The 57,019-nt window shown below is 75.2% G+C and carries 50 protein-coding genes and 2 riboswitches (1 of these 52 cut by a window edge); of the genes, 31 read left to right on the forward strand and 19 right to left on the reverse strand.

Translation table 11 applies throughout. The features are described from left to right. Nucleotides 1-181 precede the first annotated feature (181 nt). Complete coding sequence (locus tag ACYVGT_RS19750) at nt 182-1,207, reverse strand: 6-phosphofructokinase (protein ID WP_460860573.1); 1,026 nt, start codon at nt 1,205-1,207, stop codon at nt 182-184. Nucleotides 1,208-1,501: 294 nt separating this feature from the next. Here ACYVGT_RS19750 and glpK point away from each other — a divergent pair, with 294 nt between their 5' ends. Next, nucleotides 1,502-2,980, forward strand: a complete 1,479-nt coding sequence (gene glpK, locus ACYVGT_RS19755; protein WP_460860575.1) for a glycerol kinase GlpK — start codon at nt 1,502-1,504, stop codon at nt 2,978-2,980. A gap of 66 nt (nt 2,981-3,046) precedes the next feature. On the opposite strand, the gene ACYVGT_RS19760 is transcribed toward glpK, so the two are convergent. The 6 genes from ACYVGT_RS19760 to thiO form a co-directional block, all read right to left on the reverse strand. Next, entirely contained in the window at nt 3,047-3,658 is a 612-nt protein-coding gene (locus tag ACYVGT_RS19760; RefSeq protein WP_460860577.1) for a Uma2 family endonuclease, read from the reverse strand. Between the two features lie 88 nt (nt 3,659-3,746). Beyond that, on the reverse strand, nt 3,747-4,379 hold the full coding sequence (locus ACYVGT_RS19765) for a response regulator (protein WP_460860707.1): 633 nt from the start codon (nt 4,377-4,379) through the stop codon (nt 3,747-3,749). Nucleotides 4,380-4,654: 275 nt separating this feature from the next. Next, the gene (gene pknB / locus ACYVGT_RS19770; protein WP_460860579.1) at nt 4,655-6,625 is read right to left on the reverse strand and encodes a Stk1 family PASTA domain-containing Ser/Thr kinase; all 1,971 of its coding nucleotides are present in this window, start codon (nt 6,623-6,625) and stop codon (nt 4,655-4,657) included. An 11-nt stretch (nt 6,626-6,636) separates the two neighbouring features. Then, a complete protein-coding gene (locus tag ACYVGT_RS19775) occupies nt 6,637-7,461 on the reverse strand; it encodes a thiazole synthase (protein ID WP_460860581.1) in 825 nt (274 codons plus the stop codon). An 8-nt stretch (nt 7,462-7,469) separates the two neighbouring features. After that, nucleotides 7,470-7,670: a sulfur carrier protein ThiS gene (gene thiS, locus ACYVGT_RS19780; RefSeq protein WP_460860583.1), complete on the reverse strand. Its 201-nt coding sequence runs from the start codon at nt 7,668-7,670 to the stop codon at nt 7,470-7,472. A 38-nt stretch (nt 7,671-7,708) separates the two neighbouring features. Then, nucleotides 7,709-9,001, reverse strand: a complete 1,293-nt coding sequence (thiO, locus tag ACYVGT_RS19785) for a glycine oxidase ThiO (protein WP_460860586.1) — start codon at nt 8,999-9,001, stop codon at nt 7,709-7,711. Beyond that, nucleotides 8,999-9,109: riboswitch (TPP riboswitch) on the reverse strand. Its footprint overlaps the gene before it by 3 nt. 104 nt (nt 9,110-9,213) lie before the next feature. Between thiO and ACYVGT_RS19790 the strand changes: the two genes are divergently transcribed. The 3 genes from ACYVGT_RS19790 to ACYVGT_RS19800 all read left to right on the forward strand — a co-directional run bounded on the left by ACYVGT_RS19790 (nt 9,214) and on the right by ACYVGT_RS19800 (nt 12,452). After that, nucleotides 9,214-9,573, forward strand: coding sequence for an Rv2175c family DNA-binding protein (locus ACYVGT_RS19790; RefSeq protein WP_460860588.1), 360 nt, complete (start codon nt 9,214-9,216; stop codon nt 9,571-9,573). A gap of 302 nt (nt 9,574-9,875) precedes the next feature. After that, a complete protein-coding gene (thiE, locus tag ACYVGT_RS19795; protein ID WP_460860590.1) occupies nt 9,876-10,535 on the forward strand; it encodes a thiamine phosphate synthase in 660 nt (219 codons plus the stop codon). Between the two features lie 261 nt (nt 10,536-10,796). Beyond that, complete coding sequence (locus ACYVGT_RS19800; protein ID WP_460860592.1) at nt 10,797-12,452, forward strand: long-chain fatty acid--CoA ligase; 1,656 nt, start codon at nt 10,797-10,799, stop codon at nt 12,450-12,452. Nucleotides 12,453-12,490: 38 nt separating this feature from the next. On the opposite strand, the gene ACYVGT_RS19805 is transcribed toward ACYVGT_RS19800, so the two are convergent. From ACYVGT_RS19805 to ACYVGT_RS19815, 3 genes are all read right to left on the reverse strand, one after another. Further along, complete coding sequence (locus ACYVGT_RS19805) at nt 12,491-13,375, reverse strand: NmrA family NAD(P)-binding protein (protein ID WP_460860594.1); 885 nt, start codon at nt 13,373-13,375, stop codon at nt 12,491-12,493. Between the two features lie 47 nt (nt 13,376-13,422). Further along, nucleotides 13,423-14,715, reverse strand: coding sequence for a DUF418 domain-containing protein (locus tag ACYVGT_RS19810; RefSeq protein WP_460860596.1), 1,293 nt, complete (start codon nt 14,713-14,715; stop codon nt 13,423-13,425). Nucleotides 14,716-14,941: 226 nt separating this feature from the next. Continuing rightward, entirely contained in the window at nt 14,942-16,012 is a 1,071-nt protein-coding gene (locus ACYVGT_RS19815; protein ID WP_460860598.1) for a polyprenyl synthetase family protein, read from the reverse strand. A gap of 231 nt (nt 16,013-16,243) precedes the next feature. Between ACYVGT_RS19815 and metF the strand changes: the two genes are divergently transcribed. Continuing rightward, nucleotides 16,244-17,215 carry a methylenetetrahydrofolate reductase [NAD(P)H] gene (gene metF / locus ACYVGT_RS19820; protein ID WP_460860600.1) on the forward strand — a complete coding sequence of 324 codons (972 nt, stop codon included), beginning with the start codon at nt 16,244-16,246 and terminating at the stop codon, nt 17,213-17,215. Here metF and ACYVGT_RS19825 read toward each other — a convergent pair. Together ACYVGT_RS19825 and bldD are read right to left on the reverse strand one after the other, a co-directional pair. Next, on the reverse strand, nt 17,115-17,741 hold the full coding sequence (locus ACYVGT_RS19825) for a GNAT family N-acetyltransferase (protein ID WP_460860604.1): 627 nt from the start codon (nt 17,739-17,741) through the stop codon (nt 17,115-17,117). The two genes, metF and ACYVGT_RS19825, sit on opposite strands and share 101 nt — an antisense overlap. A gap of 348 nt (nt 17,742-18,089) precedes the next feature. Further along, nucleotides 18,090-18,584, reverse strand: coding sequence for a transcriptional regulator BldD (gene bldD, locus ACYVGT_RS19830; protein ID WP_460860607.1), 495 nt, complete (start codon nt 18,582-18,584; stop codon nt 18,090-18,092). Between the two features lie 590 nt (nt 18,585-19,174). Between bldD and pyrR the strand changes: the two genes are divergently transcribed. The 13 genes from pyrR (at nt 19,175) to metK (ending at nt 34,490) form a co-directional block, all read left to right on the forward strand. After that, nucleotides 19,175-19,738: a bifunctional pyr operon transcriptional regulator/uracil phosphoribosyltransferase PyrR gene (pyrR, locus tag ACYVGT_RS19835; protein ID WP_460860708.1), complete on the forward strand. Its 564-nt coding sequence runs from the start codon at nt 19,175-19,177 to the stop codon at nt 19,736-19,738. Continuing rightward, nucleotides 19,738-20,706 (forward strand): aspartate carbamoyltransferase catalytic subunit, encoded by a 969-nt coding sequence (locus ACYVGT_RS19840; protein ID WP_460860609.1) that lies wholly within the window; start codon nt 19,738-19,740, stop codon nt 20,704-20,706. Before pyrR ends, ACYVGT_RS19840 begins: the two co-directional genes overlap by 1 nt. Before the next feature lie 50 nt (nt 20,707-20,756). Continuing rightward, nucleotides 20,757-22,070: a dihydroorotase gene (locus tag ACYVGT_RS19845; protein WP_460860611.1), complete on the forward strand. Its 1,314-nt coding sequence runs from the start codon at nt 20,757-20,759 to the stop codon at nt 22,068-22,070. Then, complete coding sequence (gene carA, locus ACYVGT_RS19850; RefSeq protein ID WP_460860614.1) at nt 22,067-23,293, forward strand: glutamine-hydrolyzing carbamoyl-phosphate synthase small subunit; 1,227 nt, start codon at nt 22,067-22,069, stop codon at nt 23,291-23,293. The genes ACYVGT_RS19845 and carA overlap by 4 nt, the downstream gene beginning before the upstream one ends. 8 nt (nt 23,294-23,301) lie before the next feature. Continuing rightward, nucleotides 23,302-26,604: a carbamoyl-phosphate synthase large subunit gene (gene carB, locus ACYVGT_RS19855; protein WP_460860619.1), complete on the forward strand. Its 3,303-nt coding sequence runs from the start codon at nt 23,302-23,304 to the stop codon at nt 26,602-26,604. A 32-nt stretch (nt 26,605-26,636) separates the two neighbouring features. Continuing rightward, complete coding sequence (locus tag ACYVGT_RS19860) at nt 26,637-27,536, forward strand: dihydroorotate dehydrogenase electron transfer subunit (protein ID WP_460860623.1); 900 nt, start codon at nt 26,637-26,639, stop codon at nt 27,534-27,536. Then, nucleotides 27,533-28,465, forward strand: coding sequence for a dihydroorotate dehydrogenase (locus tag ACYVGT_RS19865; protein WP_460860627.1), 933 nt, complete (start codon nt 27,533-27,535; stop codon nt 28,463-28,465). Before ACYVGT_RS19860 ends, ACYVGT_RS19865 begins: the two co-directional genes overlap by 4 nt. Before the next feature lie 282 nt (nt 28,466-28,747). Then, nucleotides 28,748-29,485: an orotidine-5'-phosphate decarboxylase gene (gene pyrF / locus ACYVGT_RS19870; RefSeq protein WP_460860629.1), complete on the forward strand. Its 738-nt coding sequence runs from the start codon at nt 28,748-28,750 to the stop codon at nt 29,483-29,485. A 399-nt stretch (nt 29,486-29,884) separates the two neighbouring features. Continuing rightward, on the forward strand, nt 29,885-30,205 hold the full coding sequence (gene mihF, locus ACYVGT_RS19875) for an integration host factor, actinobacterial type (protein ID WP_460860632.1): 321 nt from the start codon (nt 29,885-29,887) through the stop codon (nt 30,203-30,205). A gap of 217 nt (nt 30,206-30,422) precedes the next feature. Further along, entirely contained in the window at nt 30,423-31,040 is a 618-nt protein-coding gene (gene gmk / locus ACYVGT_RS19880; protein ID WP_460860634.1) for a guanylate kinase, read from the forward strand. A 229-nt stretch (nt 31,041-31,269) separates the two neighbouring features. Further along, nucleotides 31,270-31,539, forward strand: a complete 270-nt coding sequence (rpoZ, locus tag ACYVGT_RS19885; protein WP_460860637.1) for a DNA-directed RNA polymerase subunit omega — start codon at nt 31,270-31,272, stop codon at nt 31,537-31,539. Between the two features lie 95 nt (nt 31,540-31,634). After that, complete coding sequence (gene coaBC / locus ACYVGT_RS19890; protein ID WP_460860710.1) at nt 31,635-32,855, forward strand: bifunctional phosphopantothenoylcysteine decarboxylase/phosphopantothenate--cysteine ligase CoaBC; 1,221 nt, start codon at nt 31,635-31,637, stop codon at nt 32,853-32,855. A gap of 441 nt (nt 32,856-33,296) precedes the next feature. Then, nucleotides 33,297-34,490, forward strand: coding sequence for a methionine adenosyltransferase (metK, locus tag ACYVGT_RS19895; RefSeq protein WP_460860639.1), 1,194 nt, complete (start codon nt 33,297-33,299; stop codon nt 34,488-34,490). Between the two features lie 187 nt (nt 34,491-34,677). Here the strand turns inward: metK and ACYVGT_RS19900 are convergent, their stop codons facing one another. From ACYVGT_RS19900 to ACYVGT_RS19920, 5 genes are all read right to left on the reverse strand, one after another. Continuing rightward, entirely contained in the window at nt 34,678-36,027 is a 1,350-nt protein-coding gene (locus ACYVGT_RS19900; protein ID WP_460860642.1) for a DUF418 domain-containing protein, read from the reverse strand. A gap of 275 nt (nt 36,028-36,302) precedes the next feature. Continuing rightward, on the reverse strand, nt 36,303-36,767 hold the full coding sequence (locus ACYVGT_RS19905; protein ID WP_460860644.1) for a nitroreductase/quinone reductase family protein: 465 nt from the start codon (nt 36,765-36,767) through the stop codon (nt 36,303-36,305). A 67-nt stretch (nt 36,768-36,834) separates the two neighbouring features. Next, nucleotides 36,835-38,025 carry an acyl-CoA dehydrogenase family protein gene (locus ACYVGT_RS19910; protein ID WP_460860646.1) on the reverse strand — a complete coding sequence of 397 codons (1,191 nt, stop codon included), beginning with the start codon at nt 38,023-38,025 and terminating at the stop codon, nt 36,835-36,837. Between the two features lie 135 nt (nt 38,026-38,160). Further along, entirely contained in the window at nt 38,161-39,423 is a 1,263-nt protein-coding gene (locus ACYVGT_RS19915) for a CaiB/BaiF CoA transferase family protein (RefSeq protein ID WP_460860648.1), read from the reverse strand. Nucleotides 39,424-39,558: 135 nt separating this feature from the next. Beyond that, a complete protein-coding gene (locus ACYVGT_RS19920; protein WP_460860650.1) occupies nt 39,559-39,936 on the reverse strand; it encodes a DUF3870 domain-containing protein in 378 nt (125 codons plus the stop codon). Nucleotides 39,937-40,508: 572 nt separating this feature from the next. Between ACYVGT_RS19920 and ACYVGT_RS19925 the strand changes: the two genes are divergently transcribed. After that, complete coding sequence (locus ACYVGT_RS19925; protein ID WP_460860653.1) at nt 40,509-41,261, forward strand: SAM-dependent methyltransferase; 753 nt, start codon at nt 40,509-40,511, stop codon at nt 41,259-41,261. A 666-nt stretch (nt 41,262-41,927) separates the two neighbouring features. On the opposite strand, the gene ACYVGT_RS19930 is transcribed toward ACYVGT_RS19925, so the two are convergent. Continuing rightward, complete coding sequence (locus ACYVGT_RS19930) at nt 41,928-44,273, reverse strand: primosomal protein N' (protein WP_460860655.1); 2,346 nt, start codon at nt 44,271-44,273, stop codon at nt 41,928-41,930. A gap of 160 nt (nt 44,274-44,433) precedes the next feature. On the opposite strand from ACYVGT_RS19930, the gene fmt reads away from it, so the two are divergent. The 12 genes from fmt to ACYVGT_RS19990 all read left to right on the forward strand — a co-directional run bounded on the left by fmt (nt 44,434) and on the right by ACYVGT_RS19990 (nt 56,072). Next, nucleotides 44,434-45,378, forward strand: a complete 945-nt coding sequence (gene fmt, locus ACYVGT_RS19935; protein WP_460860657.1) for a methionyl-tRNA formyltransferase — start codon at nt 44,434-44,436, stop codon at nt 45,376-45,378. Between the two features lie 223 nt (nt 45,379-45,601). Then, nucleotides 45,602-47,059, forward strand: coding sequence for an RsmB/NOP family class I SAM-dependent RNA methyltransferase (locus ACYVGT_RS19940; RefSeq protein ID WP_460860659.1), 1,458 nt, complete (start codon nt 45,602-45,604; stop codon nt 47,057-47,059). A 128-nt stretch (nt 47,060-47,187) separates the two neighbouring features. Continuing rightward, complete coding sequence (rpe, locus tag ACYVGT_RS19945; protein WP_460860661.1) at nt 47,188-47,871, forward strand: ribulose-phosphate 3-epimerase; 684 nt, start codon at nt 47,188-47,190, stop codon at nt 47,869-47,871. Nucleotides 47,872-48,137: 266 nt separating this feature from the next. Next, nucleotides 48,138-49,142, forward strand: coding sequence for a phosphatase PAP2 family protein (locus ACYVGT_RS19950; protein ID WP_460860663.1), 1,005 nt, complete (start codon nt 48,138-48,140; stop codon nt 49,140-49,142). Between the two features lie 65 nt (nt 49,143-49,207). Continuing rightward, nucleotides 49,208-49,338, forward strand: a riboswitch (FMN riboswitch). A 115-nt stretch (nt 49,339-49,453) separates the two neighbouring features. Then, nucleotides 49,454-50,125, forward strand: a complete 672-nt coding sequence (locus tag ACYVGT_RS19955; protein WP_460860665.1) for a riboflavin synthase — start codon at nt 49,454-49,456, stop codon at nt 50,123-50,125. Then, nucleotides 50,122-50,817, forward strand: coding sequence for a nicotinamide riboside transporter PnuC (gene pnuC / locus ACYVGT_RS19960; protein WP_460860667.1), 696 nt, complete (start codon nt 50,122-50,124; stop codon nt 50,815-50,817). Before ACYVGT_RS19955 ends, pnuC begins: the two co-directional genes overlap by 4 nt. Nucleotides 50,818-50,894: 77 nt before the next feature. Beyond that, on the forward strand, nt 50,895-52,166 hold the full coding sequence (locus ACYVGT_RS19965; RefSeq protein WP_460860670.1) for a bifunctional 3,4-dihydroxy-2-butanone-4-phosphate synthase/GTP cyclohydrolase II: 1,272 nt from the start codon (nt 50,895-50,897) through the stop codon (nt 52,164-52,166). A 78-nt stretch (nt 52,167-52,244) separates the two neighbouring features. Further along, nucleotides 52,245-52,718 carry a 6,7-dimethyl-8-ribityllumazine synthase gene (ribH, locus tag ACYVGT_RS19970; protein WP_460860673.1) on the forward strand — a complete coding sequence of 158 codons (474 nt, stop codon included), beginning with the start codon at nt 52,245-52,247 and terminating at the stop codon, nt 52,716-52,718. A 183-nt stretch (nt 52,719-52,901) separates the two neighbouring features. Continuing rightward, a complete protein-coding gene (locus ACYVGT_RS19975) occupies nt 52,902-53,285 on the forward strand; it encodes a PH domain-containing protein (RefSeq protein ID WP_460860712.1) in 384 nt (127 codons plus the stop codon). Between the two features lie 342 nt (nt 53,286-53,627). Continuing rightward, nucleotides 53,628-53,798, forward strand: a complete 171-nt coding sequence (locus tag ACYVGT_RS19980) for a hypothetical protein (RefSeq protein ID WP_460860675.1) — start codon at nt 53,628-53,630, stop codon at nt 53,796-53,798. Between the two features lie 265 nt (nt 53,799-54,063). Further along, on the forward strand, nt 54,064-55,212 hold the full coding sequence (locus tag ACYVGT_RS19985; RefSeq protein ID WP_460860677.1) for an XdhC family protein: 1,149 nt from the start codon (nt 54,064-54,066) through the stop codon (nt 55,210-55,212). A gap of 248 nt (nt 55,213-55,460) precedes the next feature. Continuing rightward, nucleotides 55,461-56,072 carry a nucleotidyltransferase family protein gene (locus ACYVGT_RS19990; protein WP_460860679.1) on the forward strand — a complete coding sequence of 204 codons (612 nt, stop codon included), beginning with the start codon at nt 55,461-55,463 and terminating at the stop codon, nt 56,070-56,072. 735 nt (nt 56,073-56,807) lie between these two features. On the opposite strand, the gene ACYVGT_RS19995 is transcribed toward ACYVGT_RS19990, so the two are convergent. Then, a protein-coding gene (locus ACYVGT_RS19995; RefSeq protein WP_460860682.1) for a protein kinase domain-containing protein crosses the window boundary here: on the reverse strand, nt 56,808-57,019 show its 3' portion. 2,431 nt of this gene lie beyond the right edge of the window; only the last 212 of its 2,643 coding nucleotides appear in the window; its start codon lies beyond the right edge, outside the window — the gene reads right to left on this strand; it ends in the stop codon at nt 56,808-56,810.

Consider the following 57,019-nt stretch of genomic DNA (forward strand, 5'->3'; position numbering starts at 1 on the left):
AGCGGCGGCTCAGCGGCGCCGCCGCCCGCTGCTGCGCTCCGCCGGCGCCGGTCCGGATGCTGGACCGGCGCCGCCGGAGCGGGAGGGGCCGCGTGGGCGGGGGCCGGCCGGGGCACGGCGCGCTCGGCCGGGCGATCCGCTGCCGGCCGGCCCCAGTGCCAGGCGGGGAGGGGAACCCGCCCTAGCCGAAGAAGACCTCGGCCTCGGCGTAGCGCTCGGCGGGGACGGTCTTGAGCTCGTCGGTGGCCGCGGAGAGCGGCACCCGGACGATGTCGGTGCCCTGCAGGGCGACCATCTTGCCCCAGTCGCGGCTGTGCACCGCGTCGATCGCGTGCACGCCGAGCCGGGTGGCGAGCACCCGGTCGAACGCCGACGGCGTGCCGCCGCGCTGCACGTGGCCGAGCACCACCGAGCGCGCCTCCTTGCCGGTGCGCTGCTCCAGCTCCTCGGAGAGGCGCTGGCCGATGCCGCCGAGGCGGACGTGGCCGAACGCGTCGCGCTCGCCGGTGGACAGCTCCATCTGGCCTTCCTTGGGGTGCGCCCCCTCGGCCACCACGATGATCGGCGCGTACTGGGTGCGGAAGCGGCTCTCCACCAGCCCCACGACCTCGTCGATGTCGAACGGGCGCTCCGGGATCAGGATCACGTTGGCACCCGCGGCCATGCCGGAGTGCAGCGCGATCCAGCCGGCGTGCCGGCCCATGACCTCGACGACCAGCGCGCGGTGGTGCGACTCGGCGGTGGTGTGCAGCCGGTCGATCGCCTCCATCGCGATGTTCACCGCGGTGTCGAAGCCGAAGGTGTAGTCGGTGGCGTTGAGGTCGTTGTCGATCGTCTTGGGGACGCCGACCACGTTCACGCCCTGCTCGGTCAGGCGCGCGGCGACACCGAGCGTGTCCTCGCCGCCGATGGCGACGAGCGCGTCGATGCCGAGCCCGGCCATGTTGTCCTTGACCCGCTCCACGCCGCCCTCGATCTTCATGAGGTTGGTGCGCGAGGACCCCAGGATCGTGCCGCCGCGCGGCAGGATGCCGCGGACCGCGGCCCGGTCCAGCGCCATCGTGTCGCCCTCGAGCGGACCGCGCCAGCCGTCCCGGAACCCGACGAACTCGTGGCCGTAGTCATTGATGCCCTTGCGGACGACCGCCCGGATGACGGCGTTCAGCCCCGGGCAGTCGCCGCCGCCGGTCAGCACCCCGACTCGCATGCGGGCTCCTCCTCGATGTTGTGTGATCGTGTCCGCGCCTGCCGCCCGGATCCGGTAAGCAGGGCGCCGCGGGCGCCGCGCGCCGGCGTAGAGAACCCTTGACCCACAAGCCCGCCGGCGTCAGCCTATCGGCAGCGGTGTGACCGGCATCACGGACGCACGCGCCCATGCGTTGCGGTCGGGCCGCTCCGGGTAAGTCACTGCCTGCGGCGGCACGTCGGGAAGGCTCTGCGCCACGCCGGCGCCGCCCGCATGGTCTAGACCATAGTCGCCCGACGCACTGGAGGCCAACACATGTCCGTCCTGACGATCGACGCCGGAACCACTGGCGTCACGGCCCTCGTGGTCGGCGAGGACGCCCGCGTCCTCGCCAAGGGATACCAGGAGTTCCCGCAGCACTACCCGGAGTCGGGCTGGGTCGAGCACGTTCCCGAGGAGATCTGGCAGGCGACGCTCGCCGCCTGCCGGTCCGCCATCGACGCCTCCGGTACGACACCGACCTGCATCGGCATCACCAACCAGCGCGAGACGGCGGTGCTGTGGAACCGCAAACGCGGCTCGTCGCCGCGGCGCGCCGTGGTCTGGCAGGACCGGCGCACCGCCGACATCTGCCGCGAGCTCGCCGACGCCGGGCATGAACCGCGCGTCACCGAGCTCACCGGTCTCCGGCTCGACCCGTACTTCACCGGCACGAAGCTCACCTGGATCAAGCGGAACGATCCGCGTGCGTGGGCGGGCGTGGAATCCGGCGAGACCGTCGTCGGCACCGTCGACTCCTACATCGTGGCGCGGCTGACCGCGGGCGCCCGGCACGTCACCGACGCCAGCAACGCCTCGCGCACGCTGCTCTACGACATCCGGACCGGCCAGTGGTCCGAGGAGCTGTGCGCGCTGTTCGGTGTCCCGATGGCGGCGCTGCCCGAGGTGGTGCCCTCCTACGGCGACATCGGCGTCAGCGACCCGGACGAGTTCCTCGGCCTGCGGCTGCCCATCGCGGGCATCGCCGGCGACCAGCAGGCCGCCATGTTCGGCCAGACCTGCTACGCGCCGGGTGACTCCAAGTGCACCTACGGCACGGGCTCGTTCATCCTGGTCAACACCGGGGAGCAGCCGGTGCCGGCCGAGCAGGGCCTGCTCAGCACGGTGCTGTGGCAGCACCCGGACGGCCGGGTGGAGTACGCGCTGGAGGGCTCGATCTTCGTGACCGGCGCCGCGGTGCAGTGGCTCCGCGACGGGCTGGGCCTCATCGACAGCGCCCCGCAGTCGGAGGCGCTGGCCCGCAGCGTCTCCAGTTCCGACGGGGTGGTGTTCGTGCCGGCCCTGACCGGGCTCGGCGCACCGGACTGGGACCCGCACGCCCGCGGCTCGATCTTCGGCATCACCCGCGGAACCGGCCGCGCGCACCTAGTGCGGGCCACGCTGGAGGCGATCGCGTTCGAGGTGCGCGACGTCGCCGAGGCCATGGAGCGCGCCTCCGCCACGAGCCTTCCCGAACTGCGGGTGGACGGCGGGGCCTCTTCCAACAACCTGCTCTGCCAGCTTCAGGCCGACCAGCTCGGCGTCCCGGTGGCCCGGCCCCAGGTGCAGGAGACGACGGCGCTGGGCGCCGCGTTCCTCGCCGGCCTCGGCACCGGCGTGTGGTCCTCAACGGACGAGCTGCGCGAGACCTGGAAGCTCGACCACCGCTTCGCGCCGGCCGAGCAGGACAACGCCGCCTACGACCGCTGGCGCGCCGCGGTCGAGCGCTCCAAGGGCTGGGCGGAGCTCGGCTGATTCGGGTGGACCCAGCCGGACCCGGGGGCGGCGCCAGGCCGGCCGCCCCCGGTACGTTCTCGGCAGTCAGTAGGCGGTGAATATCCCGGTATCCAGCTGGGTCCCGAAAGGCTCCGGCAGCGTCAGCGGCTTTCCGAAAGCGACCCGTTCGTCTTCGATGTAACCGTCGTCGCGGGGGGTCGAATACAGAGTTACCGTGCCCGTCAGGGGGTCGATCAGCAGATAGAGCGGGATTTGGGCCTGGGCGTAGACGGCGAGCTTCCGCTCGCGGTCCTGCACCTTGCTCCCTGGTGAGACAACCTCCGAGGCGAGGAGGACGTGCTCTGGCCCAATCGAGTGATCATCGGTTGCGAGCACCTCGGTGGGAGCTACAAACAGATCCGGGATCACTGCACGGGTTGTTCGATCCATTCGGATTTCGAAATGGTCTTCGGTCCGCGTCTCCGAAGGAAGATACGGGTCCAGAGCGGTGCGCAGCCGCCAGACGTTGTGCTGGTGCTTGCCGCTCGGGGTCGGGGACATCACGATGCCTTCGTCTCCCAGGATCTCTGCCCGGTATCCATCCGGCACCTCAAGCTGGTCCAGGGTCGCGAAGAGCTGATCGCCGTGCCGTCCGACCTGCTGCTCCGCCCGTTCCGCGGCCGGCGTTCCAGTCGGCCGTTCAGCGGTAATCGGCATTTCGCTCCTTCGTACCAAGAGGTGCCTCCCGAGAGTGTGGAGCCCCGCGCCGCCGCTGCGCAGCGGAATCTCTGATCCCGTACCCAGATTACGTGTCCAGCTCGCGCTCGATCGCGTAGCGGACCAGCTGGGCGCGGTTGTGCAGGTGGAGTTTGGCGAGCGTGTTCTGGACGTGGTTCTGGACCGTCCGGTGGGAGATGCCGAGGCGCTCGGCGATCCGCTTGTAGGCGAGGCCCTTGGCGACCTGGCGCAGGACCTCGGTCTCGCGCTGGGTGAGCTCGGGGGCGCCGGCGGCGTCCGGCTCCGGGGCGGCGGCCATCCGGCGGTACTCGCCGAGGACCAGGCCGGCCAGGCCCGGCGTGTAGACGGCCGCGCCGCGGTGCACCCGGCGCACCGCGTCCAGCAGCTCCTCGCGGGAGGCCGACTTCACCAGGTAGCCGGTGGCGCCGGCCTTCACCGCGTCCAGGACGTCCTGCTGCTCGCCGCTGGCCGACAGCACCAGCACCCGGGGCGGCGCGTCGCCGCCGAGCAGCGCGCGCGTCACCTCCACCCCGCTCGCGTCGGGCAGGTGGAGGTCGAGCAGGACGACGCTGGGACGGGCCGCCGGCGCGACCCTGACCGCCTTCGCCGCGTCACCGGCAGCGGCGACCACGTCGAAGCCGGCCTCGGCCAGGTCGCGGGCGATCGCGTCGCGCCACATCGGATGGTCGTCGACGACCATGATGCGGATCTCCGCGTCTCCGCCGTCCGCCGCACCGGCGTCTGCGCCAGCCGCGCCGCCGTCGCGGCCCTGTGCTCCGGGGGATTCCATGAGCGAACCCTACCGGCGCGCCAGGGCCCCGTCAGGAGCCCGCAGGCGGCGCTGCAGCGGCGCGGTCCCACTCCGCCGGCTCCCGCTCGCTGCACGGGTACGCCAGGGCGTGCCGGGCGGATCACCGCCCTGCGGCGCACCGGCGCCGGCGCCGCCCGCGACGAGCGCCATCCACCAAACACAACCTAGTCGTCGCCGCGCGGTCCGCCTCTGGGCGGCCGGTCCTCCGGCGGTCCGTTCGGCTCCGAGGGGGCGAACGGGTTGACGATGAGCTCGACCTCGTCGCCCTTGCGGGCCGGGCCCTTCGGGGTGTAGTCGGCCACCCGGTCGCCGCCGATCACGACGGTGACCTTGACCGTGAACCCGAGGTCCTCCAGTTCCTTCTGCGCATCCTCGACCGGGCGGCCGACCAGGTCGGGGATCTCGATCTCCTCCGGTCCGGTGGACACGGTGAGGGTGACCTCGTCCCCGGCGCCGACCTTGGTCCCGCCCTCGGGGTCCTGCGAGATGACCTTGCCCTCGTCGACGTCGTCGCTGGAGTCCTGCTCCACCGAGACCGCGACGCCGGCGGCCTCCAGTTCCTCGCGGGCGGGCTGCTCGTCCTTGCCGGTCACGTCCGGCACTTCGAAACCGGTGCTGACCGTCAGCTCGACCGCCGCCTCGCGGTCCGCGTCGGCCCCGGGGCCGGGGTCGGTCGACAGGACGGTGCCCGGATCGGCGTCGCGGGAATCGGCCTCGGTCTCGCTCAGGTTGGTGAAACCGGCGTCCTCGAGCGCCTTGCGCGCGTTCTCGACCGGCGTGCCCTCCACGTCCGGCAGCTCCGCCGTGCGCGGGCCCTTGGACAGGTTCACGGTGACCGTCTCGCCGGGCAGGATCCGCTCGCCAGCGGCCGGGGACGCTTCGGCGACCTCGCCCTTGGCGGCGTCGTCGCTGTACACCTGCTCTTCGGAGACGGTCAGCTTCAGGTCGGCCTCGGCCAGTACCCGCGCCGCCTCCTCGCGCTCCGCGCCGACCAGGTCCGGCACCGCTTCGTAGCGGCCGGAGAAGCTCCACCAGCCGATCCCCAGCAGCACCAGGGCCAGGACTGCGGCGGCGATGCCGAGCGGGACGCGGTTGCGCATCCAGAAGCCGTAGCCGCCGGGGCGGCCGCCGCCGGCGTCTGTACCGGCGGCGGAGTCGGCGCCGTCCCCGGCCGCCGGGGGCGGCGGCAGGTCGGAGACGAGCGTGTCGTGCCGCGGCGCGGTGCCGCCGGCCGGGACATGCTGCGGCAGGGCGGCGGCCAGGGAAGCGTTCGGACCGGACTCCGGCGTGCCGCCGGTGACCTGCAGCAGCGCGGAAAGGTACTGGCCGGCGTCGCCGGGACGGTACCGCGGGTCGCGCTCGGTGGCGCGGGTGACCAGCAGGTCCACCTCGGGCGGCACGCCCGACACCACCCGGGACGGCCGCGGTACGTCCTCGTTCACGTGCTGATAGGCGACCGCGATCGTGCTGTCTCCGGTGTGCGGCTGGGAGCCGGTGAGCAGCTCGTAGAACATCACGCCGGCCGCGTAGACGTCGCTGCGCGCGTCGGCGGCGCCGCGCTCGATCTGCTCCGGTGCGAGGTAGGCGGCCGTGCCCATCAGGGTGCCGGTCTTCGTCTGCCCCTGGCCGGAGGATTCCACGGCGCGGGCGAGGCCGAAGTCGGCCACCTTCACGCCGCCGTCATCGGTCAGCAGGACGTTCTCCGGCTTGACGTCGCGGTGCACCATGCCGGCCTGGTGGGCCGCGCTCAGCGCGGACAGCACCGCGGACATGACCTGCAGCGCCTCCCGCACGCCGAACCGCCCCATCGCGCCGAGCATGTCGCGCAGCGTGCGCCCGGGCACGTACTCCATCGCGAGGAACACGTGGCCCTGGTCCTCGCCCTGGTCGAAGACCTGGACGACGTTGGGGTGGGAGAGCCGGGCCACCGAGTGCGCCTCGTTGATGAAGCGGCGGACGAACTCGGGGTCCTGCGCCAGCGAGGGGTGCATGACCTTCAGCGCCAGCCGGCGGTCGAGGCGCAGATCGTGGGCGAGGTAGACAGTGGCCATACCGCCGCCCGCGATGCGCGACTCGACGACATAGCGACGGTCGAGCGTCGCCCCTATCAGCGGGTCGGCAGTCGTCTTGTCCACAGAAGCGCAGTCTAGGGGTGTTCGACCGGCGGGGACGACGCCTGGGCGTGTCGCCGCACCGGAATCCTGCCCGCGCGGCGCGCGCTCCGCCCCGCACGCACGGCGTCGCGCATCGCCTGCGCCATCAGCACCGGATCCTGTGCGCGGGTGACCGCGGTGGCGAGCAGCACGGCGTCGCAGCCCAGCTCCATGGCCTGCGCGGCCTCGCTCGCGGTGCCGATGCCCGCGTCCACGATGACCGGCACCGACGCCTGCTCCACGATGAGTTCGAGGTTGTGCGGGTTGCGGATACCCAGCCCCGAGCCGATCGGTGCGGCCAGCGGCATGACCGCGGCGCAGCCGAGGTTCTCCAGCCGGCGCGCCAGCACTGGGTCGTCGTTGGTGTAGGGGAGCACGGTGAAGCCGTCGTCGACCAGCAGCTCGGCCGCGTCCAGCAGCTCGACCGGGTCGGGCAGCAGGGTGTGCTCGTCGGCGACCACCTCCAGCTTGACCCAGTCGGTCTCCAGGGCCTCGCGGCCCAGCTGCGCGGTGCGGACCGCCTCCGCCGCGGTGAAGCAGCCGGCGGTGTTGGGCAGCGGCGCGATGCCGTTGCGGGACAGCAGGTCCCACACCGAGCCCTCGGTGCCCGGCGTGACGCGGCGCAGCGCCACCGTGGTCAGCTCCGTGGCCGAGGCGAGGAGCGCCTGCTCCAGCACCGCCATCGACGGGGCGCCGCCGGTGCCGGTGATCAGCCGCGAGCCGAAGGACCGGCCCGCGATGACCAGCGGGTCGGAGCCCGCTGCGGAGCCCGGTGCCGGGCCGGTCGCGGCGGCCGCGGGTGCGGTGGTCTCGGTCATCGGTGTCCTCACCCTCCCTGGACTGCGGTCACGACGTCGACGCGGTCCCCGTCGGCGAGCGGCGCGCTGTCCCAGGACCCCCGGCGCACGACCGCGTCGTTGACGGCGGCGGCCACCCCGCCGGGCGCCTGTGTCAGGGCGCGGACCACATCGCCGACGGTACTGCCGTCGGGGTAGGCCCGGTGTTCTCCGTTGACGGTGATCTCCACGGCTGCGGCTCCTTCTCGGTACTCGTGCTGCTGGGCGGTCAGCGGGCTGCCCCGGCGCGTCCGGCCGGGGCCCGGTCCTGCGGCGGCTGCTCCGCGCCCTCCGGGCCGGGAGGGGCGCCGAACCGCGCCGCGGCGAAGCGCCGCGCGTGGTCCGGCAGCGGGTCGCCGGCGAGCACCGCGGCCAGCGCGTCGGCGGTCGCCGGGGTGAGCAGCACGCCGTGCCGGAAGTGCCCGGCGGCGAGGTGCAGCCCCTCCGGGCCGCCGCCGGCCGGGCCCAGCAGCGGCTCGTTGTCCGGCGAACCCGGCCGCAGGCCGACGCAGGCCTCGGCGATCTCCAGCTCGCCCACACCGGGCACCAGGGTGTGCGCGTCGCGGAGCACCTGGTAGACGCCGCCCGCGGTGAGCCGGGTGTCGGCGCCCACCTCCTCCTGGGTGGCGCCGACGACGATCTCGCCGTCGGCGCGCGGCACCAGGTACACCGGTACGCCCCGGACCAGGCCGCGCACCGTGCGGCCGACGATCGGCGGTTCACCCGGCGGGGTGCGCAGCCGCAGCAGCTGGCCCTTGACCGGGCGGAGCGGCGGAACCAGCCCCGGCGGCAGGCCGCCGATGGACGGGGTCCAGGCTCCGGCGGCGAGCACGACCTGCTCAGCGCGGACCAGCGCGCCGGAGTCGGTGTAGAGGCCGCGCACCCGCCCTCCGGCAGCGGCGAGAGCGGTGGCCCTGCCCGTGATCCGCCGCACGCCGCGGGCCGCTCCGGCCCGGCGCAGCGCCGCGAGGAGCCGCCGCGGATCGACCGAGTGGTCGCCGGGCACGTGCAGGCCGCCGCGTACGTCGGGGGAGAGCAGCGGCTCCAGCCTGCGGCACTGCCGCGAGGTCAGCCGCTCGGCGTCCATCCCGAGCCGGGCGTGCAGCGTGCCGAGCTCGGTGAGGCGGGAGATGTCGTCGGCGCCGAACGCGATCTGCAGCGTGCCGGCGGTGCTGAAGCCGGCGCAGCCTGCCTCGCCGGCGTCGGCCTCGGCATCGGCGATGAAACCGGGATAGCGGTCGCGGGAGACCGCGGCGAAGCGCATCAGCTCCTCTTCGCCGAAGACCGCCTCGGTGGCCGGGGTGAGCATGCCCGCGGCGACGGTCGAGGCCGCATTCGGCTCGGCGGCCGGTGCCACGACCGCCGTGCGCAGGCCGCGCCGCGCGGCCCGCCAGGCGGTGGCGAGGCCGATCAGCCCGCCGCCGGCCACCACCACGTCGAAGACGGCTCCGGAACCGCCGGGCGGCGCGGCGGCCGCTGCCGCAGCGCCGGGCGCCTCGGGGCCGGACGGTGTCGGGGGCATAGGTGCTCCTCCACTCCCTTCGCCGGAATGACCCGGATCAGGTTCTGCGGTCGAGGGCTCGCAGCCCCCCTCTCAGCCGGGTCCCACCCGGCTCCCGCGGGGATGTTCTCCCCCCATTCTAGGCACGGTGCGCCACCGCGCCCCGCGCGGGAGCGGCCCGGCCGGGGCCCGAGCGGCGCCGCGCTGACGCGCGGATATGGCACATTGGGGGTGTGAACGAGAACGACAAGAGCATCGACGACCTGGTCGGAGACTGGACCACCCTGCGGGACGCCGCGACCGGGATGGGCGTCTCGCCCAACCGGGTCAAGCAGTTCATCCGCGACCACAGGCTGATCGGCATCCGCCGCGCGGGCGAGCTGCAGATCCCCTCCGCGTTCCTGTCCGGGGACGACGTGGTGAAGGGCCTGCCCGGCACGCTCACCGTCCTGGCCGACTGCGGCTTCTCCGACGAGGAGGCGCTCGCCTGGCTGTTCACCGAGGACCCCACCCTGCCCGGCAGCCCGGTCCAGGCGCTGATCGAGAACCGCGGCACCGAAGTCCGCCGCCGGGCGCAGGCGCTGGCCCTGTAGGCCCGCCCCGCCCGAGTCCCCGCGCCGGGGGCGGCCGCTGCGTCCGGCGCGGCGGCCGCCCCCGGCACACCGCGCTTCCGCAGCCGCCGGGGGAGGGTGCCGTCCAGGCCCGCGGCCGGCCCCGCTCCAGCAGGGCCTCCGGCTGCCGGCCGTGCGCCCGCCTGCCGGGGCGGCCCGGTGCCCCCCGGACCTCGCCGCCCGGCGGTGAACCCCGGACAGTGGCGGACGCGCCCCCCGGCCTGCCCCCAGCGGCTCCGCACCGCCCCGCGCCGCGCGCGGGGCGCCCACCCCCAGGAGGCCCCATGAGCCCGACCGTCCGCGAGCGGTTCGCCCGCGCCCGCCTGTACCTGTGCACCGACGCCCGATCCGACCGCGGGGACCTGGAGTCCTTCCTCGATGCGGCACTCGCCGGCGGTGTCGACGTCGTCCAGCTGCGCGACAAGCGGCTGGAAGCCCGCCAGGAGCTGGAAGCGCTCGCCGCAGTGCGCGCCGCCTGCGCGCGGCACGGCGCGCTGATGGCGGTCAACGACCGGGCCGACCTGGCCCACGCGGCCGGCGCCGACGTCCTGCACCTCGGGCAGAACGACCTGCCGGTGCGGGCCGCGCGCGCCATCATCGGCGACGGCCCGGTGATCGGCCGCTCGAACAACACCGCGGAGGCGGCCGCCGCCTCGGCCGAGGAGCCCGGCACGGACTACTTCTGCGTCGGGCCCGTCTGGGCGACGCCCACCAAGCCCGGCCGCCCCGCGGCGGGCCTGGACCTGGTGCGCCGGGCCGCCGAACTGGCGGGCGGCCGGCCGTGGTTCGCCATCGGCGGCATCGGCCAGGACAACCTCGCCGACGTCATCGGCGCCGGCGCCCGCCGCGCCGTCGTCGTCCGCGCCATCACCGAAGCCGACGACCCCGAGGCCGCGGCCGCCGCCCTCGCCCGCCGCCTCGCCGCGGCCGCCGGCGGCGCCTGATCCCGCAGCAGGAGGCCACGGCTGCTGATCCGCGCCGGTTCCCCGGCGCCGGCGTGCACCGCAGCTCCGGCGGCTCCGTCCGCCGCGCCGTCCGCGCCGGCGGCCCCTGCCCCCGCCGCGGAGCGGGCGGCGTCCGTTGGGTAACGATCGGGGGCCGGATCTTCACCGACCGACCGGTCGTTCTTACGTTCGGTCCGAACGGCGGGTGACCGCCGTCACAGCCGAGTCGGGCGCCGGCGGAGCCGGCGGAAAGGCGGGCCGATGCGCAGCAGCATGCAGGACGTCCCTCTGTCAGTGGCGGACCTCGTCCGCTACGGCACCACCGTGCACGGCCGGTCCGAGGCCGCCACCTGGACCGGCGGCGGGTTCCGCCGCAGCACCTTCGACCAGGTGGGGCGGCGTGCCGCGCAGCTCGCGCACGGCCTGCGCGAGCTCGGGATCACCGGCGACGAGCGGGTCGCCACCTTCCAGTGGAACAACCGCGAACACCTCGAGGCCTACCTCGCCGTGCCCGCCATGGGCGCGGTCCTGCACACCCTCAACATCCGGCTGCACGCCGACCAGATCGCCTACATCGCCGAGCACGCCGAGGACCGCGCCGTCATCGCCGACGCCAGCCTCGTCCCGCTGCTGGCCCCGATGCTGCCGCGGCTCAGCACCGTCCGGCACGTCATCGTGGTGGAGGACGCGGAGGGCGGGGCCGGTGCGGCCGCGGCGCTGGCCGCGGAGGCGGCGGGCACCGGGATCGCCGTGCACGCCTACGAAGAGCTCATCGGCGGCCGGCCCGAAGAGTTCCCCTGGCCCGCCGCCGACGAGCGCGACGCCGCCGCGCTCTGCTACACCTCCGGCACCACCGGCGACCCCAAGGGCGTCGCCTACAGCCACCGCTCCATCTGGCTGCACTCGATGCAGGTGTGCATGTCCGACGGGCAGGGCCTGGCCCAGTCCGACCGCGCGCTGGCCGTCGTCCCGATGTTCCACGCCATGTCCTGGGGGCTGCCGTACGCGGCGCTGATGGTCGGCGCTTCGCTGCACCTCACCGACCGCCACCTGCAGCCCGCTGCGATCGCCGACATGATCGGCCAGGGCCGGCCCACCCTCGCCGCGGCCGTGCCCACGATCTGGCAGGGCCTGCTGCAGGAGCTGGAGGCGGTACCGCGCGACGTCTCGTCGCTGCGCCGCGTCGTCGTCGGCGGGGCGCCGTGCCCGCCCGCGCTCATGCGCACCTTCGAAGAGCGCTACGGGGCCCCCGTCCTGCACGCCTGGGGCATGACCGAGACCTCGCCGCTGGGTAGCGTCGCGCACGCTCCGGCCGGCGCCGAAGGAGAGGAGCGCTGGTCCTACCGGCTGTCCCAGGGCCGCCTGCCGGCGGCCGTGCAGGGCCGCCTCGCCGACGACTCCGGCACCCCCGTCCCGCACGACGGCGCCTCTGTCGGCGAGCTGCTCGTGCGCGGCCCGTGGGTCGCCGGCGCCTACCACCGCGACCCCGACCCGGAGAGGTTCACCGGCGGCTGGCTGCGCACCGGCGACGTCGGCTCGATCGACCCCGACGGCTTCCTCCGCCTCACCGACCGCGCCAAGGACGTGATCAAGTCCGGCGGTGAATGGATCTCCTCGGTTGAGCTGGAGAACCGGGTGATGGACCACCCGGACGTCGCCGAGGCCGCGGTGATCGCCGTCCCCGACCCGCGCTGGGACGAGCGGCCGCTGGTGGCCGTCGTGCCGCGGCCGGGCGCGGAGCCGTCCGCGGCTGCCCTGCGTGCGCACCTGGACGGCGCGGTGGCCCGCTGGCAGCTGCCAGAGCGGTGGGCCTTCGTCGAGGAGGTCCCCAAGACCAGCGTCGGCAAGTTCGACAAGAAGCGGCTGCGCGCCCGCTACGCCGAAGGCGCCCTCGACGTGCAGGAAGAGCGGGGCTAGGGCGTGCGGGCCCGCCCCGCGCGGGGCGGGCCCGCAGGTCACGGCTCGACGTGCGCCAGTGCACTGGGGTGGCGGCGCAGGAACCCCTCGATCGTCTGGGGCGGATGGCCGGTGAGGTCGGCGACGGCGGGCGAGACCTCGTCCAGTTCGCCCGCGGCGATCGCGGCATAGGAGCTGGCCCAGCCGACGACCTCCCATTCGCGGGCACCGGTGGCGCGGCGCGAGGCCAGCGCCTCCTCCCATGTCTCCGGCACGTAGCGGATGGTCTTGCCGGTGAGCGACGTCAGCCGGCGCACCGTCTCACCGAGGGTGACCGCTTCCGGGCCGGTGAGGTCGTAGGTGCTCCCGTCGTGCGTACCGGGGTCCAGCAGCACTTCGGCGGCGGCGTCGGCGATGTCGTCGCGGGAGACCCAGGCGGCCCGCCCGGTGCCGGCCGGGCCGCGGATGACGCCCGTGCCGTCGGCCCACAGCGGCAGCAGGTCGAGGTAGAGCGAGGGGCGCAGGAACACGTGCTCCACACCGGTCGACCGGATGTGCGCCTCGGTGAAGAAGTGGTCCCGCGCGAACGTGAACGTGGCCGCCGGGCCGGCGTTGAGGAAGGACAGGTAGACGATCCGGACCACCCCCGCCGCGACGGCCGCGTCGACCGCGCCGATATGCCGGTCCACCCGGTCCGCGGACTCGGCGGCCGAGACCAGGAAGAGCGTCTGCGCGCCGCGCAGCGCGCGCTGCATGGCCCGCTCGTCCTCGTAGGCGGCCATCGCCGCGGCCGCGCCGGCGAGCTCCGGGGCGCGGTTGAGGTCGCGCACGATGAGCCGCTGCGCTGCACCGCGGCGGGCGAGCCGCGCTGCGACCCGCCCCCCGACGGCGCCGGTTGCGCCGGTCACCGCGATCGTGTGTGTTTTCGCCTGATCGTCACCCATGGCCAGTATTGTCGCCGCACGCCGGTCGGGGCGCACGAACCGGTCGGTCAGCGCGTCGTGCCCGCGCCGACCGGTGCGCTGCGGTAGGCGAGTCTGCGCAGGGCTGTCTCGGCCGGTCCGCGCCGCCCCGCGCGCTCCAGCGCCAGGCAGCCGGCCGCGGTCACCAGCCAGACTGCCAGGGCGTAGGCCGCCATGGTCCAGCTCCCCATCGAAGCGCCCAGCCCCAGGCCCCAGCCGGCCAGCACCGGCGCGCACAGCACCGACTGCGCGAGGTAGGCCGACATCGAGCGCTTGCCGACCGCGACCGAGGCGCGCCGGGCGAGCCCCGGCGGACGGTTCCGCAGCCGCGCGGCGATCAGCCCGAACAGCGCGACGTAGCCGATGCCCCCGGCGAGCCCGGTGGGCAGCTGGGTCGTGGCGAAGACCCAGGAGGCGCCTTCGGGGATGTCATACAGGCCCACGTGGTGCAGCGCGTGCGGCAGTCCGGTGGCCCAGGCGGTCCCGATCCCGATGGCGGCGGTCCAGCGGAGCAGCCGCAGGTGGTTCCACGGCTCCTCCAGGATGCGCCGGCGCGCCGCCCAGAACGCGAGGATGATCGCGACCGGTGAGGCAAGGCCGAACACCCCCTGGACCGCGGCGAGCATCGGCCACGTGGTGATCCGCAGCAGCGCCGCGGCGAACGGGTCGGTCTCCGAGGCAGAAGCGGTCATGATGGCCGGCGCGGCTTCCGCGGGCGTGTTCGGCGCGTACACCGCGACGGCCCACGCGCCCGCCGTGCCCAGCAGCGCGAACAGCGCCAGCAGTCCGGTGCCGATCCCGGCCCACACCAGCAGCGTCCGGTCGCTGCGCCGAATGAACAGGGCGGCGATGACCAGGCCGGCGAAACCGTAGGCCCCCAGCACGTCGCCGACCCAGAGCAGCAGCGCGTGCACCGCGCCGAACGCCAGCAGCCAGAGGTTGCGGCGGCGCAGCAGCGCCCGCGCCGCGCGCTCGGACACCCCGGCCGCCCGCTGCCGCTGCAGGATCTGCATCATGCCGTAGCCGAAGAGGAACGCGAACATCGGGTAGACGCGCAGGTCCACGCCGATGATCAGGGTGGCCTGCACGATCCGGTCGAGGACGCCGCCGTCGAGCGGGTGGAAGCCGGCGATGGAGTGGGCGCGGCCCCACAGGTAGAAGGGCGTATTGGCGAGCGCGATGAGCAGCAGCATCGCGCCGCGTGCCAGGTCGGGGGCGAGGGAGCGCTCGGTGTCGCGGGTGGGCCCGCGCATCGGAGCGGCGCCGGGTGCGGCGCCCGGGGGAGCGGCCGCGGCGGCGCGGCCCGGGGAGTGGTCGTCCATGGGCCAACCCTCTCCCGGTTCCGCCACGCTGCGTATCCTCCGGCTGGCCGACCCGCCCCTCCACCCGGTGGAGGGCAGCGTCCCCGGAGCCGGTGCGGGATCCCCCCGATACCGGACGGCGGGGGCCGGCCCGCTGCGGGGCGCCGCGGTGGGCCCCCTCGGGCCGCGCCGGAGCCCGCTGAGCTGCGCCGGGCGGCGTGTGAGGGGCGTCCCTGAGGGGACCCGGTCAGGAGGTGCGGGAGGTCGCGGCCACGGTCAGGTCGGCCAGCGCAGCACGCGCCTCTTCCTCGATCAGCGGCGACTCCAGCGCCGCCGACGCCTCGGCGACCAGCGCGTCGATCCGCTGCTCGCAGGCGGCCAGTGCCCCGCAGGACTCGGTTGCGCCGCGCATCCAGTCCACCGTCTCCGCGCTCATCTCCGGGTCGCCCAGACGCCGGCGGAACTCGGCGGCGTCGGCCTCCGGCGCGCGCCGCAGCGTCTCGGCGACGAGCAGCGTCCGCTTGCCCTCCCGCAGGTCGTCGCCTGCCGGCTTGCCGGTGGCCGCGGGGTCGCCGAACATGCCGAGCACGTCGTCGCGCAGCTGGAAGGCGATGCCGAGGGAGCGGCCGTAGGCGGTGTAGACCGGCGTCAGCGCGGCGGCCCGGCCGGCCAGGGCGGCGCCGATGTGCAGCGGCCGCTCCACGGTGTACTTGGCGGCCTTGAAGTCCATCACCCGCAGCGCGGCTTCGACGGTCTCACCGCCGCGGACCTGCTCCAGCATGTCCAGGTACTGGCCGGCCATCACCTCGGTGCGCATGGCGTCGAAGGCGGGGCGGCCGGCGGCGAGCGCGGACAGCTCCAGCCCGCTGCCCCAGTACATCTCGTCCGACCAGGCCAGTGCCAGGTCGCCGATGAGGATCGCGGCGCCGCTGCCGAACCCGTCGGCCGAGCCGTGCCAGCCCTGCCCGGTGTGCAGCGCAGCCAGCCGGCGGTGCGTGGCGGGCATGCCGCGCCGGGTGTCGCTGCCGTCGATGACGTCGTCGTGGACGAGCGCGCACGCCTGGAGCAGCTCCAGGGACGCCGCCGCGGCGGCGATCTCGGGACCGTCGGCGCCGCCGGCGCCGCGCCACCCCCAGTAGGCGAACGCCGGCCGCAGCCGCTTGCCGCCGGTCAGCATCGCCTCCAGCGCGTCGGCGGTGGGCGCCAGCTCCGGCGCGATGTCCAGCAGCTGCGCACGGCGCTGCGCAAGGAAACCGGACAGGGCGGTGTCGACCGCGGGGCGCAGCGACGCGACGGGAGTGACAGCGGAGGAGGACATGACCGCAGGCTATCCGCACCGCGGCAGGGGCCGTGACCGGCTCCCGGGAAGCCTGCAGGCGGCGGCGGGAAGCCGCCGCCCCGCCCCGTTCGCAGCGCCCGGCGCACGGCGCGCTCCGGGCGGTGCGGGGCGCCCCCGAGCGGCCCGCCGGAGGGCGCGTGAACAGCGGAGCTGCGGCGGGGCGGGGCCTGGCCTGGGACGCGCGGGGCCGGGGCAGCTAAGGTGGAGGCCATGTTTGGCTCACCGACAAGCACCGAATCGGCGCACGAGCCCGCTCCGCGGCCCCGGCGCATCACGGACCTGCTCACCGCCGGCGAACCGACATTCTCCTTCGAGTTCTTCCCTCCGAAGACCGAAGCGGGCCAGCGCAAGCTGTGGACGGTCATCCGCGAGATCGAAGCGCTGCGGCCCTCCTTCGTCTCAGTGACCTACGGCGCCGGCGGCGGAACCCGGGACCGCACCGTGGAGATCACCGAGCGGATGGCGACCGACACCACACTGCTGCCGGTCGCCCACCTGACGGCGGTGAACCACTCCGTCCGCGAGCTGCGCCACCTGGTCGGCCGGTTCGCCGGGGTCGGCGTGGGCAACATCCTCGCCGTGCGCGGCGATCCGCCCGGCGACCCGATGGGCGAGTGGGTCAAGCACCCCGAGGGCCTGGAGTACGCCGACGAGCTGGTGCGGCTGATCAAGGAGGCCGGCGACTTCTCCGTGGGGGTCGCCGCGTTCCCCTACAAGCACCCCCGCTCGGCGGATGTCGAGGCCGACACCGAGTACTTCGTCCGCAAGTGCCGGGCCGGCGCCGACTACGCCATCACCCAGATGTTCTTCGACGCCGACGACTACCTGCGGCTGCGCGACCGGGTCGCCGCCAAGGGCTGCGACGTGCCGATCATCCCGGAGATCATGCCGGTGGTGAAGACCGCCACCATCGAGCGCTCCGAGCAGCTCTCCGGTGCGCCGTTCCCGCGCCACTTGGCGGCGGAGTTCGAGAAGGTCGCCGACGACCCGGAGGCGGTCCGCGCACTCGGCATCGACCAGGCGACCCGGATGTGCGAGCGGCTGCTCGACGAGGGAGCACCGGGCATCCACTTCATCACCTTCAACCAGTCCACCGCCACCCGCGAGATCTACCAGCGGATCGCCCCGCGGAGCGCTGCCGCACCAGCCCCCGCCGCGGCAGCGGCAGCGGCGCGGCCATAACCGCGAACGGGCGGTCCGGACTGCCCGGGAAGGCGAACTCGGCGAGGACGTCGACGAAGCCCGCGGTCTCGTAGAGGCCGCGGGCCGGCGACGGGCCGACCGGGGTGGACAGCACCGCCGTCCGCTCGGTCCGGCCCGCCGCGAGCTGCTCCAGCATCCGCCGCCCGGTGCCGCGCCCCTGGTAGTCGGGGTGCACGTGCACCTCGGCGATCTCGAAGGCGTCGTCGAACCAGCGCCGCGCGGCCCGCGGCCGCCGGCGGCGCACCTCGGCGGTGACGACGTCGTGCCACCACTGGCCGCCGGCGCCGCGGAACCCGTAGGCGAACCCGGCCGCCGCGCCGTCCGGCGCGGCCGCAACAAGGGCGCGGAACCGGGGGAACGCCGCGTGCTGCTCCATGACGCTGCGGCGCCCCGGCAGCTGCGCGGGGTCGGGGGCCATCGCCGCCGTGTAGACCTCCAGCAGGGCTGGCAGGGCGGCGACGAAGACCGGCGGCGCGAGTTCGCGCAGCTCGATGTCGGTCTCCACGCGGCCAGCCTACGCCGGAGGCGCGGTCCGCGGCGGACGAGTGCGGCAACTGCCGGACCGGTGCCGGAGCGCATCCCGCAGAACGCCTGTGCGCTGGGCGGCCGCGCCTTGACGCGGTGCGCGCGGGACCACTAATCTTTGGCGTGTTCGCACACCAGTTCGAACGGATCCGGCATGCCGGTCCGCTCGCGGGTGGGCGGCTGCGGCCGGGCAGGGGGAGGGGAAGCCTCTTGCCCGGCCGTTCTCATGGCCGGTGGCGGGGCAGGGTGCCGGGCGGGGCCGAGGGCCGCTGGTCGGCTCCAGGTCGCCCCCTGGAGCCGGCGGCGCGGGCCGCGCGCGGGCGGGCGCTCAGAACGCGTCGACCGCGCGGCGCGCCTCGGGGTCGAGCACGCCCCAGTTGATGAGCTCCTCGGTGAGGTCGCCCGGCGAGCGGTCGTAGATCACCGCGAGCGAGCGCAGGTCCTCCTGGCGGATGGACAGTACCCGGCCGTTGTAGTCGCCGCGCTGGCTCTGGATGGTGGCGATGTAGCGCGCCAGCGGCCCCGCCTTCTCCTGCGGCAGCTGCTGCATCCGCTCCAGGTCGATGACCAGCTTCGGCGTGGGGCCGAGCGGTGCGGGTGCGGCGCCTCCGGGCAGGAGCTCCGACATCGGGACCCCGTAGAAGTCCGCGAGCTCGGCGAGCTTCTGCACGGTGACGGCCCGGTCGCCGCGCTCGTAGGAGCCCACCACGACGGCCTTCCAGCGGCCGTGGGACTTCTCCTCCACACCGTGCAGGGAGAGCCCCTGCTGGGTGCGGATGGCGCGCAGTCGCGCGCCGAGGGACTTGGCGTATTCGGATGGCATTTTCTTCGTCGCTCCCCGGCCGTGAGGTGGCTGGTGCGGGGCGTGGTGGGTGCTCGCCCCTCCGGTTGTCGCCCCCGGACCGCGCGGAATGCGTCGCTGCGCGGGGGATGCGCGGTGCGACCCAGCCCAGTTTGGTTACGGACAGTGACCGTACGGCGGTCGTGCCGCCAGGTCAAGCCGTTGGGCGGAAAAGCGACGATTCAGTGGCCAAACCGTGTGTAAGTGAGAGGCCTCTCATTACGGGCGGCGACGGCCGTCAAGGTGCCGGGGGAGAATGCGAAAAGCCCGCAGCGGTAGGAGGTTTCACGTTTGGGGCGCGCGCAGTCCGAACGGGGGTGCGCACCCCGCCCGCCCGTGCGCACGGGGGTGTCAACCCCTTTGCCTGTGGCGAGCGTCATATTTGCCGGTGTTCACCCCGCCGTCCCGGCGGGTCTGCGGGGTCGCCGCTGGTAGCGTGAGGCCGTTCGACATCCTTTAACGTCCTGTTCTGCGAGGCAGGGAAGGGGGTCATTACTTTGTGTGCTCAAAAACGCGCGGAAGGTGATCCAGTGAGGGAGGCGCCGCTGGGCGGCGCGCCGGAGCTCCGCCCCGTGCTGGAGGGGCCGGAGATCGACCGGGCACTGACCCGGATCGCTCACGAGATCCTGGAGCGCACCAAGGGCGCCGCCGACGTCACGCTGCTCGGCATCCCGTCCCGCGGCGCGCCGCTCGCCGGCCGGCTCGCCGAGCGCATCGCGCGCGTCGAAGGCCACACCGTCCCGTGCGGTGCCCTCGACATCACGATGTACCGCGACGACCTGCACATGGCGCCCGCCCGGTCGCTCGGCAGCACCGAGATCCCCGACGAGGGGGTGGAAGGCCGCACCGTCGTGCTCGTCGACGACGTCCTGTTCTCCGGCCGCACGGTGCGCGCCGCGCTCGACGCCCTCAACGACCTCGGCCGCCCGCGCGCGGTCCAGCTCGCCGTCCTGGTCGACCGGGGCCACCGCGAGCTGCCGGTCCGCGCCGACTACGTGGGCAAGAACCTGCCGACCTCGCTGCGCGAGTCGGTCGCGGTGCGGCTCGCCGAGACCGACGGCCGCGACGCCGTCCTGCTCGGCCCGGCCAAGCCGCGCGCCGGCGGCACCGGGCACGCCGGGGGAGGGGAGTCCTGATGCGCCACCTGCTGTCTGCCGCCGAGCTCGACCGCGGCACCGCCCTGCACATCCTCGACACCGCCCAGGAGCTGGCCCGGGTCGCCGACCGCTCGGTGAAGAAGGTCCCGACGCTGCGCGGCCGCACCGTCGTCAACCTGTTCTACGAGGACTCCACCCGGACCCGCACCTCCTTCGAGCTGGCGGCCAAGCGGCTCTCCGCCGACGTGATCAACTTCTCCGCCAAGGGGTCCAGCGTCGCCAAGGGCGAGAGCCTCAAGGACACCGCGCTCACCCTGCAGGCCATGGGCGCCGACGCGGTCGTCATCCGGCACGGCGCCTCCGGCGCCGCCCACCGGCTCTCCGAGTGGGTCGACGGCTCGGTGCTCAACGCCGGCGACGGCACCCACGAGCACCCCACCCAGGCCCTGCTGGACGCCTACACCATGCGCGAGGCGACCGGCCGGCTCGAAGGGCTGCGCGTCGCCATCGTCGGCGACATCCTGCACAGCCGGGTGGCCCGCTCCAACGTGCACCTGCTGCACACCCTCGGCGCCGAAGTCACCCTGGTCGCGCCGCCCACGCTGCTGCCGGTGTCGGTGCACACCTGGCCGTGCGCGGTCTCCTACGATCTGGATGCGGCGCTGCCCGGCTGCGATGTCGTGATGATGCTGCGGGTACAGGCCGAGCGGATGAACGAGGCCTTCTTCCCCACCGCGCGGGAGTACAGCCGCCGCTACGGGCTGGACGCCGCGAGGTTCGCCGCGATGGCGCCGGACGCCCTGGTGATGCACCCCGGGCCGATGGTGCGCGGGATGGAGATCTCCGCCGACGTCGCCGACGGCCCGCGCACCACGGTGGCCCGCCAGGTCGCCAACGGGGTGAGCGTCCGGATGGCGGTGCTCTACCTGCTGCTCGGCGGCTCCGAGCCGGCCCTGGAGCCCGCCCCGCCGGCGCGCGCCGCGGCGCAGCCGGCCGGCGGCACCTGAACCCGCCCCGCGACGACCACGCCCATCGACCCGAAGGGACCTTCCGGGACATGCCCGACCACCACAGCGGGGAACTCCTCATCCGCGGAGCCCGCATCCTCGGCGGCGACCCCGCCGACCTGCTGCTGCGCGACGGCGCCATCGCCGCCGCCGGCGCAGGCGCCGCCGCCGGGGCGCGCGGAGCCGAGGAGATCGACGCAGGCGCCGCCGGCCTGATCGCCCTGCCCGGCCTCGTCGACCTCCACACCCACCTGCGCGAGCCCGGCCGCGAGGACGCCGAGACCGTCGCCGGCGGCTGCCGCTCGGCCGCCGCGGGCGGTTTCACCGCGGTGCACGCCATGGCCAACACCGACCCGGTCGCCGACACCGCCGGCGTCGTCGAGCAGGTGTGGCGGCTCGGCCGCGAATCCGGCCGCTGCGACGTGCGCCCGGTCGGCGCCGTCACGCGCGGCCTGGCCGGCGAGCACCTCGCCGAGCTCGGCGCGATGGCCGACTCCGCCGCCGCCGTGCGCGTCTTCTCCGACGACGGCATGTGCGTCTCCGACCCGATGCTGATGCGCCGCGCACTGGAGTACGTCAAGGCGTTCGACGGCGTCGTCGCCCAGCACGCCCAGGAGCCGCGGCTCACCCGCGGCGCGCAGATGAACGAGGGCACCGTCTCCGACCGCCTCGGCCTGCAGGGCTGGCCCGCGGTGGCCGAAGAGGCCGTCATCGCCCGCGACTGCCTGCTCGCCGAGCACGTCGGGTCGCGGCTGCACATCTGCCACGTCTCCACCGCCGGCTCGGTCGAGATCATCCGGTGGGCCAAGGCGCGCGGCTGCGACGTCACCGCCGAGGTGACCCCGCACCACCTGCTGCTCACCGAGGACCTGGTCGAGAACTACGACCCGGTCTACAAGGTCAACCCGCCGCTGCGCACCGCCGCTGACGTGCAGGCGCTGCGCGAGGGGCTCGCCGACGGCACGATCGACATCGTCGCCACCGACCATGCGCCGCACCCCACCGAGGCGAAGGAGACCGAGTGGGCCAACGCGGCCATGGGGATGCTCGGCCTGGAGACCGCGCTCTCCGTGGTGCAGCAGACCATGGTCGACACCGGCCTCCTCGACTGGGCCGGCGTCGCCGAGCGGATGGCGGCCGCCCCAGCGCGCATCGGCCGGGTCGCGGGCCACGGCCGCCCGCTCGCCGCCGGCGAGCCCGCCAACATCGTCCTCTACGACCCCCGGGAGCAGCGGGAGATCGACCCCGCCGCCCTGGAGTCCAAGAGCGCCAACAGCCCGTACCGGGGCATGCGCCTGCCGGGACGTGTCCAGGCCACGTTCCTGCGCGGCGTCCCGACGGTCCTCGATGGGAAGGTCCAGTGACAGCAGAAGCAACCGGAGCCGCAGCAGCCGGCACCGAATCCGTCCCCGCCGTACTCGTGCTCGAGGACGGCCGCGTGTTCCGCGGCCGCTCCTTCGGGGCGCGCGGCGAGACCTTCGGCGAGATCGTCTTCAACACCGGGATGACCGGCTACCAGGAGACCCTCACCGACCCCTCCTACCACCGCCAGATCGTCACGATGACGGCGCCGCACATCGGCAACACCGGCGTCAACGACGACGACCCGGAGTCGGGCCGCATCTGGGTGGCCGGCTACGTGGTCCGCGAGCCGGCCCGGGTGCCCTCGAACTGGCGCGCCCAGCGCACCCTGGACGAGGAGCTGCGCCGCCAGGGCGTCGTCGGCATCGCCGTGGACGGCACCCGCGCGCTCACCCGCCACCTGCGCGACCGCGGTGCGATGCGCGCCGTGATCAGCACCGAGGACGGCGACACCGCGCGGCTGCAGGAGAAGGTCCGCGCCACCCCCGCCATGGCCGGCGCCGACCTGGCCGGCGAGGTCAGCACCGACGCGCCGTACACGGTGGCGCCGCCCGAGGGCGTCGCCACCCGGTTCCGGGTGGCAGCGGTCGACCTCGGCATCAAGGCCATGACGCCGCAGCGGCTCGCCGAGCGCGGCTGCGAGGTGCGGGTGCTGCCGGCCGGCGCCACCGCAGAGGAGGTGCTCGCCGCCGGCCCCGACGGGGTGTTCTTCAGCAACGGCCCCGGCGACCCGGAGACCGCCGGCGGCCCGGTGGAGGTCCTGCGCACCGTGCTCGAGGCGCGCCGCCCCTTCTTCGGGATCTGCTTCGGCAACCAGCTGCTCGGCCGCGCGCTCGGCCTGGGCACCTTCAAGCTGCGCTTCGGCCACCGCGGCGTGAACCAGCCGGTGCGCGAGGTGCACACCCGCCGGGTGCACATCACCAGCCACAACCACGGGTTCGCCGTGGACGCGCCGCTGGACGGCCCGTTCGACACCCCGTACGGGGCGGCCGAGGTGAGCCACGTCGACCTCAACGACGACGTGGTGGAGGGGCTGCGGCTCCTCGACCGGCCCGCGTTCAGCGTCCAGTACCACCCGGAGGCCGCCGCCGGCCCGCACGACGCCGCGGCGGAGTTCGACGCGTTCATCGCCCTGATGGAGCGGTCCGGTCCGCCCGGTGGCGCCGGGAGCACCGCAGACGCAGCGAACAACGACAGCGCTCGGCCCGCCGAGCAGAAGCAGTAGAGGGAACCATGCCGCGCCGTAGTGACCTTTCCTCCGTCCTCGTGGTCGGCTCCGGTCCCATCGTGATCGGGCAGGCCGCCGAGTTCGACTACTCCGGTACCCAGGCGTGCCGCGTGCTCAAGTCCGAAGGACTGCGCGTCATCCTGGTCAACTCCAACCCGGCGACGATCATGACCGACCCGGAGATCGCCGACGCCACCTACGTCGAGCCGATCACCCCGGGCATGGTCGAGAAGATCATCGCCAAGGAGCGCCCGGACGCCCTGCTGCCGACGCTGGGCGGCCAGACCGCCCTCAACGCCGCCGTCGCCCTGCACGAATCCGGCGTGCTGGAGAAGTACGGCGTGGAGCTGATCGGCGCCAACATCGGCGCCATCCAGTCCGGCGAGGACCGCGAGACGTTCAAGGGCATCGTCGACCGCATCGGCGGCGAGTCGGCCCGCTCGCGCATCTGCCACAGCCTGGACGACTGCCTGGCCGCCGCCGGCGAGCTCGGCTACCCGGTCGTGGTGCGCCCGTCCTTCACCATGGGCGGCTCCGGCTCCGGTTTCGCCCACGACGAGGCCGAGCTGCGCCGCATCGCCGGCCAGGGCCTCGCGCTGTCGCCGACCACCGAGGTGCTCCTGGAGGAGTCCATCCTCGGCTGGAAGGAGTACGAGCTGGAGCTCATGCGCGACGGCAACGACAACGTGGTCGTCGTCTGCTCCATCGAGAACTTCGACCCGATGGGCGTGCACACCGGCGACTCGGTCACCGTCGCCCCGGCGATGACCCTCACCGACCGCGAGTACCAGCGCATGCGGGACCTCGGGATCGCGATCATCCGCGCGGTCGGCGTGGACACCGGCGGCTGCAACATCCAGTTCGCGGTCAACCCCGCCGACGGCCGGCTCATCGTCATCGAGATGAACCCGCGGGTCTCCCGCTCCTCGGCGCTGGCCTCCAAGGCCACCGGCTTCCCGATCGCCAAGATCGCCGCGAAGCTCGCCGTCGGCTACACGCTGGACGAGATCCCCAACGACATCACCGCCGAGACCCCGGCCAGCTTCGAGCCCAGCCTCGACTACGTCGTGGTCAAGGTGCCGCGGTTCGCGTTCGAGAAGTTCCCCGGCGCCGACGCCAGCCTCACCACCACCATGAAGTCGGTCGGCGAGGCCATGGCCATCGGCCGCTCCTTCCCCGAGGCGCTGCAGAAGGCCATGCGCTCGGTGGAGAAGAAGGGCGTCGGCTTCACCTGGGCCGGCGAGCCCGGCGCCAAGGACGGCCTGCTGCAGGCCGCCGCGGTGCCCGGCGAGTACCGGATGCGCCACGTCCAGCAGGCGCTGCGCGCCGGCGCGACAGTCGCCGAACTGCACGGCGCCACCGGCATCGACCCGTGGTTCCTCGACCAGATGCTGCTGCTGGAGGAGACCGCGCGCGGGGTCGCGGCCGCCCCGCAGCTCGACCGCGGCGTGCTGCGCACGGCGAAGCGGGCCGGCTTCTCCGACGCCCAGATCGGCGAGCTCACCGGCAAGTCCGAGGAGGTCGTCCGCGAGCTCCGCAGCGCCCTCGACGTGCACCCCGTCTACCTCACCGTGGACACCTGCGCCGCCGAGTTCGCCGCGCAGACGCCCTACCTGTACTCCAGCTACGACGAGGAGACCGAGGTCCCGCAGGGCACCCGCCCCAAGGTGATCATCCTCGGCTCCGGACCGAACCGCATCGGCCAGGGCATCGAGTTCGACTACAGCTGCGTGCACGCGTCGTTCGCGCTGTCGGCGGCCGGCTACGAGACGGTCATGGTCAACTGCAACCCGGAGACCGTCTCCACCGACTACGACACCAGCGACCGGCTCTACTTCGAGCCGCTCACCCTGGAGGACGTCCTGGAGGTGGTCCGCGCCGAGCGGCTCACCGGCGAGGTCGTCGGCGTCGTCGTCCAGCTCGGCGGGCAGACCCCGCTCGGACTGGCCAAGGGCCTGCAGGCGGCCGGGGTCCCGGTCGTCGGCACCAGCCCCGAGGCCATCGACCTGGCCGAGGACCGCGGCGCGTTCGGCGAGGTGCTGGACAAGGCCGGCCTGCCCTCGCCCAAGCACGGCACCGCGACCTCGTTCGCCGAGGCCAGCCGGGTCGCCGACGAGATCGGCTACCCGGTCATGGTCCGCCCCTCCTACGTGCTGGGCGGCCGCGGCATGGAGATCGTCTACAGCGACGCCATGCTGGCCGACTACATCGAGCGCAACGCCGAGGTGAGCCCGGAGTACCCGGTGCTCATCGACCGCTTCCTCGACGACGCCATCGAGATCGACGTCGACGCGGTCTACGACGGCGAGGAGCTCTACCTCGGCGGCGTCATGGAGCACATCGAGGAGGCCGGCATCCACTCCGGCGACTCCGCGTGCGCCCTGCCGGCCATCACCCTGGGCCGCGAGGACTACGAGCGGATCCGCTACTCCACCGAGGGCATCGCCCGCGGCACCGGGGTGCGCGGCCTGCTCAACGTCCAGTACGCGCTCTCCTCGGGCGTCCTCTACGTCCTGGAGGCCAACCCGCGCGCCTCCCGCACGGTGCCGTTCGTCTCCAAGGCGACCGCGGTGCCGCTCGCCAAGGCGGCCGCCCGGGTCATGCTCGGCGCGTCAATCGCCGAGCTGCGCGCCGAGGGGCTGCTGCCCGCCGCCGGCGACGGCGGCACGATGCCGATGGACGCCCCGATCGCGGTCAAGGAGGCCGTGCTGCCGTTCAACCGGTTCATCGACCGCCAGGGCCGCGGCGTGGACACCGTGCTCGGCCCGGAGATGCGCTCCACCGGCGAGGTCATGGGCCTGGACGCCGACTTCGGCACCGCCTACGCCAAGTCGCAGGAGGCCGCGCTCGGCGCGCTGCCCACCTCCGGCGCGGTCTTCGTCTCGGTCGCCAACCAGGACAAGCGGCACATGGTCTTCCCGGTCAAGCGCCTGGCCGACCTCGGCTTCACGATCCTGGCCACCGAGGGCACCGCCGAGGTGCTGCGCCGCAACGGCGTGCGCGCCCAGATCGTGCGCAAGCACAGCGCCGGGCCCGGCCCGGACGGCGAACCGACTATCGTGCAACGCATCCACGGCGGCGAAGTGGACCTCATCGTCAACACGCCGTTCGGGGGCGCCGGCCAGGCCGGTCCGCGCCTGGACGGCTACGAGATCCGCACCGCGGCCGTGGTGCGCGGCGTGCCCAGCGTCACCACGGTGCCGGGCCTGTCCGCAGCTGTCCAGGGCATCGAGGCGCTCACCCGGGGCGACATCGGCGTCCGCTCCCTCCAGGAGCACGCCGCGTCGCTGCAGGGCGCCCGGAGCTGACCCGCCGCGAGCAGTGAGGCAGGACGACGAGGGTGAGCGACTACGGTCCGCTGCAGATCAGATGCCCCGTGCTGACGGTGCGGCGGGTGGACGCCTACACGGCGATCACCGTGGTCGCCCCCGGGATCGCCGAGCGGTTCCGGGCCGGCCAGTTCGCCGCCGTCGCCGTCGGCGGTGAGCAGAGCGGCATGCTGATGCGGCGCCCGTTCGCCGTGCACGACGTCAAGCCCGACTACGGCGGCACGGTGGAGTTCCTCTTCGCGGTGCGCGGAGCCGGCACCGAGTGGCTCGCCGAGCGGCGCTCCCGCGACCTGCTGGACGTGGTGGGCCCGCTCGGCCGCCCCTTCCCGCTGCCGCGCGACCCGGTCAACTGCGTCCTGGTCGGCGGCGGCTCCGGGGCGGCGCCGCTCTTCCCGCTCGCGCACGCGCTGCGCCGGCGCGGCTGCCGCGTCGACGTCGTCCTCGGCGGAGCCTCGGCGGACCGCGTGTTCAGCGCGATCACCGCCCGCCGGGTCGCCGAGACCGCCACCTTCACCACCGACGACGGCTCCTTCGGTGTGCGCGGCACCGTCGCCGACCCGCTGCCGCGGGTGATCGAGGAGGCCCGGTCCGACGTGGTCTACGCGTGCGGGCCGATGCCGATGCTGCGCTCGGTGGCCGAGGTCGCCGCCGACCGCGGACTGCCCGTCCAGGTGGCCGCGGAGGAGGCCATGGCGTGCGGCACCGGGATCTGCATGTCCTGCGTGATCCCGGTCGCCGGCGAGGACGGCATCACCCGGATGGTGCGCACCTGCACCGACGGGCCGGTGTTCCGCGGCGAGCAGGTCCGCTTCGACGACGTGGGCAGCATCCCCTTCGACGCGCTCGGTGCGCCCGGCTGGAAGCCGCAGGGTTCGGCCGGCGCGGGGGCGGCCGGGCAGGAGGCGTCGTGAGCGGCGTCGACCTCGCCGCCCGGCTCGGCGGCATCGTGCTGGACAACCCGGTACTGGCCGCCGCGGGGTGCGCCGGCACCGGGCGCGAGCTGGCCCGCTTTTTCGACCTCGACCGGATCGGCGCCCTGGTCACCAAGTCGGTGATGCTGGAGCCGCGCGCGGGCCACCCGGCGCCGCGCATCGCCGAGACGCCCAGCGGCCTAGTCAGCGCCACCGGACTGCAGGGCCCCGGCGTCGACGTCTTCCTCCAGCGCGACCTGCCGTGGCTGCTCTCCCGCGGCGGCCGCGCCGCAGTGTCGCTGGCCGGCTCCACCGCCGACGAGTACGGCGAGCTGGCCCGCCGCGTCTCCGCGGCGCCCGGTGTCGCCTTCGTCGAGGTCAACCTCTCCTGCGCGAACCCGGCCGACCAGGGCCGGCACTTCGCCGACGACCCCGCCCACGCCACCCGCGTGGTGCGGGCGGTGCGTGCGGCGACCCGGCCGGACCTGCCGGTGTTCGCCAAGCTCGCCGCTGACGTGCCGGACGTGGTGCAGCTCGCCGAGGCGTGCGCCGAGGCGCGGGCGGACGGCCTGTCGATGACCAACACGCTGCGCGGAATGGCCGTCGACCCGCGGACGCTGCGCCCGGCGGTGGCCGGCGGGATGGGCGGGGTCTCCGGCCCGGCCATCCGCCCGATCGCGGTCGGCTGCGTCTACCGGGTGCACGCCGCACTGCCCGACATGCCGCTGATCGGCACCGGCGGTGTGCGCACCGGCGCCGACGCCCTGGAGTTCCTCGCCGCGGGCGCGTCGGCGGTGGGCGTGGGCACCGTCAGCTTCAACGACCCTTCGGCCTGTGTGCGGATCGTGCGCGAGCTGGAGGAGGCCCTCGCCGAGCACGGCGTGCAGCGGGCTGCCGACATCGTCGGCGCCGCCCACCGGGAGCGCTGAGCGGTGCGGCGCCCGGGCCCGGCCCGCGTGCCGCGCCCCGTTCCTCCGCCCCGGTCCGCGCTTGCCGCAGCTCGGCAGACCGCCCGCTCCGGACCGCTGCGCCGCTGCGCCCGGGCCGTCGGCGGTACCGACGCGGTGCGGTGCGGCGTGCATGAACGCGCCCCGGCGGGGAACCGCACGGTGCAGCGGTCGGAGTGCCCCCACCTGGGGGAACCCGCTCCCGGGCGGCCCTGATGCCGGCCGGCCTCCCCGCGGGGCGGCCGCGCAGCGCCTGCGCCCCTGATGAGAAGAGTCCGACGAGAGAGAGGGATCGTGGCCGCACCTATCGCAGTCGCCATCGACGCACCCGAGATCGAGACCGCCGCCCGCTGGGCGTCCGCGGTCGCCCCGCACGTCAGCACGGTGAAGGTGGGTCTGGAGCTCTACCTGCGCTACGGGCCCGAAGTCGTGACCACGGTGCGCGGCGCCAACCGGGTGTCGGTCTTCCTCGACCTGAAGCTGCACGACATCCCGGCGACGGTGGCCGGCGCCGCGCGCAATGTGGCCCGGCTCAAACCGTCCATTCTGACCGTGCATGCCGCCGGGGGAGCCGACATGATCGCCGCCGCGGTGGAGTCGGCGCCGGACACCCGGATCGCCGCGGTCACGGTGCTCACCTCGCTGGACGACGCCGCGCTGCAGCAGATCGGGATGCGCGGTCCGGCCATCGACGCGGCGCGGCGGCTGGCGGCGGTCGCCGTCGGCGCGGGCGCGCGGGCGCTGGTCTGCTCTCCGCACGAGGTCCCGGCGCTCCGCGCCGAGGTCGGCCCGGACATCGAGATGATCACCCCCGGCGTGCGCCCGGCCGGCGCGGACCGGGGCGACCAGGCGCGGGTGTCCACCCCGGAGGAGGCGCTGGAGGCAGGAGCCGACCTGCTGGTCATCGGGCGCCCGATCACCCGCGCCGCCGACCCGGGGGCGGCGGCCGCGTCGATGGCCGCCGCGCTGCGCCGTGCGGGCGCCGGCGAGCACGCCTCCTGAGCGCGCCTCCGGTTCCCGGCCGCGGCCCGCTGCCGGCGGGCGCCGGGCGGGCCCGGGGCGGCGCGGGGGCCGGCTCCGGCTCCGCGTCGGTGCCTCACCGTATCCAGTTTCGGGCAATTGGTGTCGTCATACTCTCATGTCCGAAACTGGACTCCGCCGCCGGTCAGGGTTGGCGGCAGGGGTGCCGCACCGCGTCCGACCGGCGGTCCCGCCGAACCCGGATTCAGGGCCAAAAGTCCTGATTTTGAGTGCGCAGTGCAGTCAGGACAGAACAGACAGTGATTAGTTGGATGAATTAGCGTTTGAAGGGCCACTTTGCGTTGCCGAACAGGCCGGGAACCTACTAACTTGCGCAGTCGTCCGCCCTCGACAAACGAGAGAAAACCGAGGTGACCCGGCGTGGCCCTTCCTCCCCTCACACCCGAACAGCGCGCCGCCGCTCTGGAGAAGGCCGCTAAGGCCAGAAAGGAGCGCGCGGAGGTCAAGAACCGCCTGAAGCACGGCGGCGTCTCCCTGTCGGAGGTGCTCGCCGACGGCCAGTCGGACGGCGTCATCGGCAAGATGAAGGTCTCCGCCCTCCTGGAGTCCCTGCCCGGCGTCGGCAAGGTCCGCGCCAAGCAGATCATGGAGCGGCTGAACATCGCCGAGTCGCGGCGCGTCCGGGGCCTGGGCGCCAACCAGCGCGCCGCCCTGGAGCGGGAGTTCGGCGGCGCCGAGTAGCGCACGCCGAACGCGTGCCCGGCGCCTCCAGCGCACACGGGCAGCACATGCAGCGCGGCCGGGCCGCGGGCAGGCCGTCAGGCCCGCCCGCGGCCCGGTGGTATAAATGACCAGTCCAGCGCTGCACCGGCCGGCACGGCCCGCCGGACCCCCTGCGGCACGCACCGCGGCGCAGCGCACGACCGCCCCGCACGACCGCACCGAGAGTCTGAACCACGTGTCCACCGCCCCCGGAGCGCCCTCCGGCAGCCCGTCCGAACCGCGCCCGGCCCAGCAGCGGCTCACCGTCCTCTCCGGCCCCTCCGGCGTCGGCAAGAGCACCGTCGTCCGCGAGATCCGCGCGCGCAACCCCGAGGTGTGGCTCTCGGTCTCGGTGACCACCCGAGCACCGCGCCCCGGCGAGACCGACGGGATCGAGTACTTCTTCGTCGACGGCGCCGAGTTCGACCGGATGGCCGCCGACGGCCGCCTACTCGAATGGGCCGAGTTCGCCGGCAACCGCTACGGCACGCCCCGCGCCCCGGTCGAGGAGCGCCTCGCCGCCGGAGTGCCGGTCCTGCTGGAGATCGACCTCCAGGGCGCCCGGCAGGTCCGCGACAACGTGGGTGAGTCCTCCAGCGCCCTCTTCGTCTTCCTCGCCCCGCCCTCCTGGGAGGAGCTCGTCCGCCGGCTCACCGGGCGCGGCACCGAGCCCGAAGAGGTGATCCAGCGCCGCCTCGACGCCGCGCGCACCGAGCTCGCCGCGGAGAAGGAGTTCGACGCCACGCTCGTGAACACGTCCGTCGATCGGGTCCGCCGCGAACTGCTAGCGTTGGTCCTCGCGCCCCGGGTGTGACCGCCCGCGCGCCGCGGCAGATCCCCGCGGTCGACACGGCGGATATCCTTGACGCGGCGGGCGCCGGACCCCGTGCGGATGCTCCGCCCCGTCGCCAGGAGCGCACCGACAGCGCACACCCCACCGGCCCGCCGGTGGCACGGCGGCAGCCCCCGGGCTGCGGCCGGCAGCACATCCAGCCCGGCCCCGGCGCACCAGCGGGGGCCGCCGACCGTCCAGGGGGACGCACGTGGCAGGCACCGAGCCCGTTGCCGAAGGCATCACCAACCCGCCCATCGACGACCTCCTCGAGCTCGTCGACAGCAAGTACAGCCTGGTCACCATGTCCTCCAAGCGGGCGCGGCAGATCAACGCCTACTACGCCCAGCTCGGCGAGGGCCTGCTGGAGTACGTCGGCCCGCTGGTCGAGACCCAGGTGCAGGAGAAGGCGCTGTCCATCGCGCTGCGCGAGGTCAAGGCCGGCCTGCTGACCGCCGACACCACCCACGAGGCGAGCTGAGCCGCCCGTCCGGGGCGGCCGCTGCCGCTGCTGCGGTCCGCGGCTAGCATCCCATCGTGAACAGTCCAGCTGACAACGGCGGCCGCGCCCCCGAGATCGTCCTCGGGGTGGGCGCGGGCATCGCCGCATACAAGGCCTGCGAGCTCCTCCGGCGCTTCACCGAGTCCGGCCACGCCGTCCAGGTGGTGCCCACGGCCGACGCACTCCGCTTCGTCGGCGAGCCCACCTGGGCCGCGCTGTCCGGCCGGCCGGTGGCGACCGGCGTGTGGGACGCGGTGCAGGACGTGCCGCACGTCCGCATCGGCCAGCGCGCCGACCTGGTGGTGGTCGCACCGGCAACGGCCGACCTGCTCGCCCGCGCCGCGCACGGCCTCGCGGGCGACCTGCTCACCAACACGCTGCTCACCGCGCGATGTCCGGTGGTGTTCGCCCCGGCGATGCACACCGAGATGTGGGAGCACCCCGCCACGCAGGCCAACGCAGCGCTGCTGCGGGAGCGCGGCGCGATCGTCCTCGAGCCCGCTGAAGGGCGGCTCACCGGCGCCGACACCGGCAAGGGCCGGCTGCCCGACCCGGACGCGATCTTCGAGTCCGCCCGGGCCGTGCTGCGCCGCGGTGCGCTGCCGGCCGACCTGGCGGGCCGCCGGGTGGTCGTCAGCGCCGGCGGCACCCGCGAAGCCATCGACCCGGTGCGCTACCTCGGCAACCGCTCCTCGGGGCGGCAGGGCTACGCGCTGGCCGCCGCAGCGGTCGCCCGCGGCGCCGAGGTCACCCTGGTCGCCGCCAACTCCGCGCTGACCCCGCCGGCCGGCGCCGCAGTGGTCCCCGTCACCTCCGCCCGTGAGATGCGCGAAGCCGTACTTGCGGCGCGCACCGGTGCTGACGCGGTCATCATGGCTGCGGCGGTGGCCGACTTCCGGCCGGCCGAGGAGGCGCCGAGCAAGATCAAGAAGGGCAGCAGTGCCGCCGCCGGCGGCGGACCGGCCGGCACGCAGCCTGCCCCGATCGAACTGGTGGAGAACCCCGACATCCTCGCCGAGGCCGCTGCGGAGCGCGGCGCCCCCGGCCAGGTCGTCGTCGGGTTCGCCGCCGAGACCGACGACGCTCTCGCCAACGGCCGGGCCAAGCTCGCCAAGAAGGGCTGCGACCTGCTGGTCGTCAACGAGGTCGGGCGCGGCCGCGCGTTCGGCACCGAGGACAACCAGGCCGTGGTGCTGGGCGCCGACGGCTCCGCGGAGACGATCCCCTACGGGCCCAAGGGCGCGCTCGCGGACCGCGTCTGGGACCTCGTCGCGGAGCGGCTGCCGCAGCGCTGAGGAGAAGCTCCCGGCGCGCCCGCCGGCGGTGCCGCGCTCCGCGGCGGGCGGCCGGGGCGCCCGCCCTCCGTGCGGCCGCGGAGTAGTCGGAGATGTTGCGTGCTCGGCGACCCTGTTCCGCTGTACGCTACGGAAAGCCCAGCGCACGGGCATGATCAGCGCACCTCCCGAACTTTCCGGGTGACGTGCGTCACAGTCCGCCGGTGCGCGCCTGAAGTGGACTTCCGCGGACCAGCGGCGCTGTGCGGCCGCCGCCGACCGCGCCGCGGAGGTGCTCCGATGGCGGGGCAGGCCGGGCGCGCCCGGCACCGCACCACTACAGTGGACTTCGCAACCAACCCCGCGGGTCGGTCGGCGCCGTGGACGTCCCCACCTCCCGGCCTCCCTCCCGATCTGCAGAGACAACTGTCAGCCAGCAGCCGCTGCAAGGAGTCACTCAACGTGTCACGTCGCCTTTTCACCTCCGAGTCGGTCACCGAGGGCCACCCCGACAAGATGGCCGACCAGATCAGTGACGCGATCCTCGACGCGATGCTCAAGGACGACCCGTCCAGCCGGGTCGCCGTGGAGACCCTGATCACCACTGGCCAGGTGCACATCGCCGGTGAGGTCACCACTCAGACCTACGTGGACATCCCCGCCATCGTCCGCCAGAAGATCCTCGAGATCGGCTACGACTCCTCCGCGAAGGGCTTCGACGGGGACTCCTGCGGAGTCTCGGTCTCGATCGACCAGCAGTCGCCCGACATCGCGCAGGGCGTCGACACCGCCTACGAGGCCCGGGTCGAGTCGGAGCAGGACTCGCTCGACAAGCAGGGCGCGGGCGACCAGGGCCTCATGTTCGGCTACGCGAACCGCGAGACGCCCGAGCTCATGCCGCTGCCCATCAAGCTGGCGCACGCGCTGTCCCAGCGCCTGTCCGCCGTGCGGCACGACGGCACCGTGCCCTACCTGCGCCCCGACGGCAAGACCCAGGTCACGGTCGAGTACGACGGCAACACCCCGGTCCGCCTGGACACCGTGGTCGTCTCCAGCCAGCACGCGCCCGACATCGACCTCGACGAGCTCCTCTCGCCGGACATCAAGGAGCACGTGATCGCGCCCATCGTGGCCGACTACGGGCTCGAGTCTGACAACTACCGCCTCCTGGTGAACCCCACCGGCCGCTTCGAGATCGGCGGCCCGATGGGCGACGCCGGCCTCACCGGCCGCAAGATCATCGTGGACACCTACGGCGGCTACGCCCGCCACGGCGGCGGCGCCTTCTCCGGCAAGGACCCGTCCAAGGTCGACCGCTCGGCCGCCTACGCCACCCGCTGGGTCGCCAAGAACATCGTCGCCGCCGGCCTCGCCGACCGCGCCGAGGTCCAGGTCGCCTACGCCATCGGCAAGGCGCACCCGGTCGGCGTGTTCATCGAGACCTTCGGCACCGAGCAGGTGGCCCCGGACGTCATCGAGAAGGCCGTCACCGAGGTCTTCGACCTCCGCCCGGCCGCCATCGTGCGCGACCTCGACCTGCTCCGCCCGATCTACTCGGGCACCGCGGCCTACGGCCACTTCGGCCGCGAGGTTCCGGAGTTCACCTGGGAGTCCACCGAGCGCGCCGCCGCGCTGAAGGCCGCCGTCGGCGCCTGATCCGCGATGCCGCGCCCGCGGCCCTGCAGCCCCGGGGAACCCGGCGCGCTGCGGCGCCGCGGCAGGGCTGCAGCAGCACCGCGCCGCCGGCGCGCACCGCGAAGTGCGGGTGCGCGCCGGCGGCGCTGCCGTGTCCCCGGGGACCGCGGCCGCGCGCGGTCCCGCGGAAGGGCCCGCGGAGCGCTGTTCAGCGCTGGGGCAGGCGTGCCAGCACTGCCTTCTGCAGCGCCTCCAGCGGACCCTGGGCGAAGCGGCGCGTCCACAGTGCGGCCGCCACCAGGAGCGCAGCGCTGATCCCTGCCCACAGCCCGAGCACCCACCACGCGCCCGCGCCCTGCATCCGCTCGGCCAGGCCCAGCCCGATGCCGTAGCAGAGCAGCATCGCGAGCACGTTCTGCAGGATGTATCCGGTCATCGCCGTGCGGCCCAGCGCCGCCACCGCGCCCGAGAGCGCGCCCGGGAGCCCGCGCTGCTCCCGCAGCAGGAACCGCTCGGCGAGCAGCCCGACGGCGCCGGCCAGCCCCAGCGCCACCAGCGGTGCGGCGAGGTAGCGCTCGGCCAGGAACAGGTCGGGCCCGCCGGCCGCCGCGGCGAGCTTCAGCGGCAGTCCCGCGCCGAGGCCCCAGCACGCCAGCCGCACGCGCAGGCGGTGCCCCGCGTCGTCGAGCAGGGTGAACGCACCGGAGCGGAGCAGCGCCGCGCCCGCGAGGAACAGCACCAGCAGCAGGCCGAGGGTGAGCACCGGTTCGAGGCGCAGCACGGCGATGTGCTGCAGCCGGAACAGGATCTGGTCGGCGTAGGAGCCGTGCGCGTACAGCGCCACCAGCTCCCCGTCCGGTCCGCCGTCGCCGCCCGCCCCCGCCGCGGTGAGCCACAGGAGCCCGGCGGTCAACGCGCCCATCAGCAGCACGTGCACCGTTCCCGCGGTCCAGGCCACGGTGCGCCGCACCCGGTCGGCCCGGGTGAGCAGCCACGCCGTGGCCAGGGCGGTGACGGCGTAGCCCATCAGGACGTCCCAGGAGAAGACCAGCGTGAAGTGCACCAGGCCCTCGGTGAACAGGAACAGGGCCCGCCACTTGTAGGGGCCCGGCCAACGCAGGCCGCGGCGCTGCGCCGAGCGGTACTGCACCGCCAGCCCGGCGCCGAACAGCAGCGTGAGCAGCGCGAGCGAGGTGCCGTTGGCGGCGAACCGGAAGAGCACCGCGGCCGCCTCGCCCGGATCCGGCACGCCGCCGGTGATGAGCGCACCCAGACCGCCCGCGGAGACCTCCGTGCCGAGGACGCCGGCTTCGGCGCCGGGCGCGGTGAAGATCCACACGTTTGTGGCGAACGTGCCGAGGATCGCCAGCCCGCGCAGCAGGTCCAGCAGCGGCAGCCGCCGGCTCGCGGCCGGGAAAGGGGCAGGTGCAGCCGCTGGGGAAGGAGCGCTGCCGCGCGCCCCGGCGCGGTCCGCAGCGGTGCCCGGTGCGCGGCATGCGGTGTGCGGCGCAGCGCCCTGCGCCGTGCGCGGGCCGCATTCGGCAGCGGTGTGGTCCATCGTCCCCGTTCCCCGTGTCGCGCCTCCGGGCAGCGCCGCCCCTGGCGGCCGCGGCCCGTTCCGTCGCTGCGAGCATCCCGGAACGGGCGCGTGTGCGCCTCCTGCACGGTGCCCAGCAGCCGGTAGCCCCTTCGGATGACGCCGGGCGCCGGGGCGCCGGTGCGGTCCTGGGCCAGGGCGGGGCTGGGCCGGCGAGAACGGGGGCGCCGCAGAAGCGGCGGACGCCCGGGCAGGGGCCCGGGCGTCCGCCGCTCAGCTGCGCGCGCGCCGCCCGCTCAGAGCCGCACGGTCGTGCTGCGGACGATCTGGAAGACCGGGTGGGCGGACGCCTCGTCGGCGAAGCACTCCTCGGGGTCGTCGGCGGACACCGAGAAGTACGGCGCCACCAGCGGAGACCACGGCCGCGACAGGTACTGCTTGAGAACCGGGGCGGCCTGCGCGGCGCCGGCCTCGACAACGCTGACGAGCTCGATCCACCCGCCGCGGCGCAGCGTGGCGTAGCCGTCCTTGCGGATGTCGCGCACCCAGCCGACCTCGCCGTACGGCGCCACCAGGTAGCGGCCCCAGGCGTTCTCCTCGAGGATGACCGGGGTCGGGCGGAGGAACCCGGAGTTGCGCCCGCGCGTGGTCAGCACCCAGACGTCGGACGGGACGCACCCGTACTTCGCCAGCCGCTCCACGATCGCGTCAGCGGTCCGCCGGACCTTACCGGCCCGGAACCGCTTGGTGTCGTTCCCCATCGACATCTCCCTCACTCGGTTCACCCCCCATTGTGCTGGTTGCGGCAGCCAGGGGCGACGTCCGGCCTCAGCGGAACGCAGAGACGCCGGTCACCGCCTGGCCGATGCTGAGCGCGTGCACCTCCTCGGTGCCCTCATAGGTGGCCACCGTCTCCAGGTTCACCATGTGCCGGATGACCGGGTACTCCAGCGTGATGCCGTTGGCGCCGTGGATGCCGCGGGCGGTGCGGGCCACCCGCTGCGCCGCGGCGACGTTGGCGAACTTGCCGAAGCTGACGTGGTTGTGGTGCGCCGCGCCCTCGTCCTTGAGCCGTCCGATCTGCAGCGCGGTCAGGCCGGACTGGTTGACGTCGACCACCATGTCGGCCAGCTTGCGCTGGGTGAGCTGGAACCCGGCGATGGGGCGGCCGAACTGCTCGCGGGTGCCCGCGTAGTCGAGCGCGGAGGCATAGCAGGCGCGTGCCGCGCCGGCGGCGCCCCACACGATGCCGTAGCGCGCCTCGTTCAGGCAGGAGAGCGGCGCGCCGAGGCCGCGGGAGCCGGGCAGCACGGCGCTGCCGGGCAGCCGGACGCCCTCCAGCACCAGCTCGGAGGTGATCGAGGCGCGCAGCGACAGCTTGTGGTGGACGGTGTTGGCGGTGAACCCGGGCGTGCCGGCGGGCACCACGAAGCCGCGGATGCCGTCGTCGGTGGCGGCCCACACCACGGCGACGTCGGCCACCGAGCCGTTGGTGATCCACATCTTCGTGCCGTCGAGGATCCAGTCGTCGCCGTCGCGGCGGGCGCGGGTGCGCATCGAGCCGGGGTCGCTGCCCGAGTCGGGCTCGGTCAGCCCGAAGCAGCCGATGGCGTCGCCGGCCGCCATCCGCGGCAGCCACTCCTGCTTCTGCTCCTCGGAGCCGAACTTGTGGATCGCCGTCATCGCCAGCGAGCCCTGCACCGAGACGAAGCTGCGCAGCCCCGAATCGACGGCCTCCAGCTCGCGGCAGGCCAGCCCGTAGGAGACGGCGCTGGCGCCGGCGCAACCGTAGCCGTGCAGGTGCATGCCGAAGACGCCGAGGCCGCCGAAGCGCTTGGCGAGGCCGCGCGGGTCGGGGATGGTGCCCTCCTCGAACCAGTCGGCGACGTTGGGCAGCAGCTCGTCGGTAGCGAAGGCGCGCACCGCGTCGCGGATGTCGCGCTCCTCGGCGCTGAGCGTGCGGTCGACGGCGAGGAAGTCGTGAGCGTCGGGAGCGGCGGCCTTGCGCTGTTCGGACATTGCGGGGGTTCCTTCCGGTGGAGTGCCGCGCGGGCGCGGCGGTCGGTGGCGGACGGCGCGGAGTGCGCTGGTCGGCGTTCCGGCTGTGGTTGCGGTGAATCGGCGGTATCGGCGGTGGTGCGGTGGGCGGCCCGGTCAGGAGCCGGGCGCCGCCTCGCCGGACGCGGCGGAGACGGCGCCGCGGCGGAGCATCCCGTCGATCGCGGCCGGATCGAGGCCGAGCTCGGCGAGCAGTTCGGCGGAGTGCTGGCCGAGCAGCGGCGGCGGCAGCGGCGGTCCGGCGGCCGGCGCCTCGTGCAGCCGGAACCCGGCGCGCACCGTCTCCAGCGGCCCGGCGGTCGGGTGGTCGACGGACAGCGTCGCATCGTCGCCGGCGGCATCAGCGGCGCGCAGCGCACCGAGGACGCCGCGCACCTGGCCCACCGGGACGCCGGCCTCCAAGAGCCGCGCGCGCCAGTGCGCGGCCGGGCGGGCGGCCAGCTCCGCGGTCAGCTCCGGGATCAGCGCGTCCCGGTTGCCGACCCGGTCGGGGTTGGTGGCGAACCGCGGGTCGGCGGCGAGATCGGGGCGGTCCAGCACGGTGCACAGCGCGCGGAACAGGGTGTCGTTGCCCGCGGCGATCACCAGGTCGGCGTCGGCCGTCGGGAACACCTGGTACGGCACCACGGTGGCGTGCGCGTTGCCCATCCGCGGCGGCTCCTCGCCGGTGACCAGCGCCTGCTGGGCCAGGTTGACCAGGCCGGAGAGCGCGGAGTTCACCAGCGACACCTCGACGTGCTCGCCCTGGCCGGTGGTGCGGGCGCGCAGCAGCGCGCCGAGGATCGCGACCGCGGCGTTGAGGCCGGTCAGCACGTCTGTGATCGCCACACCGACCTTGGACGCGGGGCCCTCGGCCTCCCCGGTGATGCCCATCAACCCGCTCTCGGCCTGCACGATCACGTCGAACCCGGGCCGGCCGGCCGGCACGTGGCCGGGGCCGAAACCGCTGATCGAGCAGTAGACGGCGGCCGGGTTGAGTGCGCGCACCGCGTCGTAGCCCAGTCCGAGCCGGTCGGCGACTCCCGGGCGGAAGTTCTGGATCACCACGTCGGAGCCGGCGCACAGGGCGCGCACGGCCTCCAGCGCCTCGGGGTCCTTGATGTCGGCGGCCAGGCTCCGCTTGCCCCGGTTGACGGCCAGGTAGTAGGCGGCCTCGCCGCCGGCGTAGGGCGGCCCCCAGGCGCGGGTGTCGTCGCCGCGGCCGGGCTGCTCGACCTTGACGACCTCCGCGCCCAGGTCGGCCAGCAGCATCGTCGCGTAGGGCCCGGCGAGGACGCGGGAGAGGTCGGCCACGCGCACCCCCGCGAGGGGCGGTGCTGCGGGCGGTGCGTCCTGCGGCGGATGTTCGGTGTCGGACACGGTGCTTGGTCTTCCTCTCGTCCCGGTGCGTGGCTGCAGCGCCGCGGGCGGCGCTGCAGCCGGTTCAGGGCGGTGCGGGCGGCGGTGCGGCCGTCGCCGGCGGCCGCACCGCGGGCCGGAGGGCCCGGCGGCGCTTCAGCTCCCGCTCTCGGACCCCTCGCGCAGCTGGTGGAACGTTTCCACGCAGCGGCGGAGTGCGGTGGTGAGCGCCGCGCCGGACTGGCCGGCGTAGCGGGTGCGCACGCGCTCGGCGATCTCGGCCAGGTCCTCGGTCACGGACAGCCCCTCGACCAGGGCGCGGAAGAACTCCTGGGCGAGGCCGGTGATGAGCGTCGTGTCGGCGGCCACGATGCGGCCGTCCGACAGCCGTACGGCGAGGACGACGCCGAGGCGCTCGTACTGGGAGTGGCTGGCGACGGCATCGGGCAGCCGGGCGTAGCCGGAGACGAGCACGGTACCGGGGTCGGCCAGCTGGGCGCGCAGCGCGGCGCGCGGGTCGTCGTGCGAAGACACGGTCGGGGCCCTTTCCGTTTTCAGGCAGCGTTGAACTCCGTGGGACTGGAGTCTCGCGCCTGGCAGGGCGGCCCGGGGCGATCGGGGCGCCCTCAGCGGGAGGGCAGTGCCCCCAGTATCCACGCGGGCGGGCCGGCGCGCCACTGCGGGGGGAGGGTCCGCTCGGCCGGCGCGCTCCGCGGCGGCAGCTCCACAGGGCCGGGGGCGCGCCTCGGAAGAGGGACCGCCGGCGCCAAGAATGCGACACGAAGTCCTTAATGCATCATGGGTGCATTCTGAGAACAAAACGGACTGCATTTGACGAGGAGGCGGCGGGCCCGCGGTGCGGCCGGGTTTCGGGTTCGGTTGCCGTGAAAGGGTCCGGTGCGTCCGGGTGGTCGGTATCTCCGCTGATCGCAGACCTCGTGTCCGGCATCCGGTCGGGGCGTGCGGCCGGAATTCCGGTCCGCGGAATTCCGGGTCGGGGCAAATGCGGCAGTTTGGTCCGTCATTCGCAGTGAAATCGGGGAGAGGCGAATGGCGTGGATCACACGAGGTAACATCGGGGTGCAACGGATTCGGGGAGTGCGATCATGATGGATGAGTGGCGGGCACCGCGCCGCGCGCACGCCCGCCTGCATGCCGCCCCGCCTCCGGGCCGCCCAGAGGCGCCGTCCCCGCCCGGTACGGCCGCCCCGGCCGGCTCCGCCGGAGGGGAGAATCCGGCCAGCACCGTCCGGCCGCTGCCGCGGCCCCGCAGCGGCGGCCCGCCCTCCGCGCCCCGCGACCCCGCCGGCACTCTGCGCACCCGGTTCGCGGCCCGCGCCGTCCGCTACCTCGCCGCCGACGCCGGCGTCCGCCAGTTCGTCGACCTCGGCTCCGGCCTGCCGGTCTGCGACGCGGTGCTCGACACGGCCCGCCGGCACCCGGACCTGAACGCCGTGTACGCCGACCCTTCGTGCGGCCCGGCGCTGTCCGGCGGCGCGGCGCGGATCGTGCCGGTCGGCTCCGCGGACGCCGCCGGAGCGCTGGCCCAGCTCGGTGCCAGCGGAGCACTCGACTGCGACGCTCCCGCGGCCTTCCTCCTCGCCGACACCGCGCCCCTGGTCCGCGCCGACCTGCCCGCCCTCCTCAGGGCCCTGTTCGCCGCGCTCGCCCCCGGCAGCCACGTCGCGCTGATCGCCCCGTCTGCCGCGCCTCCCGCGGCCGCGCCGTTCACGCCCCTCGACCCGGTCGCCGACATCGCCTGGTGGCCCTACCCCGATGACGCCGTCGCCCCAGACACCCGCCCCAGCGGCCTCACCGGCTTCCTCGCCCGCCGCGACGGCGCGCCGTGGGGTTTGTGAGGCCGCACCTCGGGGATGCGTCCTGTCCCGTCGGCGGAATGACCGCTGACCGCGGCGGCCAGCACCCATCCGCTCTGCGGGAAGTCCGCGGGCCGGCGTCCTGAGGCCGGCGCCGCCCCTGCGGAGCCGTCGCCCCGGCGCCCGTCCCAGCGGTCTCACCGGCCTACCGGTCTCCGCGCCACCGCGGCGGTCCGCCGTCCGGTCTCCGCAGGCCGCGCCTGCCCAGGCGGCGCGATCTGCTCCTGGTGGCGCGGGATTGCGCGCGGCCGCGGCCGTCCCGCCGATACCGGCCGGGCGCGACCGGTGTCCGAGACAGCCGGGGGCGAGCGCCCGGCCGCGGCCCGGTACCCGGGGCGCGGTCTCGGCCGATGCCCCACCAGACCGATGCGGATCCTCTGCCCGCGGGCGGTGGTACGGCAGCGGGCCGTGCGGTGCGCCCCCGGGCGGCAGCGGAACCGGGCCGTCCGCGGGCGCCGAGAGGGCTTGGGGGCGGCGGGGAGGCGGCAGGCCGTTCCGCGGCGCCTGCACGCGTCCGGCGGGGGCGCTTGAGTGGTTCGCCGGACCTTGCGCGGGCCGCGTACCCGCCGGCCCTCCGCTGCGGGGGCGGCGAGTGCTCGACGCTGTCCAGCCGGCGAGCGGCCCCCCCCCGTGTGCGGGAGCGCCCGGTCAGATCAGGTGCAGCGGGTCCACGCGGACCTGGGCGAGGTGGTCTTCGCTGCGGGCGCTGCGGGCCGAAGCCGCGGTCTTGAGGGCGGCGGTCAGGGACGGGGCGTCGGAGTGCGGGACGCGGATGAGGGCCCGCTCGGCCGGCGGCGCGTCTCCGCGCGGGCCGCGGCCGGGGTCGGCCGGGACCGGGCCGAGCAGCTCTGCCGACTGCGGCAGGTCCAGCCCGCCGAGCAGTTCGCGGACCTTCTCCGGCGCGCCGGTCACCGACGCCATCGTCACGGCCGGCGGGAACCCGAGCTCGACCCGCTGCTCCAGCTCCCGGCCGGAGAAGCCCACCGGATCCCAGCGCACCGCCGCCTGCACCGGCGGCTCCTGCGCGTCGGCCATGACCACCACCCGGCCGCCCTCACCGGCCGGCCGCACCAGCGCCGCCGCCGACAGCCACCGCCGCAGCGCCTCCTCCGAGGCCCGCAGGTCGGCGCGGGTCAGCAGCGCCCACCCGTCGAGCAGCAGCGCCGCCGCGTACCCGCCGGGTGCGGCCGGTTCGGCCCCCGGCGTCGCGACCACCAGCGCCGGCCGGTCCGCAACCGTGTCCAGCACCTCGTCACGGCCCGACGTCCGGACGGGGACCTGTGGAAACGCGCGGCCCAACTCCTCCGCGGTGCGCCGGTCGCCCACCACCACGGCGCGCACCCGCTGCGACCCGCAGTCCGGGCACGCCCACGCGCCGCCCAGCCGCCCGCACCACCGGCAGTACGGCGCCGCGTGCGCGCTGCGCAGCTCCAGCGGACCCTGGCAGGCGTCGCAGCGCGCCGGCGCGCGGCACCCGCTGCACGCCAGCGACGCGAGGTAGCCGCGGCGCGGCACCTGCACCAGCACCGGGCCGGCGGCGAGCGCATCGCGGGCCGACCCGGGTGCAAGGCCGGGCAGCCGGGCCGTGCGCGCCGCCTCGTCGCGGACCAGCTCCCGGTCGTCGCCGGCCGCTTCGATCCGCGGCGCCCGTGCGCGCACCGTGGTCCGGTCGGCGGTCAGCGCGCCGGCCCAGCCCGACGCGGCGAGCCGCGCCCCTTCGGCCGTCCGGGTGAACCCGCCGATCAGCGCTCCCGCGCCGGCGAGGTGGGCCCGCAGTGTCAGCACCGTGCGCGCGTTCGGGTAGGGCGCGTGCGGGTCGGTGTGCACGTCGTCTCCGTCGTCCCAGAGCACCACGAGCCCGACGTCGCGCACCGGTGCGAACATCGCGGCGCGGGTCCCCACCACCACCGGCGCCGTACCGCGCAGCGCGGCGAGCCAGCGCCGGTACCGCTCGGCCGGACCCAGCTCGGCGGTGAGCGCCACGTGCCCGAGCGGCACCGGCAGGGCGGAGAGAGCAGCGTCGACGGTCTGCACGTCGCGCGCGTCGGGCATCACGACGACGGTGCCGCGGCCGCTCGCCGCGGCCGCCGCCGCGGCGGTCGCGATCGCCGCGGCCCAGTCCGGGCCGGGCAGCGCCGTCCACACCGCGCGCGGGGCGCCGCCGCCGGCGAGCGCTTCCAGGAACGACGGGCCGTCGGGGTAGGCGCTCCACGGCCCGGACGCGGGTGGGGCGGGGGTGTCCGGCGCGGCGCCGGCTTCGCCCTCACCGGCCGAAGCGCCGTCCGCGGCTGCCCGGTCGGCACCGCGGTCCTGGGCCGCGGTGCCGGGGCCGTCTGCGGGGGCGCCTGCTGGACCGCCGGCGGGCGCTGCGGCGCCGGACGCGGGATCCTGCTCGGCGCCGGAACCGCCTTCGCCGGTAGTGCTGCCGCTCTCCGCCGCCTCTGCCGGGCCCTCGGCCGCCGCCTCCGGCGCCGCCTTCACCAGGTGCTCGCGCTCCACGCGCCCGTGCCGCGGCGGGACGGCCAGCCGCAGCACGTCGCTCAGTGTTCCGGCGTAGCGGTCGGCGACGGCGCGGGCCAGCGCGCGGACCTCCGGCGTCAGCACCGGCTCCGGGGAGACGACGCGGTCCAGGTAGGAGAGGCGCCCGCCGAATTCGGAGGCGGACACCCGCTCGATCAGGAAGCCGGAGAGCTTGCGGCCGTGGAACGGCACGCGTACGCGGCAGCCGGGGACCGCGTCGGCGTCCTGCTCGGCTGAGACGCGGTAGTCGAACAGCCGGTCCAGGTGGGGGAGCGGGGTGTCGACGGCGACCCGCGCCACCGGCAGCCGCTCGGCGGGCTGCCGCTTCGGCGCCGGCCGGGCAGCGCCGCTGCCCCTGCCGCTGCCCTTGCCTCCGGCGCTGTCGCCGCCGGCGCTGCCGGGCCCGCCGCTGCCGCCACCGGAACGCGGCATGTCGAAGAGCGCCCCCTCGCTGGGGCCGGGCTGCGGAGTCACCCGCCCAGGTGTACCAGAGCGGGCCGACCTTCCCGCCGAGCTCCGGTGTGCGCCGCGCGCGGCCTGCGCGGCTGGTAGACAAGGATCCGCAGACCGATCCGCGGGCAGCGCCCTGCCCGGCGCGCGGACGGACATCAGGGCTGGCACGACGGGGGTGGCGATGAGACTGGTCTTCGCGGGGACGCCGGAGGTGGCGCTGCCGTCGCTGGCTGCGCTGCTCGGTTCCGCCCACGAGGTCGCCGCCGTGGTGACCCGGCCCGACGCGGCAGCCGGGCGCGGCCGCCGCGCGGTGCAGAGCCCGGTCGCGCAGGCCGCGGAGGAGGCCGGGGTGGAGGTGCTCAAGCCCGCCAAGGCCGCCGATCCGGAGTTCCTCGACCGGCTGCGCGCGATCGCGCCGGACGCCTGCCCGGTCGTCGCCTACGGCGCACTGCTGCGCCGGGAGGCACTGGACATTCCGCGGTACGGGTGGGTCAACCTGCACTTCTCGCTGCTGCCGGCCTGGCGCGGCGCCGCGCCGGTCCAGCACGCGGTGCTGCACGGGGACGAGCTGACCGGAGCCTCGACCTTCGCCATCGAGGAGGGCCTCGACTCGGGGCCCGTGTACGGCACGCTGACCGAGGCCATCCAGCCCGGCGACACCAGCGGTGCGCTGCTGGAGCGGCTCGCGCACTCGGGAGCCGAGCTGCTGCTGCGCACGCTGGACGGGATCGAGAGCGGGCAGCTGCAGCCGCAGCCGCAGCCCGCCGACGGCGTCTCGACCGCGCCGAAGCTCACCCCCGCCGACGCCGAGGTCGACTTCACCGCCCCCGCGATGCGGGTGGACCGGCTGATCCGGGCCTGCACGCCCGCGCCGGGCGCCTGGACCACCTTCCGCGGCGCCCGCGTCAAGCTCGGCCCGGTCGTACCGGAGACCGACCTGATCGGCGAGCGCTCGCTGCCGGCCGGCTCCGTCGTCGTCGAGAAGCACCGCGTGCTGGCCGGCACGGCCACCCACCCGGTCCGCCTCTCCACCGTCCAGCCCCCGGGCAAGCGCATGATGCCCGCCGTCGACTGGGCCCGCGGCGTCCGCCCCGGCCCCGACGAGGTCTTCGGCGCCGAGGCCTGATCCGGCGCCCCGGTGCCGGCGCGGCTGCCGCAGTACTGCGCCAGGGCCGCGGCGGGCCGATAGCCGCCGGCGAGCAGCAGGGGCGGCGGGGGCGGCGGCCCCGGGGCCCCGCCCCGCCCGCGCTGCGCTGACATGGGCGGAAGCGTCGGTACCATCGGGGGTGCGCTGTCCCGGTGGCGGCGCCAATCCGACACCTGTGACCCCTGCGCGAGGCGATGCCGACGTGACCGAACGCTCCCGTTCCCCGTACCGCTCCGGACGGCGGCAGGCTCCGCCGCGCGGCGCGGGCGGCAAGGGCCCCGCGCCCGGGATCGCGGCCCGCCGCGTCGCCTACGACGTCCTGCTCGCCGTGCAGCAGCGCGATGCCTACGCCAACCTGCTGCTGCCCGCGAAGCTGAAGGACCGCCGGCTCGACGGCCGCGACGCCGCCTTCGCCACCGAGCTCACCTACGGCACGCTGCGCCGCCAGGGCACCTATGACGCGGTCCTGGACGCCTGCATCGACCGCGGCCTCGGCTCGGTCGACGCCGAAGTACTGCCGCTGCTCCGGCTCGGCGCCCACCAGCTGCTCTCCACCGCCGTCCCGCCGCACGCAGCGGTCAACGCGACCATCGACGTCGCCCGCCGCACCGTCGGCCACCACCGGTCCCGGTTCGCCAACGCCGTGCTGCGCAAGGCCGGCGCCCGGGATCTGGACGGCTGGCTGTCGGTCGTCGCGCCGGACCGCGGCACCGACCCGGTCGGGCACCTGGCCGCCGTGCACAGCCATCCGCGGTGGATCGTGGAGGCGTTCGCCCGGGCGCTCGGGGAAGACCCCGCTGGCACCGGCGGCCTCGCCGAGACCGAGCGGATGCTGGCCGCCGACAACGAGCGGCCCGCCGTCACGCTGCTCGCCAAGCCCGGCCGCGCCGCGGTCGCCGACCTGCTGGCCAGCGGCGCCGAGCCCGCCCGCTACTCGCCGCTGGCCGCGGTCCTGCCCGCGGGCGACCCGGCCGGGCTGCGCGAGGTGCGGCAGCGCCGCGCCGCGGTGCAGGACGAGGCGAGCCAGCTGGTGGCGCTGGCGCTCACCCGCGCTGCCGTGGACGGCTCCGACGCGCGCTGGCTCGACTCCTGCGCCGGCCCCGGCGGCAAGTCGGCCCTGCTCGCCGGGGTGGCCGGGCAGCGCGACGCGCGGCTCCTCTCCGCAGAGCTGCAGCCGTCCCGCGCGGGGCTGGTGGCCGGTGCTGTCGAGCGCTCGGTCCGCGATGCGGGCCGCGTCGTCGTCGCCGACTCCACTACGCCGGCCTGGCGCGACGGCGCCTTCGACCGGGTCCTCGCCGATGTCCCGTGCACCGGTCTGGGCGCACTCCGCCGCAGGCCCGAGGCGCGGTGGCGGCGCACCCCGGAGACCGCCGGAGAACTGGCGCCGGTGCAGGTTGCGCTGCTGGAGCGGGCGCTGGACGCGGCGCGCCCGGGCGGCGTGGTCGCCTACGTCACCTGCTCGCCGCACCTGCCGGAAACCTCCGGCATCGTTGATGGGACCCTCGCCGGCCGCGCTGATGCCGAGCTCCTGCGCGCCGCCGACCACCTGCCCGAGGTCCCCGACGCGGCGGCCGGCAGCCACGGCCTCTTCGCCCAGTTCTGGCCGCACCGGCACGGCACCGACGCCATGTTCCTGGCGCTGATCCGCAAGACCTCCTGACACCCGCAGGACGCGCCCGGCCGCGGTCCCGCCCGCTTCCGCCCCGGCCGCGGCGGGCCTCCCGCGGCACGGCTCTGACCGGGTGCGGGGCGGCCCGGCAGGGGGCCGGCGGCCCTAGACTCGGCGGCGTGGCAATCCAGATCTCACCCAGCATCCTGTCCGCCGACTTCGCGCGCCTCGCCGAGGAGGCCGCCGCCGTGGAGAGCAGCGCCGACTGGCTCCATGTCGACGTCATGGACAACCACTTCGTCCCCAACCTGACCCTCGGCCTGCCCATCGTCGAGTCGCTGCGCAAAGCCGCCCGGCTGCCGCTGGACTGCCACCTCATGATCGAGGACCCCGACCGGTGGGCGCCCGCCTACGCCGAAGCCGGCGCCGGAAGCGTCACCGTGCACGCCGAAGCGGCCCGCGCCCCGGTGCGCACCCTGCGCGCCATCCGCGCCGCCGGCGCCCGCGCCTGCCTCGCCCTCAACCCCGCCACCCCCATCGAGCCCTACGCCGCCCTCATCGGCGAGGTCGACATGCTCCTGCTGATGACGGTGGAGCCCGGCTTCGGCGGGCAGCGCTTCATCGACCTGGTCCTGCCCAAGATCCGTGCGGCCCGCGCACTCGCCGACGGCCGCCCCGGCGCCGTCCGCGTCCAGGTCGACGGCGGCGTCGCCGCCGACACGATCGAGCGCGCCGCCGAAGCCGGCGCCGACGTCTTCGTCGCCGGCTCCGCCGTCTACGGCGCCGACGACCCGGCAGCCGCCGTCGGCGCCCTCCGCGCCAAGGCCGCTACCGCCGCCGCCTCCGCCGGCTACCCCGCCTGACGCCTGCACCGGCCCGCACCCGCGCCGCTTCCAGGCCGGCGGCACGGCTGGTTCCCGCGGGCCGGTCCGGGAGAGGGCGTGTCGGGTGGGCAACTGTGCCGCCGCGCGACGAACGCCACCCGCCCGGCACGCCCTAGGATGGCGGCGCGGCCGCGTGCGGCCGCGGCCCGTCGGGGATGGGATCGGTGCAGCGGCACCGTGAAGGCGCGCTCCCGGCGGCGGCGCGCTGAGCGCTGCCGCAACCGTCGATCTGCCGGAGTGTGCGCATGGACGTTGTGTGGGGCGCCGAATCGAGCGCCGTCCGCTGGGTGCAGAGCTGGGGTGCGTGGCTGGAACCGCCCATGCACGCGGTTTCCGCGCTGGGGTCGCAGGCGTTCGCGATCGCGGTGCTGCCGCTGCTGTTCTGGAGCGTGCACCCCGCGCTCGGCGCCCGGCTCTGCCTGGTGGTCCTGGGCTCCGCCAGCCTCAACGGCGTGCTGAAGTCCGTGCTCGGAACGGCCCGTCCCTTCTGGTTCGACCCCGGGGTGCAGCCCCACGCGCACGAGGCCACCTTCGGCGCGCCGTCCGGCCACGCCCAGAACTCCGCCGCGGCCTGGGGCTATCTCGCCGCCCAGACCGCCGACCGCCGCTGGTGGGCCGGTGCGGCCGCGGTCGTCGCGCTGATCTGCCTGTCCCGCATCTACCTCGGCGTGCACTTCCCCTCCGACATCCTGATCGGACTCGCGGTCGGAGTCCTCCTGCTGTGGGCCGTGCTGCGCTGGGAGCGCCCGGTCCTCCGCTGGTGGCTGGCCCGCACCCTGCCCGCCCAGCTCGGCCTGTCCGCGCTGGCCGGTGCTGCTCCGGTGGCCGCCGTCGCCGCCCAGCAGGCGCTGTTCCGCGCCCCCTGGACTGCGCCCCGGGAATGGGCCGGAGCAGTCCCGCCCGACCTCCCCGGCGAGGCCGTCGCCTCGGCCGGCACCTCCAGCGCCGCACTGATCGGCGTCCTCGCCGGCCTGAGCCTGCTGCACCACCGCGGCTGGTACAGCGCCGACGGCTCGCTGATCACCCGGGCCGCGCGGTATGTCACCGGCGTCATCGGTGTGGTGCTGATCACTGCGGCGCTCCGCGTGGCGGTGCCGGACGGCGCCGGCGCGGCCGGCGATGCGCTCACCGCGGGCGCCGTCGCCGTGTGGGCGGCGCTCGGGGCTCCCGAGCTGTTCCTGCGGCTGGGCATGGCCGAGCGGCCCGGACCGGCCGCCGCTCCCGCTGGTGCGGCCGGACGCTCCCGCTGACCGGGCCCCGGCGGCGCGCGGGAATGCGCGGCCGTGGCAGACTGTTCGATCAGACGAACACACGAACGCGTGCTCCGGGGTCGGTGAAAATCCGAACCGGCGGTGATAGTCCGCGACCCGGCCGATGCCATCGGCCGGTTGATCCGGTGGAATTCCGGTACCGACGGTGAAAGTCCGGATGGGAGGCAGTACGCGTGGGACCGGTGCGCCGCTGTGCGGTTGACGGCGCAGCCCGGCCCTCAGTCGGCGGGGAGGAACACCCCGCCGGGCCAGGAACCCCGGAGCCTGATGCAGGTTAGGGGTTGGGCCGGATGTTCACCGGAATCGTGGAGGAGCTCGGCGAGGTCGCCGGGATCACTCCGACCACCGACGCCCGCGGCGGCCGCTCGGCACGGCTCCGCGTCCGCGGGCCGCGGGTCACCTCCGACGCGGCGCACGGCGACTCGATCGCGGTCGGCGGCGTCTGCCTCACCGTCACCGAACTCGCCGGCGGCGCCTTCACCGCCGACGTGATGCAGGAGTCCCTCGACCGCACCGCGCTCGGCGCGCTCCGCCCCGGATCCCCGGTCAACCTGGAGCGGTCCCTCACCGCCGCCGACCGGCTCGGCGGACACATCGTCCAGGGCCACGTCGACGGCACCGCGGTCCTCCTCGAGCGCCACCCGGCCGAGCGCTGGGAGACCCTCCGCTTCTCGCTGCCCGCGCCGCTCGCACCGCAGGTCGCCGAGAAGGGCTCGATCGCCGTCGACGGCGTCAGCCTCACCGTCGCCGCGGTCGGCAGCGACTCCTTCACCGTCTCCCTCATCCCGACCACGCTCGCCGCGACCACACTGGGCACCACCCCGGCCGGCGGCACCGTCAACATCGAGACCGACGTCATCGCCAAGTACCTCGCGCGGCTCGTCGCCACCGGGGCGGCCGGCGCGGTCCTGCCGGGCGCCGCCGGCGCCTCCGGCCCCGCTGCCGCCGAGGGGGACCGGTGACCGGCGGAGCCGCCTGGCTGGAGTGGGCCTACGCCGGATTCACCCTGTTCGGCGAGCACATCCGATGGGCCGACCTGATCGGCAACCTCGCCTCCCTCGCCACCGTCGCGCTGGCCGTGCGCCGGTCCATCTGGACCTGGCCGGTGCAGCTGACCGGGGCCCTGCTGCTGTTCGCCGTCTCCCTGGACGCCCACCTCACCGGAAACGCGCTCAAGCAGGTCATCGTCATCGCACTGGTGGTCTACGGCTGGACCCGGTGGGCGCGGATGCGCCGGCCCGACGGCCAGCTCGACGTCCGCCCGGCCACCGGCCGGGAGCGCGCCGGCCTGCTCGCCCTGCTGGCCGGCGGCACCGTGGCCGCCGCGCTGGTCTTCGAGGCGACCGGCATCTCCTGGGCACCGTGGCCGGACGCGTTCATCTTCGTCGGCAGCGCCGTCGCCACCTTCGGCCAGAGCCGCGCCCTGGTCGACTTCTGGTTCGTGTGGATCCTCGTCGACCTGGTCGGCGTCCCGCTCGCGGTGATGAGCGGCCTCTGGGTCAGCGCCGTCGTCTACAGCGTGTTCTTCGTCTTCGCCGTGCTCGGAATCCGCGACTGGCTGCGCCAGTACCGGTCCCGCACCGCTCCGGCGGACGCCGCACCGCCGGACCGGCCGGCCCGCCGAACAGCACCCGCTGCCGAGGCGCTGCGATGACCGCGCCCGCCGCCGCAGCAACCACCGCCGCAGCACCGAACACAGCACCGGCCGCAGCGCCGGGCCCGGGAGGGACTATGACCGCGACCGCCGAGACCTCCGCCGCACCGGTACGGCTGGACTCCATCGAGGACGCCGTCGCCGACATCGCCGCCGGCCGGCCCGTCGTCGTCGCCGACGACGCCGACCGGGAGAACGAGGGCGACCTGGTGTTCGCCGCCGAGAAGGCGACGCCCGAGCTCATGGCGTTCCTCGTGCGGCACAGCTCCGGACTGGTCTGCGTTCCGATGACCGGCGCCGAGTGCGACCGGCTCGACCTGCCCGCGATGGTGCGTACCAACCAGGACGGCCTGCGCACCGCCTACACCGTCACCGTCGACGCCCGCACCGGTGTCACCACCGGCATCTCCGCCGCCGACCGGGCCCGCACCGCCGCGCTGCTGGCGGCCGGCCCCGGCGGCGTCGCGGCCGGGGACCTCGTCCGCCCCGGCCACCTGCTGCCGCTGCGCGCCCGCGACGGCGGGGTGCTGGTGCGCCGCGGCCACACCGAGGCCGCCGTCGACCTCGCCCGGCTCGCCGGGCTCCAGCCGGCCGGCGTCATCGCCGAGGTCGTCGACGACGACGGCTCCATGGCGCGGCTGCCGCGGCTGCGCTCCTTCGCCGACGAGCACGGCCTGCGCCTGGTCACCATCGAGCAGCTCACCGAACTGCTCGAGCGCCGCGGTGCCGCCGCGGCGGCACCGGACGCCGCGCCGGTGCGCCGCATCGTGGAGACCCGGCTGCCCACCCGGCACGGCGACTGGCGCGCCATCGGCTACGCCGACGACTCCGGCGCCGAGCACCTGGCGCTCACCCTGGGTGAGCTGCCCGGCGCCCCGGCCCCGGTCCGGGTCCACTCCGAATGCCTCACCGGCGACGCGTTCGGGTCGCAGCGCTGCGACTGCGGCGACCAGTTGGACAGCGCCATGGCCGCGATCGCCGCCGAGGGCCGCGGTGCCGTCGTCTACCTGCGCGGCCACGAGGGGCGCGGTATCGGCCTGCTGGACAAGCTGCGCGCCTACCGGCTGCAGGACGGCGGTGCCGACACCGTCGACGCCAACCTCGAACTGGGCCTGCCCGCGGACGCGCGCGACTTCTCCGCCGCCGCACGCATCCTCGGCGACCTCGGCGTCTCCGCGGTGCGGCTGCTCAGCAACAACCCGGGCAAGGAGGAGGCGCTGCGCGCCGGGGGAGTGGAGGTCGCCGAGCGCGTGCCGATGCCGGCCGCCGTCACCCCCGACAACCTGCGCTACCTGCGCACCAAGCGCGACCGGATGGGCCACGACCTGCCCGGCGTCGCCGCCGACTAGCCGGCCCCGGCCCCGGGCCGGGCGCACCACCCCACACCGCGCCGGGCGGCGCCCGCCGCCGGAAGGAGACCGAGACTGATGAGCGTGACCGGACGGCCCGACGCCGCCGTATCCAGCGCCCCCGGCCTGCGCGTCGGCATCGCCGCCGCGCGCTGGAACGCCGACGTGGTGGAGCCGATGCTGCACCGCGCCCGCGCCGCCGTCGAGAAGGCCGGCGCGGCCGAACCGACCGTGGTGCGCGTCGCCGGCTGCGTGGAACTGCCCGTCATCGCCCAGGAGCTCGCCCGCACCCACGACGCGGTCGTCGCCCTCGGCGCTGTCGTGCGTGGCGGCACCCCGCACTTCGACTATGTCTGCCTGGCGGTCACCCAGGGACTGACCGAGGCCGCGCTGCGCACCGAGACCCCGGTGGCGAGCGGCGTTCTGACCTGTGATAACCAGGAGCAGGCGCTGGCTCGCGCGGGCCTGGAGGACAGCATCGAGGACAAGGGCTGGGAGTCCGCGGCAGCGGCGATCGAGTCCGCGCTGGCCCTGCGCAGCCTGCGCACCTGAAGCCTGGCCGCCCGGCCGCGGAAGCGGCGCGGCCCCTGCACCCCGATCAACGACGAGACGAGGCGCACGACGATGCCGAGCAGCAGTGGAGGGGCCGCCGTGGAGGCAGCCGGGAACGCGACCCCCGACGGGGCGGAGACGGTGGTGTTCCGCCCGCGCAACGTCCGCATCGTCGCCTACGGGATGGGCGCGATCATGATCGCCACGATGACGGTGCTCGCCATCGTGCTCCCGGACGACTGGGCGCTCAGCGACCGGGCCGGCCTGGTCCTGATGGGCGCGGTGTTCGCCGCCGCGCTGCACCTGCTCGGCCGGCCCCGGGTGGTCGCCGCACCCGACGGGGTCACGGTCGTGAACGGGATCCGCACGCACGTACTGGTCTGGCCGGAGATCGTCGCCGTCACCCTGCAGGACGGCGAGCCGTGGCCGTCGCTGGACCTCGCCGACGGCGCGACCCTGCCGATGATGGGCATCCAGAGCGCCGACGGGGCCCGCGCCACCGCCGACCTCGCGGCCTTCACCGAGCTTCTCCGCGCCCGCGGCGAGGGCGAAGAGCCGACCCGCTAGACCGCGCTGACCGGGGCCGCCGCGCACTGTGCGCGGCGGCCCCTGCTGTTCTCCGCGCGGCCCGCGCCGGTGCGGAGCGCCGGGACGGCCGCTGCCGCGGGGGCGAAGGCGCCGGGCGGCAGCGAGCGCCGTGCTCCGGGGGCAGCCGCGGAGCGCGCGCCCCTTTCCGGCCGCCGAGCCTGCCGGGGACGGCGGCGCAGCGGGGGAGGGAGCCGAGCGCGCAGGATCGCGGACCGTGCCGCAGGGCCGGTGAACTGGTCCGGTGCCGATCCCGGTGCCGCTGGGAGCGGCGGTACCGGCGGGAGCGCCGAACCGTTGGGGGAACGGGTGCATCACACAGGCATGGAGACCGCGACACCGAAGAACCGCGCCCGGAAGGACAGCAGCCGAACGATTCCTGCCCCGCCGACCTCCGCACCGCACCGGCGCCCCCGCGCCGGCGGCGGCCGGGTCGCCCTCGCCGTGTGGATCCTCGTCGCCGCAGCGGCGGTGCTCGCCCTCGTCACCGTGTGACCGTCCGTCCGCGGGCCTGTGCGCCCTCGGACGGCGGCGCAGGCGGACGCGCCGGACTGTCGGCGGCTACGAGGAAGCGGCCCGCAGCGGGCCGGGGATTCGGAGGAACCGCATCTCCACCCCCGGGGCCCCGCCGCCTAGCCTGGGAGCAAGGGCCGCCGCCCACCGCGCAGCACGCCGGCGCGGGCCTGTCCGCGGCCGCCAGACGATGGAGCGGATGGGACCCGCAGGGTCGGGGGCGCTCCGCTCGGACGAGGAGGACTCCGTGCGCGACATTCGCAGCGCGGTCGCCCGGATGTACGGCACCGGTGCGACGTTCGCCCTGGCGACCGTCGTCGACACCGACAGCAGCGCGCCGCGCGGCCCGGGGGCCGCGATGGCCGTGGACGCCTCCGGCGAGGTGGCCGGCAGCATCTCCGGCGGGTGCGTCGAGGGCGCCGTCTACACCCTGGCCCAGGAGGTCATCACCTCCGGTGCGCCGGTGCGCGAAACCTACGGCGTGAGCGACGAAGAGGCGTTCGCGGTCGGCCTCACCTGCGGCGGCACGCTGCACGTGCTCGTCGAACCGGTCGACCCGGTGCGCTATCCGCAGCTGTCCGACGTGCTGGACGCCCTGGACGCGCACCGGCCCGTCGCGGTCGCCACCGTGGCCGGCGGCCCCGGAACGCTCGGCGCTCGCCGCGTGATCGGCCCCGGAACCGCCTCCGGCACTCTCGGCAGCGCCCGCCTCGACGCCGCCGCCGACGACGACGCGCGCGGCATGCTCGCCCAGGGGTCCACCGGGATCGTGCACTACGGCGCGGACGGGCAGCGGCGCGGCGATGCCCTGGAGGTGTTCGTGCAGTCCTTCGCCCCGCCGCCGCGGATGCTGGTCTACGGCGCGATCGACTTCGCCGCCGCGGTCGCCGACGTGGGAGCCTTCCTCGGCTACCGCGTCACGGTGTGCGACGCCCGGCCGGTGTTCGCGACCCGCGCCCGGTTCCCCCGCGCCGACGAGGTGGTGGCGGCCTGGCCGCACGTCCACCTCGCCGGGATCGCCGACCAGGTCGACGAGCGGACTGCCGTCTGCGTGCTCACCCACGACCCCAAGTTCGACGTGCCGCTGCTGGAGGAGGCGCTGGGCACCCGCGCCGGCTACATCGGCGCCATGGGCAGCCGGCGTACCCACACCGACCGCCTGGCGCGGCTGCGCGAGGCAGGTGTCGGAGAGGCGGAGCTGGCCCGGCTCCGTTCGCCGATCGGGCTCGACATCGGCGCCCGCACGCCGGAGGAGACCGCCGTCTCGATCGCTGCCGAGCTGATCAACTCCCGCTGGGGCGGCTCCGGCCGCCCGCTCACCCAGACCAGCGGGCGCATCCACACCGAGCCGCTCAGCACCGAGGCGCTCGTCCGGCCCCTGCCCGCCGACGCCTGACGGCCCAGTGTTCGCAACGCCGTGCAGGGGAAGCGGACCGGGCCGCGGCCATCGTGCCCGCCGAGCCCGCAAGGGGCGCGCGGGGCCAGTTTCGAAGGGGTGCGCGTGAGGGATCCGGCCGACCTGTTCTGTGGCCTGGTGCGGGGTCCCGCGCCTGCGCGGGCCGGATCCGGCCGTCCCGGCGCCGCAGCGGCCCCCGGCATCCGGTTCCGCGCGCGCGGCGTCCGACCGCATGGCATCATCGCGGCATGACCGCACAGAACGGGAACGGTCCGGCGGGCCTGCTGCTCGCCGCGGGCGCCGGGCGCCGGTTCGGGCGGCCCAAGGCCGATCTCGTCGTCGCCGGCGAGCGGCTGGCCGACCGCGCGGTGCGGGCGCTGCGCAGCGGCGGCTGCGCGCCGCTGCTCGTCGTCTCCGGCGCGGTGCCGGTGCGGGTCGAGGGCGCCGCCGAGGTGCACAACCCCGACTGGGAGAGCGGCATGGGCTCCTCCCTGCGGGCCGGCCTGGACGCGCTGCCCGACGAGGTCGGCGCCGTCGTCGTCGCCCTCGCCGACCAGCCGCTGGTGACGCCGGCCGCAGTGGCCCGGCTGATCAGGGCGGGCAGCGCCGGCGCCTCCGCTGCGGCCGCCACCTACCGCGGCAACCTCCGCAACCCCGTCCTCCTGGGCCGCGAGCACTGGCCGGCCGTGCAGGCGCTGGCCGTCGGCGACGTCGGCGCGCGCCCGTTCCTGCGCGCCTACTCGCACCTGGTCACCCCGGTGCCGTGCGACGACGTGGCCGCCCCCGACGACGTCGACACCCCGGCCGACCTGGCCCGCATCACCCGCACCCTCGAAGCCGCCGACCGCCCTGGCGACTGACCGGCGCCCCTCGCGGCCGCGCGGCGGCCCCAGCCGGCAGCCGAGCCGGCCGGTCCGGACAGCGCCGCCCTCAACGGCCGGCCAGCGGGCCCAGCGCCGGGGCCGGAAAGGAGCACCCGCCCCGGTGCGCTCCAGGGACACGGCTCAGTGCCGGGCACCGGAACTCCGGCGCCGGATGCCCGTTCCCGATCCCGGGTTCCGCTCGGGCCGTCTGCGCTCGCGGGGGCGAGCTGCCGGTGCGAGCGCTGGCGGTACGGCGGTGCCGGTGCCTGCGCCGGCCGGGGCACCCGCCCCGCAGACTCGGCCTGCCGGTCCGGGGCGGCAGAGGGCGGCCGACTGCCGGGTCGCGGGCGTGACACGGAGGAGTGTCCGGTCCGGGGGAGGCGGCCGATGCTCCGTCGGCGCCGGCCGCCGCAGATTCCCTGGGCCGGGCTGAGGGACGGGCGCTGGCGTCTGTGCAGAGCTGTGTGCCCGGGGCGGCCGCCGGTGCCGGACCGGAGCGGCGCAGCGCAGCGCCGGACGGTGGAAGGGCGCCGGGTGCGGTGGCGGTGCTGCTGCGGAGCGGACGGGGCAGCCGGGCTGTAGTCGGCCCGCGGGGGGGGGGGGGGACTCGCGCTGCCGGCCCCTGACGCTCCGCGCGGTTCCGTACGGACCAGCGGTGGGTCCGCGGCGGGCCCGCGGGCACCGCGCTCCCGCCGGCTGCTCCGCTGCGGAGCAGCCGGCGGGAGCGGCCGGTCAGCCGAACAGGCCGTCGAGGGGGATCAGGGCGGCGGCGGAGAGGGTGACCAGGGCCGTGGAGAGGAGGACGGCGGCCATGAGCAGGGAGCCCGCCACCGAGATGCGGTAGGCCGCGAGCTGGGTGCGGGCGGCCCGCTTGCGGGAGGCGGCCGTGCGGCCCAGCGCCAGCAGGAGCACGCCCAGCCCTGCGGAGAACCACCACTCGCCCG

This window comes from Nocardiopsis coralliicola, assembly GCF_054779695.1.

Coding starts and splice junctions, on each gene's coding strand:
- thiO (WP_460860586.1), bottom strand. CDS start 9,001: ATGCCCCCGACACCGTCCGGCCCCGAGGCGCCCGGCGCTGCGGCAGCG.
- ACYVGT_RS19750 (WP_460860573.1), bottom strand. CDS start 1,207: ATGCGAGTCGGGGTGCTGACCGGCGGCGGCGACTGCCCGGGGCTGAAC.
- ACYVGT_RS19815 (WP_460860598.1), bottom strand. CDS start 16,012: ATGTCCTCCTCCGCTGTCACTCCCGTCGCGTCGCTGCGCCCCGCGGTC.
- pyrF (WP_460860629.1), top strand. CDS start 28,748: ATGAGAAGAGTCCGACGAGAGAGAGGGATCGTGGCCGCACCTATCGCA.
- ACYVGT_RS19765 (WP_460860707.1), bottom strand. CDS start 4,379: ATGGTCGTCGACGACCATCCGATGTGGCGCGACGCGATCGCCCGCGAC.
- bldD (WP_460860607.1), bottom strand. CDS start 18,584: ATGCCATCCGAATACGCCAAGTCCCTCGGCGCGCGACTGCGCGCCATC.
- ACYVGT_RS19840 (WP_460860609.1), top strand. CDS start 19,738: ATGCGCCACCTGCTGTCTGCCGCCGAGCTCGACCGCGGCACCGCCCTG.
- ACYVGT_RS19845 (WP_460860611.1), top strand. CDS start 20,757: ATGCCCGACCACCACAGCGGGGAACTCCTCATCCGCGGAGCCCGCATC.
- ACYVGT_RS19775 (WP_460860581.1), bottom strand. CDS start 7,461: ATGACCGAGACCACCGCACCCGCGGCCGCCGCGACCGGCCCGGCACCG.
- ACYVGT_RS19990 (WP_460860679.1), top strand. CDS start 55,461: ATGACCGCACAGAACGGGAACGGTCCGGCGGGCCTGCTGCTCGCCGCG.
- ACYVGT_RS19950 (WP_460860663.1), top strand. CDS start 48,138: ATGGACGTTGTGTGGGGCGCCGAATCGAGCGCCGTCCGCTGGGTGCAG.
- ACYVGT_RS19800 (WP_460860592.1), top strand. CDS start 10,797: ATGCGCAGCAGCATGCAGGACGTCCCTCTGTCAGTGGCGGACCTCGTC.
- ACYVGT_RS19980 (WP_460860675.1), top strand. CDS start 53,628: ATGGAGACCGCGACACCGAAGAACCGCGCCCGGAAGGACAGCAGCCGA.
- ACYVGT_RS19810 (WP_460860596.1), bottom strand. CDS start 14,715: ATGGACGACCACTCCCCGGGCCGCGCCGCCGCGGCCGCTCCCCCGGGC.
- metF (WP_460860600.1), top strand. CDS start 16,244: ATGTTTGGCTCACCGACAAGCACCGAATCGGCGCACGAGCCCGCTCCG.
- ACYVGT_RS19805 (WP_460860594.1), bottom strand. CDS start 13,375: ATGGGTGACGATCAGGCGAAAACACACACGATCGCGGTGACCGGCGCA.
- thiE (WP_460860590.1), top strand. CDS start 9,876: ATGAGCCCGACCGTCCGCGAGCGGTTCGCCCGCGCCCGCCTGTACCTG.
- ACYVGT_RS19760 (WP_460860577.1), bottom strand. CDS start 3,658: ATGCCGATTACCGCTGAACGGCCGACTGGAACGCCGGCCGCGGAACGG.
- ACYVGT_RS19925 (WP_460860653.1), top strand. CDS start 40,509: ATGATGGATGAGTGGCGGGCACCGCGCCGCGCGCACGCCCGCCTGCAT.
- ACYVGT_RS19905 (WP_460860644.1), bottom strand. CDS start 36,767: ATGGGGAACGACACCAAGCGGTTCCGGGCCGGTAAGGTCCGGCGGACC.
- ribH (WP_460860673.1), top strand. CDS start 52,245: ATGAGCGTGACCGGACGGCCCGACGCCGCCGTATCCAGCGCCCCCGGC.
- ACYVGT_RS19955 (WP_460860665.1), top strand. CDS start 49,454: ATGTTCACCGGAATCGTGGAGGAGCTCGGCGAGGTCGCCGGGATCACT.
- carB (WP_460860619.1), top strand. CDS start 23,302: ATGCCGCGCCGTAGTGACCTTTCCTCCGTCCTCGTGGTCGGCTCCGGT.
- ACYVGT_RS19910 (WP_460860646.1), bottom strand. CDS start 38,025: ATGTCCGAACAGCGCAAGGCCGCCGCTCCCGACGCTCACGACTTCCTC.
- ACYVGT_RS19975 (WP_460860712.1), top strand. CDS start 52,902: ATGGGCGCGATCATGATCGCCACGATGACGGTGCTCGCCATCGTGCTC.
- ACYVGT_RS19965 (WP_460860670.1), top strand. CDS start 50,895: ATGACCGCGACCGCCGAGACCTCCGCCGCACCGGTACGGCTGGACTCC.
- glpK (WP_460860575.1), top strand. CDS start 1,502: ATGTCCGTCCTGACGATCGACGCCGGAACCACTGGCGTCACGGCCCTC.
- ACYVGT_RS19900 (WP_460860642.1), bottom strand. CDS start 36,027: ATGGACCACACCGCTGCCGAATGCGGCCCGCGCACGGCGCAGGGCGCT.
- fmt (WP_460860657.1), top strand. CDS start 44,434: ATGAGACTGGTCTTCGCGGGGACGCCGGAGGTGGCGCTGCCGTCGCTG.